A 57,671-nucleotide genomic window follows, 5' to 3' on the forward strand; every position below is an offset into this window, starting at 1 on the left:
AGAGGAAGTAAATGCGGCAATTGAAGGTGCACTTGAAGCCGGGGCGAAAGAAATCATTGTCAATGATTCGCACGGTACGATGAGAAACTTAATACCTGAGTTACTCCACTCAAATGCAGAGTACATCATTGGATCTCCTAAAATTCTAGCTATGATGGAGGGGATTGATGAAAGCTTTGATGCTGCGATATTATTAGGACATCACGCAAGAATGGGGCAACCAGGTATATTAAATCATTCTTTTAACGGCAGGGTCGTCCGCAACATTCGTATTAACGGAGTTGATTATGGTGAAATTGGGATAAATGCAGCAATTGCTGGGACATTCGGTGTGCCTACAATTTTAGTAACTGGGTGTCAATATGCAGGAGAAGAGGCAAAGGAATTGATTCCTTCAATTGAAACTGCGATAGTCAAACAAACGATAAACCGTGTTACCGCTCGTAATTTCACACCGGAAAAGTCACAATCACTCATAAAGCAAAAGATGATCTCAGCCTTAGAAAAACGTAATGATGTTCAACCATTTAAAATCGATGGACCATACGTAGTCGATTTAACATACGTACATACAGGGTTTGCTGATGCAGCGGAAATCCTGCCTATCGTTGAAAAAGTTCATGCCGATACCCATCGCTTCGAAGCGCATGACTTTATAACTGCATTTCGATATATCCGAAGTTTAATTAACTTAGCATCCGCTTAAACTCAGATTCATAGTAGGAAGAAGGGGTAAAGCTGTCACGGTCAGGTACTTACATTTTACTTATTGGCGTTATGTTTATATGGGGACTGAATGTAGTTGCGGTAAAATTTTTAATAGACTATTTTCCTCCTGTTGCGATGCAAAGTTCGCGAATATTTTTAGCTGGTTTATGCGCATTGATTGTTTTATATTTTTTGAAAGATTTACGGAAGCTAACGAGGACTGAATGGCGTTATACGATATGTGCTGCGATCTTTGGCCAGTTAGCTCATCATTCATTGCTAGCAATAGGATTAATGGAAACTACAGCATCAAATGCTGCTTTAATACTCGGTTTAATACCACTTGCCACTTCAATTTTCGCGATCATCTTTTTTCGTGATGTGTTAACATGGCTTCGAACAGTAGGGATTATCTTCGGTTTCACGGGGGTGGCTATCGTTGTATTTAATAGTGGACCTGTCGATACAGTATCCAGAGGAGATGTCCTCATTTTTATTTCTATGCTTGCACAAGCGTTTAGTTTCATCGTCATTAAAAAGGTAACATCGACGTTATCATCTAGACAGATGACTGCAATTATGCTGCTAATCGGCTCAATGTTCTTACTTGTAACAAGCTTTATTTTCGAGCCTGGTGGTTTTCAGGAGTTCAAAAATGGGTCAGTTATCGTCTGGTCTGTTTTTCTCCTTTCTGCTATATTCGCTACAGGGCTCGGCCATATTCTTTATAATGCTGCCATTAATCAAATCGGAGCGGGGCAAACGGCCATATTTAATAACTTTGTCCCATTTTTTGCTTTGATTGGCTCCTTCTTCTTTTTAGGAGAACCGATATTTTTATCTCAAACGATTGGTTTCTTATTCATTGTATTAGGAGTTCTTTTCGGTACAGGTTACTTGGAAGATATATTAAAAAAGCGTCACATTCGTAAAAGGCAGCGACCGAACGAAAAAGAGTCAGGAAACAATCGGTCAGCTTGATAAGGAAACACGAAGGCCAAGAGAGGAGGTGTCTGGAGAACACCACCTCTTTTTTCATTATATAATCCAATAAAATTCGAAATCTCTATCTGCGAATAAACTGCACAGCACTATTCGAATAAGATGGGCAATCGCCGTCTGTCACTCTTTTGAGTACGTGATGAAAAAATATTAACGATTACAGTATCGTTAACAGGGAGTAGGGAAATAAATATACAAATAAACTAAATCAAAATCTTAGCCGTTCTAAATAAATAGTTAAGAAGCATCATAATGTTAACGACTGACGTCTTAAACAAGTACATAATATAGTTGCAGTAAAAGAAGGGAATTTTCTACGTGTATTTAAATATTTTGAAAGCCGGTTCAATTATTTTAATGATATTTCTCATTTTCTATTTAGGAGGTTTAATTGATTGGGTATTTAGGCCTTTAATTGTGTTTGTCCAAACTTTATTTGTTCCAATCCTTCTCTCAGGAATACTCTACTATTTATTTAGACCTGCCGTTCATTTTTTAAGTAAAAAAGCACCAAGAGCGCTGGCAATATTGATATTATATGTATCTCTACTTGGATTAGGAATTGGTCTCATTTCAATTATTGGACCTGAATTGCAAAAACAAATTACAAACTTAATTAACAGCATCCCCAATATTATTACAGACTTACAATTATTACTCGTGAGTATTCAGGATATTGAACTTGTACAACGTTTTGGTTTAGAAGCGTTCTTTAATTTGGAAGAACAACTTGAACAATTTGGTGCTTTTGTAAGTGTGATTTTAGGTGATCTTGTTGCAAATACGATTGATTTTATCGGTACAATATTTAGTATGTTACTCCTTTTAATTATTGTACCTTTTATCCTTTTCTATTTATTAAAGGAAGGGGAGAAATTCCCTAATTATTTACTAAAATTTTTTAGTAAAGAAAAACAAATCTTGGTTCAACCAATCTTAACAAACATGGATAAGACAATAAGTAATTACATTCAAGGGGTACTAATTGTTTGTTTCTTTATTGGATTCCTTTACTATATTGGTTTTGTAAGTATAGGGATCGAGTACGCATTGATCCTTGCGATTATCGGTATGATTACAAATGTCATCCCTTATGTGGGGCCATGGATCGGTGCAATTCCATCTGTTATTGTTGGTCTGCTACACTCTCCTTTACAGGCGCTACTCGTTTTAATCATTGTTGTTGTCATTCAACAAATCGAGAGTATTTTTGTTCAACCTCAAATCATTGGAAAGAAAATGTCGATCCACCCGGTAACGGTTTTAATTTTAGTATTAGTTGCAGGTCGTTTTATCGGGATAGTTGGAATGGTTCTGGTTATACCGACATATGCCATTTCAAAAGTTTTTGTCACTCATCTATATCGGTTATGGAAATTGAAAAAAGAGGAAGAGGAAGATGAAAAAGTAAATGTAACATAATAATATTCGCTAAAGGGAGAATTCAATAAATAGCGAAGTGATGAAAGACCAATAAACAATAACCATTGGTCTTCTTAAATATATCGTATTTATGTTATGGACCTTTTCAGTCATTATCGGTTATAAATAGAAGCCTGTTTATGATCATTTAAACGATCGTTTAAAGAACGTAGTAAACCACCTTTGGTAATGCTAATATGCTGGAATTAAGTTCTTCCGTCTCATCCATTCTCTCATTAAAGCATTACACGCTTGAGGGGACTTTGTTGGAACTTGATGTTTTGTTTTTTCGACATGTACAACTTCAACATCTCGGAGTAATTGTCGATAAACATATTGATATGATTGGATGTAATGATCATTAGCACCGTAAATTAATAATAAAGGTACACTTATATGGTGTAGCCGATCTATGCAGTTGTAATGTAAGCCAAGATCATATTGCTTTGCCAACATATTTGAATCTGTTCGTTTCATTTCATGATATAATTCCTCTGCATGTTGATTGTCAGTGAAATGACTTTTAGCAAGAGCTGATCCTAAAAGGGTCTTTAGCGCATTTTTCGCGGCCCATATGCCGATTTGATATTCTTTTTCCAACAAAAAGCTTTTTACTGCAGGGTAGCCTCCAATGAGTATGAGACCCATTGTTCGTTCAGGAAATGTGAGCGCAAATTCTTGGGCGATGAGTGCCCCGTTTGAGTAGCCACAAATTACCGCTTTTCTCACTTTGTTAGAATCTAAAACTCGTTTCACATCATAAGCAAGCTGTGACATTGTCATCGGTACAGAACTTCTACCACTGCGACCATCACCTCTTATATCAAACATGATTAACTTACATTCATTCAGTAAAGGTACTTGATAACGAAATGTAAGGTGGCCAACACCTGGTGGAGGAATAAAAATAACTGGAGTTCCTTTTCCTATCTTTTCATAATAAATAGATGGTTGACGTTTTTCCTTGGCATACGGCATCTACTTGTTTCAACTCCTTATCGACTCTAAAATTTAAAATAATACCTTTTCCATGTTGCAGGGGAGGTAAAATCAGTCTGCTAATCGTGTCTAAAAACTTCCTGTAACGTCACTATATAACTATTTAAGCTTTTTCCCATCATAATGGTAGAAGCAGCAAAAGAATACGATCTAGTCATCATACAAATGAGGGTAAACTTGTAGATCTAGGTCCAAAAAAGGAGACATTCTCCTATTAACTCATATGTTTACTCCTACCTTTTCAAAATCCAGAGCACCTTACGTAGCGGAAGTGTATGAACATCTGAATGCTAAACCTGCTTTTTTTGATCGATATTTTGGGGTTCCGATGGCCGATTTTTCATAACCGACATCGGCGCACGGAAGATGAGATCAAGCCAGTCCATTATGTGGAATGGGGCAAAAGGAGAGAGATAATAACTCCCGAAACTGCGCAGGCCGACAAGGTGGATAATGATACATATAAATACGAGAACCATTCCGTATAGACCGATCGTTGCCGCAGCTAACATCATGATAAATCGTAAAATACGAAAAGCAATGCTTACATTGTACGCTGGAAGAGCGAAAGAGGAAATAGCCGTTATTGCAACGACAATGACCATAATCGGACTGACGAACCCTGCTCGAACCGCTGCTTCTCCTATGATTATGCCTCCAACAATCCCGATAGTAGAGCCGACGATGCGCGGCAGGCGAACACCGGCTTCACGTAGCAATTCTAATGAGATCTCCATGATAATCGCCTCCACAAAGGAAGGGAAAGGTACACCTTCTCGAGCTGCAGCAATGGAAAGGGCGAGTTGTGTAGGGATCATTCCTTGATGGAACGAGACCACAGCTATATATAAAGCTGGTAAAAAGATCGATATAAATGCTGCACCGTAACGTAAAACGCGAATCAGTGAACCTATTAACCAGTTCTCATAATAATCTTCCGGTGATTTGAGTAATCCTTGAAGCGTCATAGGAGTGATGAGTGCAAACGGTGTCCCATCAAGTAATATAACCACATGACCTTCCATCAGAGCACGCACGACTTTATCGGGGCGTTCTGTATATAAAAACTGTGGAAATACCGTAAAAACATTGTCCTGCACAAGCTGTTCCAAAACGCCGGATTCTGGTACGATGTCCGTATCAATACAAGCAATACGGTAACGAACTTCCTCCACTAAATCGTCATTCGTAATACCTTTCATAAAAATGATAGCAAATTTACTTTTTGATCGACGGCCAATTTCACCTAATTGCACCGTGAAATTTGGATCTTTAATTCGGGAACGTATCAAAGAAATATTCGTTAGGACGTTTTCGATAAAACCGTCTCTCGGCCCACGAACCACTACTTCAGTTTCAGGCTCTTCAACGCTACGTTTTTCGGAATGCTGTGTATCTAACGTTATAAGTTTTTCAACCCCATCAACAACAAGTATGGCATCACCGGACATAAATGGAAGTAACGCTTCATCAAACGTATCATAAACAGATACAGAAAGAACGGACAGGATTTTCTCGCTTAATACATTGGGAAGGTCTTTTGTATTCACGTCTTTTAATTTTTCTTTAGATAGGTGAATGAGAGGTTTAAGCACATCGTCTTCGATCGTTTCTTCATCGCACACCCCTTTAATATAAAACAATCCCGCAGGAATAGAGTCGCCAATGATCAGATCCCGGAGGACAACATCGTCACTTTCCCCGACAATGTTCTGCACGGAATTAATCGTAGCCTGAAGGTGGGGAGAAAGAATGACATTATACTCATCTTGTTCACGTACTTCATAGGTGTTTAATTTTTTGAATAGCTTCTTCAACATTGATTTACACCTCTTTCCGTACTTATCCTGTGTCAATCCAAATTTTCCTGAAGCATGTAATGTCGTATTTTCACGGTGGCATTTATAGAAACCCGAGCTTGTTGAAACGCTTGATCCTCACCGTCCCACGTCTCACGTATTTCTTCCCAATAATCATATTCTTTGTGTTTAACCTGTTCTATAAAGTCAAACACATCAGTATGAAACTCATGCTGCCCTTTGTCAATGACATCTCGAGCCTGCTTTTCGATTGTCTCTTCAACTTCAGCTTCCAACTGGCGGAGGGTCCCTTGGTCATTGATATCTACATCATGCATCCAGCTTTCCGTTAACATGCCTTCGACTTTAATCTCAAGATTGAAAATGTTCTGGTCATTTTTGCGTTCATATTCTACTTCTGTTGCCATTTCATCCGTTTCAAAGATGATATAGGATCCTACATCCAGTTCCTCACGATCAACTTTCACTCTCAGCACGCCGTTTTCGGCTTCCCCCATTACCCAGTTGTATCCTTTTATATCATACTCACCTAACCATCCAATCATTTTATTCTCGATGCCATGGATGACAGCAGCTCCAGCTACAACAAATTCTCCTTCATTTCCACTCGTTGTAATACGGGGAATAATATAGCTGCGTTTGCCGATGAGCCGTTCGGATATATCACCAACTTCTCGGATTCTAGGCATTTGTAGCACATGAGATTCATTCTCGATCAATCTCTCGATAAACAAAGATGGCATATTGTCAAGCGGAACGGGTTGCTCTAGAATCGCTTTCGCGTCTCCTTGGGAAATCAAGACGTGAGTACGACGGCGCATTTTATGATCACGGATATAAAAGTCCATTAAATGCATGATCATACCCTGACGTGCAAGCTCTTCATTAATCACCAAAATATTTAAATGCTCAAAGTTTAATTTACGGCTCATTTTTGCGGCAACTCTCCGTGCTGCATCCATATTGGTTATATTCGTGGAGACGACATTATAATGAGCTTGGTTGGTTGCGTCTCCTTTGCCTTCGTTTCCTGCCTCACCGAGACGATCTGGGATAGCAATTTGGTGCGAGAGACGGAACAAATGCTGGCGCTGTTCATCGGGAATGGTTTCCCCAATTTCACGTTCGATTTGTGCTATTTCTTGCTCTTCATTTTCCACGGGATCAAAGGCTACACCCATCACAAATCCGACATCTTCAATTTCCGTACGATCCCAGCATCCAATTAATAAAAAAACAAAGGTGGATAGTGACAGCGTAAAAAATAACCTTTTCATAAGGTGCGCTGCTCCTTTACTTTGCCAGTCTCTCTCTTTCGCCACAAAATGGTAATGTAACCAATTAAGAGGCCAGTAATCCATAGGAACAAGGCAAGTATTCCGATCCAATCTCCCAATTGAAGTGCTTCGGTGATTGATTCGGGTATGAATGCAACAATAAAAGCGACAAAGACAATAATTGCCGTCAGCCATTTTCCCTCTTTTGGATGAGGATTCATCGAGTCAGGCTGAGAATAAAATTGATCCTTAATGATATGGATAGCGAGCAACTGGCAAATGATCATTGTCGTGAACAAAGACAGCGTCCATATGGTAATCATTAGAGATTCTATATGCTCAAAGAAACCGCCTGGAAATTCGATTGCCTTAGCCAATTCGATTGTTGTAAATGGAATCACTTTTGCCTCATCGACACTGAACACGAAATATGTAAAGATGGTGACTAAGATATAGGACAGAGTGGCTACTGCAACAGCTATATTCATTGGCCAAGCACGTAGTTGGTCTGTTTTCATATGTGCCACGAAAAACATTAATATTTCACTTCCAACTAGGCCGAGCAGCACATCTGGAAAAGCCTTTAAAACATGACCAATTCCTTTTGGAGCTATAGGGCGCAAGGCATCAAGTTCAACTTGGTCAATATTAAGTAGAAAAACGAACAGCAAAACAATTAAGATAATCGGGACGAAAATAAGGTTCATATGCACGATGCCTGGTAACCCTTTCGTGACTGCATAACTAGTTACTATCAAAATGCTGGCTACGATCGCAGTAGCTGGGGTACGATCTAACAGATACATATCCAGTACAATGTTTAACATACGAGCTTCCCATCCGAGTAAGGTGACAAAGTATACAAAAAATAAAACAGCAAAAATAAAAGCCCACCATTTCCCAAGTGCCCCTTGTTTTAAGTATTGCAGTAGTGTTTTCCCTGGAAAATGTTTTTGCATATGAACATAAAGAACGATCGGCACCATTGTGACGAGACCGGCAATGATGAGAGTTAACCACCCATCGGCTGTATCTAGTGTAACAGCCAGTGGTCCTGGAAAAGTTAAAATCGCAACTCCGATAAAATAAGCAAGTAAGCTGGTGCTTATTTCCAGAGGAGAGGCGACATACTTACCTTGGTTATCCATGATACATACCCCCATTTGTTTCATTATGTGTAGAGCTACCAAGATTATGTATGAATGGAATCTTTTTTTCTCCACCAAACAGTGAAATAGCCGACAACGATGCCACAAAGAAATAGTCCCATCCCCAACATTCCTATCCAATCCCCGAACTGCATCGTTTCTGTAACCGATTCGGGAATGAATGCGAAGATGATGGCAAAAAAAACAATGACTGCTGCTAGCCATTTGCTTTTTTTTGGTGGTCGATTCGTCGGGGAGATCTGGGAGAAAAATTGATCTTCCAGTATGTGCACAGCCAACAATTGAGACATGGCAGCTGTATTAAAAATAGACATTGTCCATACGGTGATCATCATGGATTCAATCCGTTCAAAGAAACCACCTGGAATTTCGATTGCTTTGGCCAGCTCAACCGTGGTAAATGCGATTACCTTTGATTCATCCACACTAAACACAGTATAAGTGATTAAAGTAACAAAAACATAAGAAAGCATAATAACCCCAATCCCGATGTTTAATGGAAGTGCGTACAGCTTATCTGCTTTCATATGCGCCATGAAAAAAAATAAAATCTCAATTCCAACAAAAGCGAGTGCGACATCTGGTACCGCTTTAAACATATGAAAGACTCCTTTTGGGACTAGTGGAAGTAGAGGACCTAATTCGAAATGATCGACGTTAAACGAGAGAACGCCCAGTAATACAAGTAAAATAATCGGGGTAAACAGTACATTTAGATGGATAATACCAGAAACCCCTTTACTCACGGCATAGCTTGTTACAAGTAAAATACTAGATACAATTACAACTGTAGGTGTACGATCAATTAAATACAATCCGGTGACGATAGACAATACACGTACTTCAAAACCTAGTAAAGTGACAAAGTAGACGATAAATAAAACAGCGAAAATAAAAGCCCACCATTTACCGACTGCGCCTTGTCTCAAATATTCCAGAAATGTCTGTCCAGGAAAATGTTTTTGCAGGTGAACAAACAAGAAGACTAATACCATGACCATAAAACCAGATACTATGATGGTTATCCACCCATCAGCAGTATCTAACGTATCGGCCAAAGTCCCTGGTATCGTTAAAACCCCAACACCGATAATAAAGGCGATCAAGGAGATGCTCATTTCCAGGGGGGAAATAACATATTTATCTTGGTTATTCATTTGGCCCCTCCTTGCAGCTACAAATTTCCGTTAGCAACCATTACTGAGCATGATTTACTATGAACATACTTGACGACTATGCTACTTACGCATCGATACTCGTTCGTTTCGTTGTTTCTCTAGTAACTCTTTACGCTTCTTCTGGTTATGTTCGTACATCCATGGTTGCCTAGTGATTCGCACCAACCACTCGAAGATGTATTGATTAGCAACAATGAACAGCATAGTAAAGACCGCTACCCAAAATACTTGACGTGAAGGCATGAATCCCATTACTCGGTCTAGCAGCTCTTCTTCTCCCATAGGTTCTATTCACCTCTTACCTTTAAATTTGATTTTATTTTCATTAACATGTGCTGCCATAAAATAATTATTCGTAGAATTTGGTGAACGCGTTTTTATATGCGATTGATAGATTTATTAATAAATCTGTTATTTTAACTACTTAAAGAGGATGTTCAAAAAGTGCGGGAAAAATAGCAGTCGATTGGATATGTTTGATTAATATTGGCAAGGGATTGTGAAGAAGTGTTCATCGTTGTCACAGTTGCTGATTCTACTAGGTGGATTTTAATGGAGTATAAAGGTGCATCAGCTTATAATGATGATCAATTTTTCAAAAGTTAGTAGGAGAAATCAAGAAGTAAGTCCAAACAATATGATTGAAAAACCAATATTTATTGCTTGAAATGATTGGTGATGCTAATTGGGGGACTTTCACCAAAATTATATATCTCTTATGATGGTGTAGAAAGCTCAGGAAAATATGGTCAAAGAAGCGAATAAAAACCTCAGTGGAACAGTAGGGAAAGTTCAATTTTCGTTGATGGTAACCCAAAATTTTAAAGAGAAACAATATGATCAAGTTATTTCTAGATTAGCCTTCCATTATCTAGCCGATTTAAATGAAGTATTTCAACGTGTTCATAATACCCTAGAGGAAACAGAGAAATCATATTTAGTATTCAGCATCCTGTTATACTTTCATCAATAAAAAAGTGCATCTGCTTCTACAACTAAAACAAATTGGATTGTTAAAGATTTTTTTAATGTGGTGAGCGAGTTGAACAGTGAATCAATAAAATAGTAGTTAAATATCATCGAAAAATTGAAGAATAGTTTCAACTGTTAAAGCAAGTGGGGTTAAGATTGACAATATTAGAGAAGATACTCCTAAAATTGAACAATGTAATAGTGAAAGTGAATATAAACGTCAAATGAGGATTGCACTATTTTGAATGTTTTCTTGTGAAAAGTAGCAAGTTTTCTAACCATAACAATACAGGTGCTTAAATTTGATTAACAGCATCAAAGAGGTCTTCGATCGAAGCTTCGTTTATTTGATTGATACTCCTTTGAGGTCTTCTTTAACTAAATCTTTCTATATAAGTGTGTATCTCCATTAAGGACGCGATTGTTAAACAATAAATAAAAGAATGTACGGACCTTTAACAGTTATACACATACAAATATTACCATCACCCCTGTTTTTACAGGTATCTTATAGAACTCCTATACGATAGGTTTTAAAACATTAAAATAGTGGTATAGTTCATCGATAAAGAGTTCAACAATAGTAGGGAAACTTTATCGTAAAAAAAGCTTATTTCGTTCATATAGAAAGGGTGACAATGATGAAAGTTCTTATTGTTGGAGCAAATGGCCAAATTGGCAAACATCTTGTATCATATATTCAGGGAAGCAATAACCTAGAAGCAAAAGCAATGATTCGTAAGCAGGAGCAGGCATCCTTTTTTGAAAATTTAGGAGCTGAAACTGTAGTCGTCGATCTCGAAGACGACATTGACACGATTGCAAAAGCTGCCGAGGGATGTGATGCGGTCGTATTCACAGCAGGTTCTGGGCCACATACAGGAAAAGATAAAACAATTTTAATCGACTTGGATGGTGCTGTAAAAACCATTGAAGCAGCTAAAGTTGCTGGAGTGAAGCGGTTTATTATGATTAGCTCGTTTGACACAAGACGTGAAGCAATCCAAGAAGCTCCATCGTCCTTTTCACCGTATGTTGCCGCAAAACATTATGCAGATGAATGGTTGAAGGCAACAAATTTGGATTATACGATCATACATCCTGGCATGCTAACAAATGATAAAGCAACAGGACAAGTAGAAGTAGGACATGATTTGGATGTTGCTGAAATTCCGAGAGAAGACGTGGCTAATGTCATCGTTGCAAGTTTAGAAAATGAGTCTACGATTGGAAAAGAGTTTCAAGTCGTAACTGGAGCGAAAGCATTAAAGGATTCTATAAAATCTATTTAACTCTATCAAAGTTTTTTACTTCATGTAGAAGACAATTTGCTCATCGAGTGAATTGTCTTTTATTTTTTTAAAAAAGGGGCTGTGTAAAACCAATGAAGTATTCATAAATGTCATTTAACATAAAAAGAAGTATACTATAATTTAGATTTTGATCAACTAGTTACCATAGGTAGATAACTAAAGGAGAGCTTTATTTTGGAAGGAAATTGCATTCGATATTATAACTTTGGCAATCCGAAAGATGTATTAAAAATGGAGAAGCGGGGTATTAATCCATTATTAGAAGAGGAAATCCTTGTGCGTATGATAACTGCACCAATTAACCCATCTGATCTCATCCCAATAACTGGTGCATATTCTCATCGTATTGATTTACCTCATATACCTGGATATGAAGGTGTTGGTATTGTCGTTGATGTTGGTCGCTCCGTTCCGAAAAGTCTTATTGGTAAACGTGTCCTTCCTCTTAGAGGAGAAGGGACGTGGCAGGAATACGTTAAAACATCAGCAAAATATGCCATTCAAATACCTGCGACAATTGATGATGATCTTGCAGCACAATTATACATCAATCCAGTAACAGCTTGGCTTACATGTACAGAAACTTTAAAATTAAAACCAGATGATACGTTACTAGTAAATGCATGTGGATCTGCTATCGGACATATTTTCGTACAATTATCTAACATACTAGGGTTTCGTCTTATTGCTATTACGAGAAATGACGATTATACAAAAGAATTGCTTAAACTTGGTGCGTCTCATGTCATCAATACGTCAGTGACACCGTTATACAATACCGTGATGGAATTAACAAAAGGAGTAGGTGCGACAGCGGCTATTGATTCCGTAGGTGGTAAAGATGGTTCAGAATTAGCTTTTTGCGTTCGACCAAACGGAGTTTTTTTAACGATTGGTTTATTATCTGGTATACCAATAAACTGGAGTGATATTTCAAAAAGGACAAATATTGAGGTTAAATTGTTCCACCTTCGATACTGGAACGCGAAAGTATCCGTCCAAACGTGGCAAGACACATTCAATCATATAATCACACTGCTCAAAGGTGATCATTTACAACTAAAGTACTCACGAGCTAAGTATAAGTTAGAGGATGTTAACAAAGCTGTTCAGATTGCTGAATCACCGAGCCATCATAAAGGGAAAATACTTTTAACATATTGACGATCTCGCCATAGCGGGATCTTTTTTAGTTATAGATGTGTCTTTTTCTTAATTTTTCTTTCATGAACCTAAAAACTTTCCGTTAACCTATTGACAATTCACGTTAACATTCTTTACATTTGTAATATGTTAACATGAAAATAAAATCGGTTTACAATGCATATTTCTAGCTACAAAGGAGATCTATTTATCTTTAAGAATTATGAAGTCACTGAGATCAGACGAGGCAAATGATGTAAAAAAATAATTTCACCAAAACTTATTAAGTCAAATGGAGGTTATGAAATGAATAGATGGGTGGAGCTTGCAAATAAGGTTTTAAGCGGTGAGAGTATAACAAATGAAGAGGCACTTTCAATATTAGAATGCCCGAACGATGATGTTTTACAACTGATGCATGCTTCATTTCAAGTTAGAAAACGGTACTTTGGGAATAAAGTAAAACTGAATATGATCATGAATGCTAAATCAGGCCTTTGTCCTGAGAATTGTGGATATTGTTCTCAATCCTCCATTTCAAACGCACCAATTGATACATATAAAATGGTAGATAAAGAGACGCTGTTTAAGGGAGCAAAGCGAGCACACGATTTAAATATCGGTACATATTGTATTGTCGCAAGTGGACGTGGGCCTTCAAATAAAGAGATCGATAAGGTCGTAGACGCAGTAAAAGAAATAAAAGAACGATATGGATTGAAAATCTGTGCCTGTCTTGGATTATTAAAGCCTGAGCAAGCGTTACAGCTTAAAGAAGCAGGAGTTGACCGATACAACCATAATCTTAATACTTCGGAAAGAAATCATTTGAATATCACGACTTCACATACGTATGACGATCGAGTCAACACGGTCGAAATAGTAAAAAGTTCCGGTATATCTCCTTGCTCAGGTGTCATTGTTGGGATGAAAGAATCGAAGCAAGATGTCATTGATATGGCAAATAGTTTAAAAGAGTTAGATGCAGATTCAATTCCAGTTAACTTTTTACACGCAGTCGATGGGACACCGTTAGAAGGAGTAAATGAATTAACCCCAATGTATTGCTTAAAGGTGTTAGCACTTTTCCGATTTGTTAACCCTACGAAGGAAATTCGCATTTCAGGTGGAAGAGAAGTAAACTTACGCTCGTTACAGCCTCTAGGACTTTACGCAGCAAACTCTATTTTTGTAGGAGATTACTTAACCACCGCAGGTCAAGAAGATTCGGAAGATCATCAGATGCTGCTAGATTTAGGGTTTGAAGTTGAAAGTGTTGAAGAAATGAAAAACAATATCGCTGCAGGGAAATAACGAAGTAAAAAGTAAATTCTAGAGAACTTACGAGCTAGCTATACAAAAAGTGTACTAGAATAGGGTTTGGCACATCGTTCACCTTGGTTCCGAAAGGTTTTTTTATCCCTGGCAATACATAAATCATCAGTTTAAGCTTGCTACACTTCAAGCAAACATTCACCCGCAAACTCTTTAGGAGAATGCGCGTATTTTTAATTTTGGGTCGTATTTTATATTCTCATTGTGTCTGAGCGCCAATGTTTAATATTAGAACGTATTTCAGCAGAATTTAAATTCTCAGCTGCTGCACGTTCACACAATTCTGGAAATTCATCATCTGATGAATTTCGGAGTGCGATGATCTGGGAAATTTTGAGCATAGGGCTAAGTTCTTGTCCGGTTAATCGATAATGTCGAAACTGCTCTTCCATACGAATTATCCGATCTTGGGTTTTAGTCGCGTACCTTCTGATGATTGTTACTGCAAAAACGAGACACAGGGAGAAAAGTAAGAGAAGGGAGGCATTTGCGATGTTTTGTTCACTGCTTAGAACCTGAATCCAATTGACAACAGACCATACTAGCACAATAATCGCTAGGGGTGCGGTAATAAAAGTGATACATAACATGAAAACGCATCGATCTACCGTTCGGGCTATTTTTCATATCGAATCTCCTTTTTCTATTTTTTATTATTAATTATATTCTTAATAATAATAATAATGGAATTTGTTAAGGGAATATGAGGGAAAATTGTACACTTTATGAACGATTTCTATTACGAAGTAAAACGATTGGAATGAACCTTAAGGTAAGAACAGGAGAATTATATGCTCTTCTAGGTCCAAATGGTGCAGGTAAGACAGCTGGAAGAAACTCATCCATGGCTCGCTGAAATTGCATGAGATACGACCTCCAAAATGTATAATTATTTGGACGATCCAATACATATTATATCCCGGACATAGGAATTGAGAGGACGTGATCGTAAGTTATCTAAACGGTCACCAAGATTATCGTCAACTTTTTGGGAGGGGAAGAAGTTCTTAAAATGAAAATTATTAGAACTTGAGGAAGTTGTTATTGCTCTCTGTTGAGTTTCGACTTTAGTTTACATAATATATATTATAGGAACCAATTGATTAAAATAATATTTAGTCTCAATTGAAAAGTATACTTAAAGTTTTGAGACAAAATGAAAAATTTTTCCTGTATTTATCTAAGTCATTTTAATAATAATACGCACCGTAAATTTCGATTGGCTTTGCACTAATTTTCGGATCATACGATACTGCAAATGGTCGTTCACCTTTAGTACGAATAATTTGTTTCAAATAATCATTATTCTTTGCAGTGAAAAATCGATAGTTTACTTCATTTACTTGAATATTCATTCCTTGTTCATTCCAGGCATTTATTTTAGTTTTAACAATTTTATATGAATCATTAAATAATAAACACCATTGATTTGCTGTATTCGCTGCATCGTTCACGACAAAATCAATTGCTTGTATCGCTCTTGATTCATTTTCATTCGTGATAATGGTATGTTCTTTTAAAGCTTTGAAACGTTCTGCGTCAGTTTGTTCCCATTGTATGTAAAATGGCAACGGTAATGTTAATGCATCATGCTGAATAATAAAAAGCATTTGCCAATAAATCCAATCTCCATTTGACGTTTTTCTTTCACCATTAAAAATCTCTGTCTGGCCGAATCCTTTCCCATGAAGGTTTTCTCTTAACTGATGAAGGTTATTTGTTCTAAAACATAATTGTCCTAATCCTTCACTAATTGTTATATCATTGCACAGTCTTGAAATTAACGGATTTGTTGAACGTTTTGCAACCGCTTCATCGTTAACAGCTAAAAATTCTAAATAGCTCGTTTTACTATAATATAAACTGTTATGAGTTCCCCAAATGTGATGATTTCCGCCATTAACCGCATGAAGTCCAAAATTTCTTAAAACTTCTTTTGCATCTTCAGGTGAACGATCGATAAAATGAACGAGATGATCAAATTCAATATTCATAACCCTCTCCCCCTCTTTAAACATTTTAGTTTACATAATATTATTATTGTTTACTTATTCGTCTGTTTATTTTAGTAAAACATAGCCTCCCGACTTTCTTCTTTTCTAATACTCTCATCTGCCCTATTAAAAGCTTCGAGATCAATGTTTATACCACATTCTCTTGACAGCAAGTTGATTGAATGATGAGAAACATAACCTTTCTACCTTTCCTCTATTTATACAGCATAATATCCACGCTATTTTCTATTCAGGTTACATTACTTTCTTCCATTACTTCTGGCGCTTCATTAGAATGACAACCTACACAGGCAAAATAAATCCCTTATATATTATTATATATATAATTCCATATCCCTTCTTAAACAACTCTTTTACTTACCTTAGGACACACCTCACATTCCTAATTATATGGATCCAATTGTTGAATAAACAAGATAGACAGTTGAGCTCTCACTATATACGAAACTCTAATCTCTTAATCATATACATGAACAAAAACCCCAAGCTTTATTTAGCTTGAGGTTTCTTAACATTTTTACACTAGAACAACTAGTGCTTCCCCTCTCTCTCTACTTTTAATTGATTAAGAAAATTGTAGAATGACATAACCAATTATCGCTGCCCATGTTAACAATCCAAAAGTAAAAATGACTTTTACTAAGTTTGCTTTCACTTTCCTCACCTTTTGTTTTATTAGTTTACATAATAATATTATGGTCTTTCTATAAAATTGTAAAGAACTTTATGCTTCTCTTCTTAATGCAGATAATACATTGACATTTGTTGCCTTCGATGCTGGTCGATATCCAGAAATCATCGCAACTCCAACACTAATCAACACAGAGATAATGACAAGTTCAATCGGTATTGAAGAAAATACAAAGTCAATTTCTGGTGTATCGGTCACTGATTCTAATATGAGTGGAATAATAAAGTTTGCAGCATAACTGACTACGTAGGAGATAAGAACACCAAATACCGATCCGATAATACCAATATATGCACTTTCCATTAAAAACATTTTTTTAATATGTGCTGGATTCGCTCCTAATGCTTTCATCACTCCTATCTCATGTGTTCGTTCGGTTACAGCCATCGTCATTGTATTGAAAATTCCAATGGAAGCAATTAATACAGCAATCGTTCCAACAAAAATTAATCCTGCTTTAAATGCATTAAAAAATAAATTCATATTGCTTATTTCTTCTGATATTGAATAAACGTAAAAACCATGTTCCTTCAATGCTGAGGTTACCGATTCAACATGTTCAATATTACCTACATGTGCTGCAACATTGTCAAAAGTATCAAATCTCTCTTCCGCATCATTTGTTACTGTTAAAAACTCTTCTTTCCACTCCTGGGATGTATAGAGTCCGCGGTCTTCCATCCAATCTCTTGTTGGCTCCTCTTTCACTCCAACAATCGTAAATTCATATGTCTCAACTTCATCTCCAGATTCAAGGTCTTGCAAAGTAACTTGAATCGTTTCACCGAGTAACTCTCCTTCATATGTCGGTATTTGATCATCTTGCTCTGTACTTGAAGGTTCTTCATCTTGATCCATTAAAACTTCTCTAAAATCATATCCAACGATCACTTCATCTTTTGCTTTAGGATACTCCCCTTCAATCAATTTTACATTTGCTTGTTCAGCTTTATCCATATTGATAAGTTCTACGCGTGTCATGCCTTCATACTCTTCATTTAACGATACCGTAACACCGGATGATAAAGAATCTGTCGTTAAAACAGCCACTACATGTTCTGTCTGTTCAATTACGTTAACATCTTCTGTACTTAATCGCTCATGCTCGTTAGTTTCTTCTTTTCCATAAATACTTACTTCTGTTAATGATTGATATGACGTTGCTTCATCCATGATGCTTCCTTGTAGACCAAAACCTATTGAAGCTAAAACGATAAGAAATGAACAGCCCATCGTTGTTGCTAAAATCGTCATAAAGACTCTTAGTTTGTTCTTCTTCATATTGCTTCGCACCATTCGTATTTGATCATTTAACTTCAATTGACCACACCTCTTTCTTGTGTTAAAACTCCATCATGTAGTGTCAATGTCCGGTTAGCAATTTTTGCAACTTCTACATCGTGTGTAATGATTAAAAATGTAATCCCTTCTTCTCTATTTAATTCCTTAATAAAATCAAGGATCGTCTCTTCTGTCTCTGAATCTAAGCTTCCTGTAGGTTCATCAGCAAAGATCATTTTCGGATTCGTTATTAACGCCCTGCCGATACTGACACGTTGTTGCTGTCCCCCGGACAGCTCATTCGGATAATGATTGGCGTGTGTATCCAGTCCAATCCGGTCAAGCATCTGCAGGACAAGCTTTTTTCGTTCATGTTTTTGTATCCCCTTTAGTGTTAATGGCAGTTCAATATTTTCAAAGGCAGTTAAGCTAGGGATAAGCTCGTAGTTTTGAAAAACAAAACCGAGGTGCTCTAAACGAAATTCAGCCCAATCCTTTTCATTAAAAGGGGTCATATCCGTTTCCATATATTCAATAAAACCAGACTCAGGTGTAATATATCCTGAAAGCAAGTTTAACAATGTTGATTTCCCTGAACCACTTTTTCCGACGATCGATACAATTTCCCCAGGATTAACTTCCATATTCACATCTTTAAGTACCGGTACAGTCGTTTCTTTTCCTTTTTTTCCAATCTTATAAGAATAATACAAATGATGTACATGAATCATTGCAAAACCTCCTAATCGTATGCACGATATTATATGTGTTATGTGTATTACTTTAAATAGTACACATAAGATACTAATTTAAACATAGAAAATAGTCAACTATTTTTTTCAAGTTTTCCTATACTCAAAAAAGAGGCTGGGACAAATCTAGTTAAGAAGTAATTGGTAAAAGGTTCCGATCATCAAAATAAGATGATCGGAACCTTTTTAGTTGTATTTTCGTCATCTCTTGTCCCATTAACTGCTCATGGCGGTGTACTTTCTCAAGTTCACCGCCATGAATGCAAAACCTAATTCATTTTTTACCTTCTCTTTCCTCTCACTGACATACGAGTGAAACCCAAATTAGCCTTCAAAAATCCGAAGACAGGCTCCACATCAATCTTACGTTTACCGTAGATCTCGCCAGTTTTCTCATCCGAAAGCTTTTGTCTGATATATTCCTTTTGCTGTTCCCATTTTTCAATATTGTATTTTTCGGTTATGGCCTTCTTTCGCTTTAGTGCATTGAGAACGGAACGGGCAACCTGAACAATCCTCACCACTTTTATCTTTCCGATTCGATAGGTAACGGAACAGCAACTTTTGCCCGTTTGGGCATGTAAAAGAATCTGTTTCCTCGTCATATTCCCAATTGGCCGAGTTGAAATTGTTATTTTTATACCTCTTTTTCTTCTCCTTACGGTACAGGGATGCACTCCCGATTCATTCGCCTCGATCTTCGTTCCGTCAAGAAAGATAGCTTCTTCCTCTATCAATTTTTCTTTCACAAGTTGACAGCGAAACTGGACGAAGCACTGCCGTAATAATTCCTTTACTTCTTCATGAACACGGAATCGATTGATGGTACGATAACTCGGTTCATATCCTTGAGCCAGCCACATCATACGATTACTATCTTTGAGTAATGCCTCAATTTTTCTTCCTGAGAAAACAGATTGTGTGTAAGCACATAAAATCACTTTCATCATCATTCTTGGATGGTAAGCTAGGTTGCCCGTTTCACGCAAAAAACTGGCGAAGGCTTCATCAGGTATCTGTTCCACAAGATCATTTACAGTGTAGGCAATATCCTTTTCCTGAAGCTTTACTTCTAAATCTAACGGCAAAATAACTTGATCCATGTTATAATATTTAAACATAAGGACACCCCCGGTTTAGTTATTGTGTGGTTACTTTAATTTTATCTGAAGGTGTCCTTTTTGTTTCAAAAAATTAGTTGATTGTAGCGAAAGGGGCGAGACGCCTTCGGGAAAAGCATTCGGCGAAGATCCCGCAGGGCGGTTTTCCCGAGGAAGCTGAGGCAATGCCCGAGGCAAGCGAGCATCCTGTAGCGAAAATCAACGACAAAGTTCAGCAGAGTATAAAAATAAAGAGAGGCACTCCACCCAAACATTGGGATGAGCGCCTCTCTATTTTTAATTTACTGGGTTTTGTCCAGCCTCTTTAGACTTATTTAAAATAAAGATGTCTGATTTGACGGGTCACTGCCATCATCATCTATATCTATATCGTCATTTTCTTTGGAATTCGATGGTGATTGAACGACACCTCGTTCAACCCAAGCATCGACAATGACTCCCTTATCGGTAACATCATAAAGAAACGAGCCATTCGTATATCGGTCATTAAACCGTACATCTCTTACTGTAATTGATTCCATTTCACCATTTTCTGGCTGTACTTTAATTCGATCATCTGAAATAACTGCGAAAAGTTTTACGACACGATGCGGCTGTCGTTTAAGCTCTTTTAACATGAGTAATCCACGTTTTGCTCGGCTTGTTTTTTCGAATACATTTAATTTCATTTTCTTATAAGCAGCTCTTTGGGTAATTAACAACAATCCTGGTTGTTCGTCTTCCTTGATAGACTGACAAGCCACAACAAAATCTTCCTTTTTCAAGTTAATTGCTTTCACTCCAGCTGTACGCTGTCCAGTAATACTCACTTCATCTTCTGAATACCAAAGGCCATACCCTAATTGTGTAGCAAAAAATAAATCTTGTTTTCCGTCCGTCAACATGACTTGAATGACTTCATCATTCTGTTTTAATTTTACAGCCATCAATGAACGGGAGTGTCGCTGAGCCTTATAATCAGACAAAATCGATCGCTTGATCATCCCGTTTTTCGTAGCAAATACTAAATATTGATCATCTTTAAATTCTTTTATAGGGATGACATCAATGACAGTGTCCTCTTGATCCATTGAGACGATGTTAGCTACATGCTGACCATTATCCTTCCACCGTCCTTCGGGTAGATGATGAACTGGCAGATACAAATAAGATCCGCCTTTCGTAAACAGTAATAATGTGTCAGTCGTATTCATTTCAACCGACTTTAGCAACCTGTCTGTCTCTTTCATGCCGGGAGGCTCTCCGTTTGAAGCTGTGTACGAGCGAATACTTGAACGTTTAACATACCCGTCTTTTGTCACGGAAACCATGACATCTTCAGAAGGTACGACAACTTCCAAGTTAATCTTTAGATCTTCTATCTCTGCTTCAATATTCGTTCTTCGTTCGTCTGCAAATTTCTTCTTAATCGCACGTAATTCTTTTTTAATGACATTTATTAACTTTTCTTCACTTGCAAGTATACTTTCGAATAATTCTATTTGCTTTGATAGTTCTTCTGATTCTTGTTGAAGAGTTGTAACATCTGTATTTGTAAGGCGATATAGCTGCAAATTAACAATTGCTTCAGATTGCGCCTCAGTAAAGCCGAATTTCTCTTGAATTCGCTCTTTTGCATCCCGTTTATCTTTCGATGCCCGGATCGTATCAATAACTTCATCTAACACAGAAATGGCTTTAATTAACCCTTCAACAATATGAGCACGTTCTTTTGCTTTATTCAAGTCGTATGATGTTCTTCTCGTTACAACTTCCTTCTGATGTTGGATATAAGAATGAAGCATCTGCTTAAGGCCGAGAAGTTTCGGGGTTTTATTAAAAATTGCAACCATATTAAAATTATATGATATTTGCAGATCTGTATTTTTGTATAAATAGTTTAAGACACCTTTTGCATCTGCATCTTTCTTTAACTCAATTACAACTCTCAATCCCGTACGATCCGTATCATCACGTACTTCAGCTATACCGTCAACTTTTTTATCAATACGCAGCTCGTCCATTTTTTTAACAAGGTTTGCTTTGTTAATCTCAAATGGAATTTCAGTTATGATAATTTGCTGTTTTCCTCCGCGAATGTCTTCAATATCTGCTTTTCCTCGTACAACAATTTTCCCTTTGCCGGTTTCATAAGCTTTTTTCAGCCCTTCAATTCCTTGAATTGTGCCCCCAGTCGGGAAGTCAGGACCTTTAATATACTTTATTAATGTATCGATATCACAATTCGGATGTTCCATTTGATGAATCGCAGCATCTATGACTTCACTCAAGTTATGAGGCGGGATATCTGTTGCATACCCACTGGAAATCCCAGTTGACCCGTTCACTAGCAAGTTTGGAAAACGTGAAGGAAGCACAACAGGTTCTTCTTGAGAATCATCAAAGTTTGGCATAAAGTCAACGGTTTCTTTTTCAATATCTGACAGCATTTCTTGAGATATCGCCGATAAACGTGCCTCGGTATAACGCATCGCTGCCGGTGGATCTCCATCAATCGACCCGTTATTTCCGTGCATCTCAACGAGCATATGTCTCATTTTCCAGTCTTGACTTTGCCTGATCATCGCATCATAAACAGACGTATCTCCGTGCGGGTGATAGTTACCAATCACGTTACCGACTGTTTTAGCAGATTTTCGAAAAGGTTTATCAGCCGTGTTCCGATCCATATGCATCGCATATAAAATCCTTCTCTGAACAGGCTTTAACCCGTCACGTGCATCAGGTAATGCACGATCTTGAATTATATATTTACTGTAACGTCCAAACCTGTCTCCAATCACTTCTTCAAGAGGCAGGTCTAAATAACGATCTTTCTCTTGCAAGGATTACTCCTCCTCTGTGACAAGTAAATTATCATTGTCTAGTATATTTGTTTCTTCGTCTAAACCGAACGCAACATGTGATTCGATCCACTTTCTGCGTGGTTCTACTTTATCTCCCATTAACGTAGATACGTGGCGTTCTGCTCTGGCGATATCGTCGATTCGAACACGGACTAACGTTCTTGTTTCAGGATTCATCGTCGTTTCCCAAAGTTGTGTTGCATCCATTTCTCCAAGACCTTTATAGCGTTGCAATGTATAACCTTTACCTACTTTATCAATCGCACCTTTTAGTCCGTCTTCGTCCCATGCATATTCAATTTTTTCTTTTTTGCCTGCTCCTTTACTCACTTTGTAAAGAGGTGGCAGCGCGATATACACTTTTCCAGCTTCTATAAGTGGACGCATATATCTGTAAAAAAACGTTAGCAACAAGACTTGTATATGAGCTCCATCCGTATCAGCATCGGTCATAATAATAATCTTGTCATAATTAATATTTTCAATATCAAAATCAGCTCCGACATCACCGCCAATTGCATAAATAATCGTCCTGATTTCTTCATTCTTCATAATATCTGCAAGCTTTGCTTTCTCTGTATTTATAACCTTTCCACGAAGTGGTAAGACAGCTTGGAATTTACGATCGCGCCCTTGTTTGGCAGAGCCCCCCGCAGAATCACCCTCAACTAAATACAACTCATTTTTACTCGCGTTCTTTGATTGCGCTGGTGTAAGCTTCCCACTAAGCATCGCATCTTTTCGTTTATTTTTCTTTCCGCTACGAGCATCTTCACGCGCTTTTCTTGCTGCTTCACGAGCTTGTGAAGCTTTAATTGCTTTACGAATAAGTGTGTTACTGAAATCAGGGTTTTCTTCTAAAAAGTAAGTAAGCTTCTCAGCTACGACATTGTCTACTGCAGCCCGTGCTTCATGAGTACCAAGTTTCCCTTTCGTTTGTCCTTCAAATTGCAGCTTCTCTTCAGGAACACGAACCGAAATAATCGCAGTAAATCCTTCTCGTATATCATTACCGTCTAAGTTTTTATCACGTTCTTTTAAAAGCTGCAATTTGCGAGCATGTTCGTTCACGATTCTCGTGACAGCTGATTTTGCACCTAGTTCGTGAGTTCCACCATCTTTTGTTCGGACGTTATTGACGAATGAGAGAACATTTTCTGTGTAAGCGTCATTATATTGAAAAGCAAAGTCCACTTCAATTCCTTCATGTTCTCCTTGAAAAGAAATAACCGGATGAAGTGTTTCTTTATCTTCATTTAAAAAATCTACAAAGGCTTCGATTCCAGTTTCAAAGTAAAACGTTTCACCGGTCGTCTCTTTATTTGGGCGATCATCAATTAGCTGGATTTCGATTCCTTTTAATAAGAAAGCCGATTCACGTAAACGTTCTGCTAACGTATCGTACTGATATGTTGTTGTACTAAAGATTGACGGGTCCGGTTTGAAGTGTACAGTCGTCCCCGTTTTTCTAGTAGTTCCGATTTTTTCTAATGTCGTAACAGGTTTACCACCTTTTTCAAAGCGTTGTTTATATATATTTCCATCACGGTGAATGGTCACTTCCAGCCATTCTGAAAGTGCGTTTACGACGGACGCTCCAACACCATGAAGACCGCCGCTCGTCTTATAACCGCCTTGACCAAATTTTCCTCCGGCATGTAACACGGTTAAAATGACCTCCGGAGTAGGTCGGCCTGTTTGGTGCATGCCTGTCGGATAGCCTCGCCCTTCATCCTGCACACTAATACTTTCATCTTTATGTATTTTTACAGTAATTTTATTTCCATAGCCCGCTAATGCTTCATCTACGGAGTTATCAACAATTTCAAAAACGAGATGATGTAGCCCTCGGTGATCAGTACTACCGATATACATCCCCGGTCTTTTTCGAACTGCATCAAGACCTTCCAGAACTTGAATAGCATCATCATTATATTCAAATGTAGATTTTGTCGGCAATGATTATTTCTCCTTTCTAATTCGTACTCATGAAATTATACATGGTTATCCTAACGTTTTTTCGAGGACACCCTTTCTTTTAAAAGATAAGAAAGTATAAAATTTCAATCTCTCGATTGCTATCTAGACTAGCAGACACGAGCGTTTCCTACACGAGCTTTCACACGGATGTGGTGACTCCGGCGTCCCCGCAGGACGCGGGGGTTTTAGCCGAAGATCTGATCTAGCGATTTGCCTCGACGGACAGGACGTCCTAATGCCCGTCATGCCACAGGACGTGGCATATTGCCCGGTTGACGGATATAACCACAGAGCAATGCCTCAACTTTCTAGGTACCACTCTGTGTGTATATGTTTACCAAATATCCCCTGATCTTGTGAATCTACTCTATAAGCTAATATATAACATACCACAACTACAGCACTGTTTCGATAAATAACGTTGAAAAAACTTCAATCTGTGTACATAAGGCACATATTAATGTATAAAAAGAAGGTAAAGTTTGTCAATTATTGTTATGATTTTAAACAAGTACGACCTTTTATTTGGACCTCATAAATGATAAAGACACTTCTCAATGAAGTGCCTTCATAGACTATCATGATCTGTCATTACCATACTAATAAAAACAATGTCTTAAAAATCACTATTTCACTAATAATGCATGATCGACTTTAATACAACGATCCATGATGACTGTAAACCCTGACTGCTCTGCTATATTATACGCTTCTTCATTATATAAGCCAAGTTGTGCCCAAAATACGTCTGCATCAATACCTTGTGCATCTTTTGCGACTTCAGGTAAATACTCGCTTCTTCTAAAAATGTTAATAATATCAATATGTCCATCAATATCTTTTAACGAGGCGACAGACTTTACTCCTAACACTTCATCAACATTCGGATTTACCGGAATAATCTCGTATCCTGCTTGTTGAAGAGCTTCCGCAATTTGATAAGATGTTCTAGCTTCATTATCAGACAAACCTACGATCGCAATTCGTTTTGCATTTTCCAGTATACATTTAATTTGTTCTTGAGTTGGATTATCCATTTTTTTAACTCCTTTTCACATTAAACAGTTATATTGCGTGTTCTAAAAGAACTTTTTTAACATTATCTTATAGGGACTTATGATAGTATAAACGATTATTTCACAATCATAACAGGAACTTTCACACGTTTTGCTACTTTATGACTGACACTTCCTAATACCATTACTTGAAACTGGTTTAAACCTCTGCTCCCGATAACGACTAGATCGTAATTCCCTTCATTAGCTTCACGAACGATTGTTGGACCTGGTTCCCCTAATAAATGCTTCACTTTAAAAAAAATTCCAGCATTTATTAATTTCTGTTCGATTAATTCTACTCTTTTCTTACTTTGTTCCGGTACTGCACGAGGAGGAATTTCTTCATCGAACATACGTGAACTTGAGGGGAGTTCATCAATGACATGAATGAGTGTAATCATTGATTTTTCAACTTTTTCAGCAATAAATATCGCCTTATCTGCAGCACGTTGGGAATGACTTGAACCGTCAGCCGCTAATAAAATCTTTTCGAACATATCAATCCCTCCTCTAAGGGGTAACTTTTTTCATCCCCTAGAACTTTTGCAGTCGTTAATGAAAAAAAGAGGTGATGTGTCACCCCTATTTCCTTTTCCCTATTTTATTCGATTTATTCACTTATTAATCCTTCTTTTTCTAAATAGTCCCTTGCAACAATATATGCATCATCGTCGTCATAATCAACTCTGTAATTCATCTCTTGCATTTCACGTTCTGAGATTTTACCAGACAATTTATTTAGAATTTCTTCAATCTCAGGGTGCTCTTCTAGAACTTCTTCTCTAAACAATGGGGCGCCATTATAAGGCGGAAAGAAATTTAGATCATCCTGTAATACGACTAGATTATATTCAATCATATATGCATCTGTTGAGTACGCATCGATAACTTGGACATCTCCAGAGACTAAAGCTCCTGAACGCAAACCAGCATCCATTGTTTGGACATTCGCAAGATCTAAGTCATATAATTGTTGAACACCTAAATAGCCGTCCATACGGTCAGAGAACTCATGAGTAAAACCAGCAGTAAGTTCGTCTTCAACTTCGGTTAAATCTGAAATTGTTTCTAATTGATGTTCTTCAGCAACTTCCTCTGTAACAGCTAAAGCATACGTGTTTTGATAGCCAAACGGTTCTAGAAAAACAAGATTATATTCGTCGTACATTCCATCTCTAGCATGAGCAAAAGCTTCCATTGGATCATTACTCTCAATATCTTCTTCTAATAAATTCGCAATCGCTGTTCCAGTAAACTCGAAGTACCCATCCAAATCCCCATTGAGTAATGCTTGGAAAACGATGTCTGTATTCCCTAATCGAGGTTCAATTTCGACCGAGATATCAGATTCATTTTCAATTAACAGTTTGTACATGTTAATAATAATTTCTGGTTCTGCACCGAGCTTTCCTCCAATAACGATCATCTCTTCATGATGGTCTCCAGACGAAAAAGTAATATCTCGCAACACTGGACTTAAAACAACAAGGACTGCTACTGATACAACGATGATAAATGGTTTAATTGTTCGGCCAGCAGACTTTTTTTCAGTAAACCTTAATACTGCATCAAAGAAAAGTGCGAGTAATGCTGCTGGAATCGCACCTAACAAAATATAATAACTGTTATTTCTTTGTATCCCTAACATGATCAGGTCGCCTAAGCCACCTGCACCGATTAAGGCAGCTAAAGTTGCAGTTCCGACAATTAAAACCATAGACGTACGAATACCAGCCATAATCATCGGCATTGCAAGCGGGAGTTGAATTTTATTCAGTTGTTTAAATGTACCCATACCCATACCTCTAGAGGCTTCCATTAGTGATGGATCTACTTCATTAATACCTGTATATGTATTTCGTAAAATAGGCAATAATCCGTATGCAGTTAAAGCGACGATCGCAGGAGCTGTCCCAATGCCAAGCAAAGGAATCATAAAGCCTAACAAAGCTAAACTTGGTATCGTTTGTAAAACAGCAGATGTTCCTATTACAGATTCGGCAAATCGTTTTTGTTTTGATAAGTAAATACCTAATGGAACAGCAATAAATACTGCTAGAAGCAAAGAAATTAATGACATATGTATGTGTTCCCATGAAGCCTGAACCAATAAGTCGTTACGCTGCAGAAGCAAGTTCCAAAATGTTTGTATTTGTCCCATTTAGACAAGCCTCCCATCATGAAGTTCCCCTTCTAAATAAAAGGTAATATCCTTTAAGGAAACCGTTCCTGTCAACTTATCATTTCTTGTAACGGGCAAAACGACCATATCAGTCTTCTTAAACGCACGTATTGCGTCTCTTAATGTACTATCCTCATGTAAAGTTTGTTCAAAATCGGTGTTTATCACTCCTTCATTGTACAAACCAACAAAAGCTCCGCTAGAATCTGCTACAAATTTTTGATCGTTAGGTGAAACGGATGATAAACCTTCTTCACTCACAACCCAGTGTGATTCTTCAAGAAGAAGATGTTTTAGTTTTACATGTAAGGGATCCTTTCTGTCTCCTAAAAATTCATTTACAAATTCATCTTTTGGTTCATGTAACAACTGTTCAGGAGTATCGATTTGAACAATTCCGCCCTCTTTCATGACACAAATTGTATCTCCTAATGCTAAGGCTTCATCCATATCGTGTGTGACAAATAGGATCGTTTTTTTTATTTCTTTTTGAAGCTGTCTTATATCTTTTTGTAATTGTTCACGACTTATAGGGTCTAACGCACTAAATGGTTCATCCATTAAAATAATATCAGGATCACCTGCCAACGCGCGGATTACACCGACACGCTGCTGTTGGCCACCTGATAACTCATTTGGTTTTTTTGTCCGATATGTATCCAGGTCCAGCCCAACCATCGACATTAATTCATCAACACGTTGACGAATATTTGCTTTAGGCCATTTTTTTAACTCAGGAACAACCGCAATGTTTTCTTCAATCGTCATATGTGGAAAAAGGGCAATTTGCTGAAGTACATAGCCTATATTCCAACGAAGTTTTTTTATATCCATTTCTTGAATGTTTTCGCCGTTAATTTTTATAGAACCTTCAGTAGGGTCAATAAGCCTGTTGACCATTTTCATTGTTGTCGTTTTTCCACAACCGCTCGGTCCAATTAAAACAAAGAAGTCTCCTTCCTTCACTGTAAAGTCAATTCCTTTAATTGCTTCAGTGCCGTCTGGAAACGTTTTCTTCACTCCTGTAAAGTTGATCATGATTACGACTCCTTTCAAGTGCACCTATCCATGTAAAAATGAGTGAAAAAATGTTAATCTATATTCTTGTAGTGCGTGTTCAAAAAGGGTGACAAAAAAAGCGAGTATATCAAGGCCACTAAGTTTTGAGTCGCGGAACGTATGGTGTTATAACGTGAGTAACGGAGATACGAGACAACTTAGAGATACGAAAGCAATTTTTCCCGGACTTTTTGAACATCCTCTTGTAAAAAATAATATCATCTTTTTATATCACATTGAATACAATACTAAACTCTTTTTATGAAGAGACAACCTTTTATTCGGAGGTAGGAAATGTTAAAAAAACGTTCATTTATCATTGTATTAGCGATCGTTTATTTAATTTCTGGTATTGGTAACCTTGTTGGTTTATTACTAGGGTTCATGCCTATTGTCTATTTATCACTTCCTGTTTTTATCGCTGGTACAATTGGATTATTTTATTTAAATATGTCCTATAAAAAAACTTGATATTATTGCATTTTTAAATAAATGATTGTTAGTCTTTTCTCTTACTGATTTTTTTGTGCTTTTCCTTAGCTTTTTTGAGTATAATTTGATATTCAATTACGGTACGTGAAATATTACTTTGGAATTTCATGACTTCACCTCTTAGTTAAAATGAAAAAACAAAAAACACATGAGTTTTCAATATGAGAACACATGTGTTTTTCGTATATTCATAATCTTTATGATTAAAGATGATAAACAGCGTGATATTTATCTCGTAAATAATTAATTAAGTAAGAGGCGTTGATCTCTTCTCCAGTTGTATCCTTTAATATCTCTAATGGCTCTTTGCTCTTTCCATATTGATGAACGTGCTTAGTGAGCCATTCTTTAATTGGAGATAGATTACCTTGACGTAGCAATTCATCAAAGTTTTCGATATCTTTATCCATTGCGTTTTTAAGCTGTGCAGCATAAACATATCCGAGAGCATAGGATGGGAAGTATCCGAATAATCCACCAGACCAATGTACATCTTGTAATACACCTTCTCCATCATGTGATGGTCGGATACCAAGAAGCTCTTCCATTTTATTATTCCATGCTTCTGGTAAGTCTTTTACTTCTAGTTCTCCATTTATTAGTGCTTTCTCTAATTCATACCTTAAAATAATATGCAAAGAATACGTCATCTCGTCCGCTTCAATACGAATTAGCGACGGACCAGCTACATTAATCCCGCGATAATACGTTTCAAGGTCGATATTATCAAACTGTCCAGGAGCAGACTCCTTTAATAGATCATAATATTTTTCCCAGAATGCTTTATTTCTTCCTACGAAGTTTTCCCAAAATAGTGACTGTGATTCATGGATTCCCATCGATGTACCTCTGCATAAAGGTGTTCCAACAAATTTCGTATCAATATTTTGCTCATAAAGCGCGTGTCCGCCTTCGTGAATCGTACCAAATACCGCTGTTCTAAAATCATTTTCATCATACTTTGTTGTCACACGAACATCACCAGGATTTAAGCTGATAGCAAATGGGTGCACGGTTGTATCTAATCGTCCTGCTTCAAAATCATAATTCATCGCTTTTAATATTTCTTTATTTAATGCTTCCTGGTTTTTCTCCGAGAAAGGCTTGAATAAAAAGTCAGTCTCTGGCTTATTTGTTGCTTCGGTCACGACCTTTACTAAAGGAACAATCCCCTCTTTCAACTGACCAAATACTCTGTCAATCGTTTCTACAGTTAAGCCTGGTTCATAATCATCTAATAACGCATTGTATTTATTCCCTTCGTAACCGACCCACTCAACATATTTCCGATTATAATCGACAATTTTTTCCAAGTAATCTTGAAAAGAAGCAAAATCTCCTTTCCCTTTCGATTGTTCCCATGCTGCTTCAGCATTTGCTGTTAACACAACATAATCTTGATATTCTTTTTCGGGAATATTTTCAAATTTCTTTAGGCGCTTCTCACACTCTAATACAGATGCTTTCGTAACATCTTCTAATTCATTCCACGTATTTGCCTCTTTAAGATTCTTTATGTACTGCTTCATTTGCTCTGAAGTCGACATGCGGAAAACTTCAGAAGACAGCGTACCAAGTACTTCTGACCTCTGCGGTACCCCTTTTCTCGGAGCTCCTGTTCGAAGATCCCATGCTGCTAACCCAGCAGCTTCTTGAAAGTCCATCATTTTCTTTACATAGCTTTTAAACTGCTCGACTGATTCTTTTCCCAAAATAGTTCCTCCTCATATATTTAGTTTTACTCCTTTTATAATCATAACCTAAATTGATTTATATTTCAGTATATTTAACTTTGTGTTTGTAGTTTGTATAACGCTTCTTCATAGCCTATAATAGAATTTTGATGTTGTTTCACATTCATAATGAGGAGGAAACCAAATGGATTTAACGGTCACACAATCAGCCATAAATTTTTATAAACATGAAATGCAATTGCAAAAAGGTGATTTCTTAACTTTGTTTGTCAGAGTTGGGGGAGTTGGATCTGGTGGATTTTCTGCGGGCGTTTATCAAGGCAAGCCTGATAACGAATATAAACAACAAATCATTCATGGCATTTCCTTCTGTGTAAGTGAAGATGATGAGTGGTATTTCGATGGGATGGTTATCGATTATAATTCAGATAAACAAGAGATGACTTTTACGAATCACAAAATAGAAGATGTCACAAATCCTAATTAAAACCGGGCGTCAAACATACGCCCGGTTTTATTATCCTCCTATATGACTCATTTCAATTTTTTTAAATTCTTGACTTTCCGTATGCTTAAGACGCTCTTCAGAATAACGATCATCTCTTTTTTCCCAAATCGATTGAATGTAAGAAACGAGTTGCTCTTCGGTCGCACCGGAGCGTAATATATGACGAAGATCATGACCATCTGATGCAAATAAGCAAGTGACTAGTTTTCCATCAGCAGATAGTCTTGCTCTTGAGCATGTTGAACAAAATGCATCTGTAACAGATGAAATGATACCAATTTCATGGTCTGATCCTTTATATTTAAAGCGATCGGCAACTTCCCCAGTATAGTTCGGATCAACAGGTTCAAGAGGCATTTCTGCATGGATCATATTAAATATTTCTTTTTTGCTAATGACATGATCTAACTTCCAGCCATTCGTATTGCCTACATCCATGTATTCAATGAAACGTAAAATTGCTTTCGTTTCTTTAAAGTGACGAGCCATCGGTAAAATATCATCATCATTCATCCCGCGTTTTACGACCATATTAACTTTCACTTGCATCCCGTGTTCTAAAGCGTCGTCAATCCCTGCTAACACTTGACTAACACCAATATCCCGACCATTAATATAACGGAATTTTTCGTCGTTTAAAGAGTCTAAACTAATCGTAACTCGATGGAGACCTGCTTCCTTTAGCTCAGCTGCATAACGGGGCAATAGTGACCCGTTTGTCGTCATCGCGATGTCGTCGATGCCATCGATTTCATTTAGTTGTTTCATTAATAAAGGCAAGTCTTTACGCATTAATGGCTCTCCTCCTGTAATACGTAATTTCTTTACCCCGGCTATTTTCACAAACAATCTAGACAAATACGCTATTTCTTCAAAAGATAATATCTCCTTTTTAGGAAGAAATTGATAATCTTTATCAAAAATTTCAGGTGGCATACAATAGCGACAGCGAAAATTACAACGATCCGTCACTGATATTCTTAAATCCCTCAAAGGTCTGCCAAGGCGATCTTTTAATATTGATTTCATGACCTTCCCCCCTTAACACCTTTATTATACTTGTTCCAATAAAGCAGTTAAAGAGGGGTTTTAAGTTTTATATGTTTTCAAAGGCAAATTTGTACTACTTCATTATCGTTTTGCTTCTTCAACTTGGTTTTCAAGTTGTTCAATTAGCGTTGATGAGTAATCTACAAATTGATGATCAAGATCATATTTTTTTGCCATTTCTAATTGGTTCTTTGCATCATCAAGGGCTTTAGTAGCTGTTTGCAGTTGATCTGGGTCCATACTCATTGTCGCACTTCCAACCATTTTTTGAGCTGCTTTAATAGCCATTTCTATTTGCTGAATATTATTAAAAGGCTCTGACATTTTCATCTTCCTCTCTTTAAAAAGATCTTTTACATATAGTTTCCAAAAACATGTCATTCATACTATTTAATTAAGTATCCGCCCGTAAAACGGGCAGTTTTAATTTCGCCCTATAAGGGCACTTTACCACCCGAGTCCCTTAAGGGACCTTATTTAAGTTGGTCCGTGTCATTAATTTTTCGAGGATATCCCTTTTCATAATCATATAGAATTCGTAATCGCTATAGGCGGACGCTTTCACTCCAAAGCACAAGTGCGACATCTACTCGTGCTGCACTTCGTTTGCATTCGTAGTGTCTTCTTTGCTGCGGGCAATGCTTCAACTTCCTAGATGTCACACTGTGTGCACCTAGGGGATTTTCGACGATTGCTTTTCCCGCCTGAGTCACCGCCTGGCGCTCTTAATGATGGCATTTAACATCCGATTAGCATACATAGAAAAAACGAGTTGGGGGAAGTTGTATCTCATTAAAGGGCTTTTGTTATCAAAGAAACTTATGTTCATTTCGTATCCATCATTTAAGAAAATAAATGTTCAGGAGTCGGATGAGTATTTGGACTACAAAACGAAAAGTTTGTGAGATGAAAGGTTTGTAGCATTTGCAGTGGAAGTCTCAATCATTATACCTTTATCAGAATAAAAGACTCTTTAAACAGCCAAATAAAAAAAAGACTGGCTCAAGCAAATTTTTTACGCTTACGAGACAGTCTTCAATATAAATTATTTATTTAACTTTGGAGGCCGCTTCCCCCAATACTGATAGTAATCAGTCCTGATGTTTCCATTATACAGCTTTCTTTTTTTCGTTGCTTTTTGTCCGTACACTTTTTCAAAATGAGGGTACGAAGTAATGATGTATACTGACCATGTGTTGAGTGGTTTAAATGTCATCCCCATCTGGCGGTATAAATTTTCCACATACGCTCGTTCATTCATCCGTTCACCATAAGGAGGGTTTCCAACGATCACTCCATATTCCTCATTTGTTCGAAAATCTTTTACTTGCATTTGCTTAAATTGGATTAAATCAGGAAATCCGGCTTCGATTGCATTGTTCTTTGCTAGTTCAATCATTTTATGATCGTTATCAGAACCTACAATATTAAGAGGTTGATCATACTTTGCTAAATCTTCTGCTTCTTCCAATGCACGGTCGATCCATCCTTGTTCATACCAATCCCACTGTTCAAAAGCAAAGTCACGATTAATTCCAGGAGCAATATTTTGCCCTATCATCGCCGCTTCAATTGCCAAAGTACCTGATCCGCAAAATGGGTCATAAAATGGCCGGTCAGGATGCCAATTCGTTAATTTAATCATTGCTGCAGCTAACGTCTCTTTTAAAGGAGCTTCATTATGTAAATAACGATACCCTCGTTTATGAAGGCCTGTTCCACTTGCATCAATCGTTAATGTCGCTTTGTCTTTTAATAATGCAACCTCGATACGGTGCAGCGGTCCTTGCTCTTCAAACCAGTCAATATGGTAACTTTGCTTTAAGCTTTCGACAACAGCTTTTTTTACGATAGCCTGGCAGTCAGAAATACTGAATAACTTTGACTTGACGGAACGGCCGATTACAGGAAATTCTGCATCTTTTGTAATGTATTCAGACCAAGGTAACGCTTTCGTCTTTTCAAACAATTCTTCAAATGTTTCGGCATGGAACTCTCCAATAATCACCTTTATGCGATCAGCAGTACGTAGCCATAAGTTTGCACGTGCTATTCCGACAGAATCTGTTTCAAAAATAACTTTCCCATTTTCAACTTGTACATTTTCATAGCCTAGCTCACGAACTTCATTTGCAACAATCGCCTCTAACCCCATTGCTGCAGTTGCAATTAATTTAACTGTTTTCACTTTTTCACCTACTTTAATTCAAATGCTTACACATATCATCTTTTTATTATAAACCAGTGATACATTCCGTTATGAAAATGAATCTTTAAAGAAAGCTCGGCAATATGCCGAGCTTAATATACAGATTATAAATGATGAACTATTTTATGTAAAAGAAAACTCCACGAATTAGTCGAGGAGCTTTGTTACGACACCAAGTGTGTTTTATAAGCCATGTTCTGTGCTTTCGTACTGCAAACGGGCAGTCATCCCTCGTACGAAAGTGATAATCATCTATCTACAGACAACTCCTCATTGTCTGTCCCTCATTCTGTTCAATTCCTTCCTGAGGGTGCCCCTACCAAATTTTGGGTTTCTCACTCGTGGGGTTTACCTCGTTCCACTCTGATCATTTCTAATCAGACTTCGTCACTGTGGCACTTTCAAGGTATATATACCATATTCATAGGAACTTAGGTATATTCCCTGCCGTTAGTTCAGTCATAACCGAACTACCCTAGCTTATGACTTCGCTAGGCACGAACACTACAGTCATCGCAGACTGTGTGAGCATGGACTTTCCTCTACACGAAAACGTGCAGCGATTATCCAAACACAAATGGTTGTCTTTTGAGCGACAAAATTTATTATACCACAAGAAATAACACAGGATCAAGTGACATTTTTATCCAATAATTGTTGTATCGCTTTTTTAGCTAATTGGTCTGCTTGTTTATTTTGCTTACTCGGGATCCACTTCATAAAGACATAATCGAAATGGTTCTCAACGACTTGTAACGCATGCGATAACAACGATTTGTACGGTTCATTTTTTACATACTTTTTATCGAATGCTTCGTCTAACAATTTAGAGTCTGTCCTTACAGAAATTAATGTAAATCCATGTTTTTTACAAATTTCTAAAGCATGTACAAAAGCATGAAATTCAGCCTCGTGATTAGACATGGTACGTAAAGGTATACAGTTTGAAAGGTGGACACCATTTCCTTTAATATAAATACCTGCTCCAGAAGGACCTGGATCTCCAGCACTTGCACCATCAATATATACTTCTATCAAACTTGCATCTCCTTTTAAAAAGTTGTATAGAGCAACCCCTTACGAGCACACGTAAACATACTAGCGATAAGTTTCTTCACCTATGTTGCATAGTCTTGTTAACAACCTCAATTAATCATAAAGTTTACTTCCGAACACATGTTTTTCTAAATTCGATAATCGGCGCAGTATATCATAGTTTGTGTTCCCCGCTTGTGATTGAGGCTGCGGCTGCGTTTGTGGCTGATGACGTTTAGTATGCTCACTTAACGTAGCCGTTTCTTTTTTCAATCGCTCTACTTCTTTTTCAAGCCATTCAATACGATTTTCGAATGCATCATAGTCTTTAATGATCGTATCTAAAAACTGATCCACTTCATCTTGATTATAACCACGAATTCCAGTCTTAAAATCTTTTTCTAATATTTCCTTTTGAGTAAGTCGAGAAATACGTTTTTGTCCCAACGGCTTTCACCTCTATTAGTCCTATTAATTCATTCTTTTAATGAGAAAGAAATCCAGCAATGAATAACGACAAGATTTTTTACCTTTATTGAACTTCCTCTAATTGATTATTGATTATATTCTTTCAGAAAGAGCTTGTCTTGTCAATTCCAACTATGATCATCCGCTTCCTCTCTAATCGTATCTTCAATCTCATCAGGAGTTAAATAGATGACCGGATAGCCTGTTGCAGATTCTTTCTTCTTTGCATATGTTAAATAGTATTCAGGCGAGCCTTGTGTATACTCGTCATATAGTACTAATATTGCATCACTTTTATCGATAATAAACTGGTTTTTCATCTTTAATTGTGCCGGATTGTCATATTTCCGCTTCGTTATGTAATCTTTATAATCACTTCGTTGCCATATGTTTAAATATAAATCTTTGACTGGACCGTTCCAACGTTCTTCCTGCTCAAAAAACGGTGCTAATGTCGCAACTTTCATATCATTATATAGCTCCTGTTTTAACTCTAGAGCTGCTTCAGCAGCCCATAGTTCAACACCAGGCTGACCGCTCGTAATGATCCATTCAATATCATATTCTTCTTTCAATTGTTTGAGTTTTTTCTTTATTGCCCGTTTTAAAAAAGGGAGATGATCATGTTTTTCATTAAATATGCCTAATTCGTGCGGTTTATAACCCGTAACTGCTAGAACTGAGTACATATGTGCTCCTTTCCTTTTAAACACCTGTTTAAGTTATGATAACCCTTCTATCCTATCTCGTTAAAACGGACCAGAAATCTGGTCCGTTCACATTTCATTTTTGGCTACTATCGGCCGCAACCCGGGCCGCCATATCCACCTACTTGTGGTCCTACATTAGGTCCATACCCTGCAACTTGATGCCCTGGTCCCGGTGTAGCAGCCCCTGCAACTTGATGCCCTGGTCCAGGCCCATACCCGGCTACTTGTGGTCCTGGTCCATAACCTGCTACAGGTGGCCTCGGTGTAGCAATCCCTGCTACTTGTGGTCTCGGGCCAGCAGCGAACTGCTGAGATGTTATACGATTTACAGTAGATTCAGTATGAGGATACGAGTGGAAGTATTTATAGTTATGGTTAACCACATTCGTTGTATGACTTGGGTGAACAACTGGGACAATATAATCACAATCTTGTTCAGTTACACTGTGTTGTGTTGGGCAATATTTTGGCGGCATCTGTTGTACATGACGTCGTCTAGGGTGGTGACAATTCATAAGGTTTCCTCCTTTATTATTTGATTCAATATCAACCTATGTTCATTTCCCTAAACATGTACTAGTGAGAAAACCTAATTTCACATTGAAATTATTGAAACAACAGTATTGTCATGCCAATCACAACAAAAAACATGAGCATAACGATTTTAGCCATGACCTTCTCTCCTTTATTTATCCATCGATAATATTTTAAAAGATCTAGGAAATATTGCAAGAAGGTTTTATTTCCTTTTTCGCCATGATTCGTCATATTCGATATCGTTGTGCTATATTTTACATGGCTTTCGACTCCAAAAGCTCGAAAACATGCGATTTATGCGCTTACCTGGGAAATAAATAAAGGTTTATACTCGATTATGTTAGGAAATATACGTTATACTCTTATAAAAGGTTTCACCTAGAATCATACATAAATTCTAATTTGGAGAGTGATGATCAATGCCAAAAGTAAAAGTTCCTGGAAAAGACCCGTTTGAAGTTGAAAAAGGAACGAAGCTCGTCCTAGCTCTTGAAGACAATGGAGTCGATATTCTTCATCGTTGTGGAGGCAAAGCCAAATGTACAACTTGCAGAGTGGAAGTCGTTGAAGGTGATTTTGGTCCACTTACTGAAGTAGAAAGCTCCATTTTTGAGAAAAAAGGGTTAGATGATTCTTGTCGATTATCTTGTCAAGTGTATGTGAATGATGACGTAACAGTTAAACCGGAAAGAACGGTTTCCTCTTCCGGTATGGATGCTGGACCAAGACCAGAGCAATAAAAGGTATGACGCAAGGACTTAGTCTTTGCGTCTTTTTCTTACAGTTAACCAATCCTCTAACGTATGAATATTTCTTTCTTTTAATTTTGTAATGAGTTTTTCAAACACTTCCGCAGTCATGTATGCATCATTTAATGCATGGTGGCGCTCCCTCTTATCGATATCAAACCTCTTTATTAAATCATCTATTTGATTCCGCTCTCCTGGATATAAAAAGTTTGCAACCTCGTAAGAGTCAATCGACTGTGGACGGTAATCAGGTAGTTCCCACTTCTTGCAAAGCTCTTTTAAGAAATTCACGTCAAAGCTTGACGGGTGAGCAACGACGACGGTCTCATAAGAAAACTCCAGAAATTTTTTAAAGCTGTACGGAAATGGTTGGCCTGAATGATTAATTTCCTCTCTAGATAAACCCGTTAGCATTAATATCTCTTTAGGAACACGTTTAATGGGGGAAATGATCTCATAAAATTGCTCAGGAAATTGTATATCATTCATATTTATTTTGACAGCTCCTAACGACACAACTTCATCACCTAATGTTGAATATAACCCTGTTGTCTCTAAATCAAAGACCGTATACGTCATATCCTCTAAAGATGTCGTACAATCAATGTCACTTTGGGGCATTTTCTGGATTTCCTTTACTATTTCACCATAAAAAGCTTTATTTTCTTTCAACCACTTTCGTTTATCGTATTCAAATCGGTAGAAATCGAAAAGAAGATACTTCATGATCCGTAATGCTGATACTTCCATTTATTAGATCCCCCGATTCTTAGCAAAGCTTAACTCACTCATTTGCTGAAGTCGCTTTGCAACCAGTAATGCTTCTTTTAACTGCTTCTTTTCTTCTTTCGTCATTCGTACTGTTGGAACTTGATTCGTTAAAGGAATTTGCCGTCTTAATTGCGATATATGTTCTTTCATTCGGAAGTAATGTAAGTAATCTAACGCTAACTTTACATTTTTAACATCTCTTGGATGGAATATCTCTTTTTCTTGAAGTTGTTTCAGCCTTTGTAATGTGCTGACAGCTACGATCCCATATTTGATCGAGAAGATCCTGACCCCATTTACGATTTGCATCATCGCTTGTTTTTTAATATCAATGACTCGTTCTTTCCCTTTTGTCGATATTGTTCCAAGCGGAGTAATCGGAACACGGAAACGAATTGTATCTTTCATCAGAAGTGCATGTAATATTTTACCTTTTTGAATCGTGTTTATTGTACGTTCCCTTAACTGTTCTGCTAGGTGAAAATCACCAAATAACGGACGATAATCAATAAAAATCGTAAAGTCTCTAACTTCTTCAGCATCTGTCTCCTTTACCCAGCGATTCACTTCTTGGACCCATTGATTTAAACTACGCATCCACTTTTTTTCTTTTGCCATAATTCCCCCAGTACACTCGGGAAAACCTACTCTTACTAATCCATCATTAATCTTTTCAGCGAAGCGTTGAAAGTAGGTCTCTATTGCTCGCTTATTCGGCAAATGCTCATAATTATCAAGTATAAAACCATTATCTTGATCTGTACTAAATGCTTGTTCTTTTCGCCCCTGACTTCCCATTACGATAAAACAATAGTTAATTGGCGGTTGCCCGTGTCCTTCTCTTTTCATTTCATCTATCGCAAATTTAATAACTTTCCGATGCAACGTATCATTATAATTTGATATTAATTCACAAACTTCTGAAGGGTGTGTTCGTTCCTCGAGAAGAGCTTCCGCAAATGTATAAAAATCCTCATTATTTGTAGGTGACAATGCTGCCAATTCATTTAGCTGCTTTGCATGTTGAAGTCTGTAAGAGAGGTTTATATATTTTGAATCCTGTAATTGTAAAAATGCTTCGGCAGTTAACACTCCAACAACGACTTGTTGTTTTAGCACGGGGACAAGGTCAATGTGGTCATCTTTAAAAAAGGTTAATACTTCATAACTAAATGCATCTTCTTGCGTATAAACAGGGTCTTCATCCATCCATTTTAATACGGACTCCTCACCATTTCCTAACATTAATCCACGGATCACTTGCTGTTGTGTTAACACGCCACAAAGTTCCTGATTTTGATGGACGACCACTAAACCTGATGTATTCCATTGTAATAAGACCTTAGCTGCTTCGTTTAACGTTGTCTTTTTTGTGATCGTTCTTGCTTTTTCCATCATCATTCTCACTCGCGTTCTGAACAATGCAATATTTTCTGCATCTGAAACAGCCCTCTCTTTTTTGATTTCGTCGTACAGCGATTTCATTCGGCTGCCGATTCCTGAGAGGATCACATCTGAGAACATTTTATTTTCTGTCATTACTTTTAAGAAAGCACTCTTTTTAAATCGTACGGTTTCACACGTTTCAAGAGCTTGGACCGAAAAGTTCATCTGACCACCAGCTAATAAAATCAACATTCCAATCAAGTCTCCGGGGTAGTAAAAGCGAACGGAAATTTGCTGTCCATCATCCTTGTGTAAAATGTTTTTTGCAAGACCGCTTAATAAAAAGTACACTTCGACTTCTTCATCATCTTCATGAAAAACAAATTCATTTTCTTGAAATGTCATTCGCTTTGATTGTGTAAAAATTTGCTGAAATTGATCGTTTGTCAATAAGTCAAACGGGTATGTTGCTCTAATAAGTTGCTCATAATCTTGATGATTGTCCACCTCATTTTCCTCCTTTACCCGTTGCCTATTTTCTCGCTTAACCGAGTCAGTCTTTTTTCAATTCCTCTTATTTTCCCTTTTGATAAGATGATTTGATCGACACGATTAACTTCCGTTAATGCTTGTTTCGCATATTGATACGCTTTTTCAATGTTTTTCTCGTGATGCTCTGCGATCTTTGCAAGTTCGATATAACCGTCAATCATACTTTCTGAATGAAGAGAAAGACATCGTAAAAAGTACCGTTCTGCTGCTTCTATATTTTTATTTTTCTTCTCTAGCAAACCTAATCTGTACAATGCAGAAGCTTGCCCAGTACCTCTTTTATCCGCAGCAACTAAGTAACATTTCATAGCATATTCGGTTGCATTCACTTGTTCAAACCACTTGCCAGATTCAAATAATTCATTACTGGACAGAGGCTCGTCATGAATTTGGAACAACCTTTTGCACAAATCAATATATAAATGAACGAGCGAGCGAACGTCTTGATCGTTATGGTTTATAATTCCAGTTAACTGTTCCGGGTTACGATCTTGTAAATAATCAAAGTAAAGTAGCGGTGCCATACTACCAGGTGTATCATTCGATCTCGGAACTCGTAATTTCTCTTCCTCAACGACAGCTAACCGACAAGAAGGCAACTCCTTTTTCCACAACCTTCTCGCTGCATGAAGTAAGTCAATGTGACCGAATTTAGGAAGCTTCGGTACTCGATCTCGAACAAATGCATGTCTTGACTTCACTTGCGGCCAATCAAAAGATTTCCCATTATAACTGACTAAAAAGTCATCCTCTCTGAAATCCTGTAAAAAAGAATACATAAAAGCAGCTTCTGAAGCCGGATCAGGTAAGATGTGTTGGGTCACTTCAATGCCGTCTTTCAATACTTTAGCGTAACCGATCAAAAAGATTGTATTTCCAGCTCCTGTTGATAAACCAGTCGTCTCAGTATCAAAAAATAACATTCTCTCTATCGGTAGTCCGTTCGAGGAAAGAGGATGATCGATATCGAACCGTTCCCATAACTGTTGGATGTCTCTTAACTCTTGATAAATATGTTTATTTGAATAAACGGTTTTTCGAAGATAAGATACTTCCTCTTCGAATTGTACAGGGGAAAATCCTACTTCTTTCCACTTTTTCATTAACGGTTCTAATCCTGATTCCGGTGATTTTACATTGTCCTTGTGATTTCTACTTATATTCGCTGTCGATTCATCCGACTGTAAATGAGATTTCATTCTATTTAATTTCGCTTTTAAGCTCATTCGATCACCATACTTCTTATCAATTTTTATACTCTATGAATAGAAAATGTCTCTTTTTTTACATACTAACATAAAGCAGTAGTTTACTTCGTATAAAGGAGCATATTTTGTTGTCTAAGAATAGTAAACAAGAACAACATAAAACTTGGGAAGACGTTATAAAAGCATGTAATGAATCTGATGACTTTACTCAAGAAGAAATTAAAAGTCCGTATCAACCTTTTTATCTTAAATATTTTGAAACGTTAATAGAAGATACACTTTTGCAAGAGAAAGTCATTGAGATTTTAAAAGAAAGAAAGTATGAAACATTACACGACGTATACGAATATCTTCCGTTTGATGAAATGAAAATTGTCGCGACACCAGAAGAGCTTGAAGATGGGTTAATGGGGGGCAAAGTGCTCATTCAATTAGGTGAGCACGATCCGTACGGTCTGCTAGTCATTTTAACCGTCAACGAAAAACGTGAAATTAGTATTCCTGAAGTTGAGTATAGTGTTATCGGCCCTAAAGAGTCGTTCGTTGAAAATTTAGAAGTGAACTTAAATCTTGTCCGGAAACGTGTGCCTTCCGCTGATTTTATAGTAAAAAAAATTAAGGTCGGGTATCGATCGCAAACAGATGTAGCGATTATGTACTTAAAATCAATTGCCAATGATGAAAATGTTCAAACGATGCTCCAGCGCATTCAAGACATTGATTATGACGAAATCGAAGATAGCTCTTATTTAGCACAATTTATTGAAGATGATAGTAACAGTCCATTTCCACAAACGATGGATACAGAACGACCTGACCGGGTTGCCGGTGTGCTATCTGAAGGCAAAATTGTAGTATTAGTAGATGGGTCTCCATCTGCGATCACTGCACCTACGACACTGATCGAATTCTTTTCAGCGTTTGAAGATTATTACATCGCTTGGCATATGGCTTCTGCTTTTCGGCTCATTCGTTTGTTTGCTGTCCTTTTCTCGGTTTTTGCTACACCCGTTTATGTTGCCGTACTAACGTATCATGTTGAACTCATTCCGAAAGACTTAATGGCTACATTAATTTTATCGAGAGAACAAATTCCGTTTCCTCCAATTATTGAAGCGTTATTTCTAGAACTGACGATCGAACTTTTACGTGAGGCTGGTGCAAGACTGCCTACAAAAGTCGGTCAAACGATCGGTATCGTAGGCGGTATTGTGATCGGGACGGCTGCTGTTGAAGCGGGACTCACGAGCAATGTGTTATTAATTATCGTCGCACTAGCGGCTCTTGCTTCGTTTACAACACCGATTTATCGAATCGGTAATACGATTCGCCTTATCCGTTTTCCATATTTAATTATTGCTCAAATTTGGGGACTAGTTGGGGTCGTTATGTTAATGACATTTAACCTAGTTCACCTCGTTAATTTAAAATCGTTAGGGCGGCCATATTTAGAGCCGATCTATCCACCTAACTGGAAAGATTTACGTGACTCTTTTATAAGACTTCCTTTTAGTTTCCAACGGGAACGTCCAACATTCACACAAACGAAAGACGATACTAGGTTTCCCACAGTTGAGGGAAAAAAGAAAAATGATATTGATGAAAACATTAATTAACACGTAAAGGAGGAGTCAAAGATGGAACAACAGAAATCAATGAGCCATGTGTCTCCTTTTCTAGTCTTTTTTCTCATTTGCTCTACTCAAGTCGGAGTAGGAGTGTTAGGGTTCCCTCGTTACATTGCCCAAGATGCCGGATATCGCGCTTGGATCAGTGTCCTAATTACCGGCGCGCTCATTCATATCGTGATTTGGATGATGTACAAACTTTTAAATCGAAGTGATAAACTCAATGACTTAACAAAAATACACCGGTTTTATTTCGGAAAAACGCTTGGTGGTATTATGAGTTTTTTATTCACTTTATACTTCTTTACTGCCGCTCTTACTGTATTAAGAACATATATAGAAGTAATCCAAATATGGATGTTCCCTCGATTGTTTACGGTTGAACTCGGAATTCCAATTGTTTTAATTTCATTATATTGTATTTGGTACGGTTTTCGAGTCGTGACAGGGCTTGCATATTTAGGTGTTATCGTCCCATTGATTCTATTAACAACGATCGTCGCACCATTGGAATTTGCCGAAGTTGACAATTTATTGCCTCTTTTTCATACGAATATAGGTGACCAATTAACAGCAATTAGAACAATGACACTTAGCTATGTAGGGGTAGAAGCTTTGCTCATTTATTACCCATTCATTCAGAATGGAGTGAAATCACAAAAGTGGGCACAATTCGGAAATTTATTTACAACAGCTATTTACTTACTAATCACGATTGTGACATTTTTATTTTATACAGAAAACCACCTCGAAAGGGTTATTTATCCGACATTAAGCATGTGGAAAATATTAGAGCTTCCTTTTATTGAACGTTTTGAATACATTGGAATTTCTTTTTGGTTAATTGTCGTTCTACCTAATATTACGTTATTTTTATGGGCTGCAAGTCGAACGATGAAACAAACCTTTCAAGTTACACATAAAACTGCTCTCATTTTTCTAGCTGTCTTACTTATCCTATTACTCATCCCATTAGATACGAGACAAAAAGTTGATATGTTAAATGACCATGTAGCAACAACTGGATTTTACATTATTTACGTATATCTTCCTACCCTATTCATCGTGACAGCCATGATTCATAAATGGAGGAACCGATCCAATGAAGATCAACAAACATCTATGTAAAAAATGGATCTTGATCATTTTGCTATTATTACAAACCGGCTGCATTGAACAGCGTATTTTGGATGAGCAGCAATTAATGTTTGCTATAGGGTATGATTTAAAAGAAGATGACTTAATTGAAGGAACGTTTTCAATACCAATATATAAAACAGAAGAGGAAGTTGAAAGCGTTACATTATCAGCAACTGCTAAAACGTCAAGAGATATACGTACACTTTTAGAAGCAAAATCATCAAAGCCACTTTTTGGAGGGAAAGTAAAATCGGTATTGTTTGATTACGAATTAGCAGAAAGAGGGTTAATGTCAATCATTGATACTTTTCTTCGCGATCCTACCTTAGGTTTGCGGATTTACTTTACGACCGTGGATCACGGAACAGCAAAGGATTTATTATCTAAGGAGTATAACATTGAAGACGATACTGCCACTTACTTGGAAGAATTAATTGAGCAAAACATTGACCGGCAATCGATTCCAGAAGCTAATTTTTTCGTATTTATTTCGAATTTTTTCGGTGAAGGACAAGACCCCTTTTTACCTAATATTCAGCTGCAGGATGAACAGATGACCGTATCAGGTTTAACGCTTTTTCAAGACGATAGAGCTGTCCATAAAATAAGCTTGCGTGAATCCTTTCTCGTTAAATTACTCATAGAACCAGCAAGAGAAGGAACATATGAACTGACAATAGACGAAGAACAAGATGAGTATGCAGTGATTCGAAATATTCGATCAGAAAGTCACTATAAAATCGACTTATCTCAATCATTACCAACGATTGACGTGACTATCAAATTAAGAGGGAAGATTAATGAATATTCAGGCCCCACCCTTGATGAAGAAAAAATAGAAGAAATTAAAAACTCATTAACAAAGACGATTTCTAACGAAATGAGTTCACTCATTGCTGTTTTACAAGAAAAGAACATCGACCCAGTTGGCTTTGGTGCAAAGGTCAAAGCAAAAGACCCTAGCTTTGATGTTGAAGAATGGGAAGAACAATATCCTGATGTCCCGATCAACGTACATCTTGATGTTGTCATTACTGAGACGGGTGTAGAAGAATAACAACTAGGCTGATTTGAAAAGTTGCTTTCAGAAGCAGCTAAACGAATCGGCCTTTTCGTATTGAATCAATTTCATAATTCACTTTTAAAAAGAGCAAACATTCTCAGAATAAAGTTATACCTTTTAAAAATTTGATCTATTAACTTTGGTGTTGATTTTCGCTTCCGGATGCTCGCTTTCCGAGGGCAACGCTTCAGCCTCCTCGTCCCTGTGGGGTCTTCTGCTCCTGCGGTTACTCGTCGCACAAGAGAAAGCTGTTGCTTTTCCCGCAGGAGTCTCGCTACTGTCGCTACAATCAACGCTATAACCAACATTGATTATCAAAATTTAAGCTGTATCTAAACTCGATGAAGAGTGTTTTTGAGCAAGTCTCATGCTAGCTAATTTCATGCCATTGTATACCATGGTAACTAAAACAAAATGGACTTTGGCTCTTATTCCTGTTCGATATCTTACATTGTTCAACTGAGGTATCTAATGACTCTTTCAACGGAACTACGTTCCTTGAATCGCTCTTTCCAGGCGATGGAACCACGTGCTGGTACACTATAGCGCAGTAAATCAGATTTTATTTTTATCTTGAAGACCTTTTGGCATAATGAATCTTCTGCTCGAGGACAATCGTTACATTCCTTGGGACGTGTATATTTTAAATATTTTTTATCAAAGCTATCGTATGAACTTCATTCATTGAATATTCTTTTCTTAGCTATTTTTCATTTCACTTGCAAATATAAAAACATTCAGTATAATATATCTAAAAGATATATATCTAATTGATATAAGGTGTTGAAAATGACTATGAAATGGAACGATACGATATTTGCGATACTCGGACTTCTTACTACTGGATGTAACACTGGTTATGAAATAAAACAAATGATTGACAACAGCCTAAATCACTTCTGGAAAATTAGCTACGGGCAAATTTATCCGACATTAAAGACGCTAACAGATAATGAGCTCGTCACAGTTTCTACAAAAACTCAAGATGGAAAACCTGATAGAAAAGAATATCTCATTACAAAAAAAGGTGAGGTTGCGTTACAAAAGTGGTTGCAAACCCCTCTTAACAACCTTCCAGTTGAAAAAAATGAACTTCTTTTAAAATTGTTCTTTAGCAGACACCAAGATCAAGACTCAACATTGACGCTTTTAAATGATTATTTTAAGAAACTCCGAGAGCGTCTCCACACCTATCAATCGATTGAGGAAATGATTCAAATTCATCACCAGTCAGCTGAAGATGCAACATATTGGCTCATGACGCTCGATTACGGTAAACATACAACAACAGCAGCAATGGAATGGTGTGAACGGACAATTCGTCAAATTAAATCAAATGAGGAGGAGAAAGATGAGTAAAAAAGAAATTTTTCCAGGAAGGTACACGGCTGGCCAAAATGGCGAGGTTGTTGTATTTATTATCGGGATGCGGATTAATAAATTTACCGCTGTTCACAAGTGGTGGCCAGTGTTTACTGCGATGCCACCGATGATGAAAGAGTTATCAGCCAACAAAGAATTAGGTTGTTTATCAATGGAGTCCTTTTTTGGACTAAGAACGACGTTATTGGTGCAGTATTGGCGTTCGTCTGAAGATCTTCTATCTTATGCAAAGGGACAAAAGCATTTAAAAGCGTGGGAAAATTTCAATAAAAAGATCGGAAATAACGATTCAGTAGGAATATATCATGAAACGTATATCGTTCCACAAGGAAACTATGAAACTCTGTATGGAAATATGACGAAATTCGGCCTCTCCAACGCAATCGGCCATAAATCTATTACTGAACATATAAACAACGCACAAAAAAGATTTAAAGAACAGGCTTATTAATAATGTTACGTTTAACCGTTTAATGTTTTATATTTATATCTTTTTGAAATGATCACACAATCTTACTCATTAAAAAAAGCTGTGTATAAAGGAATTTTTTTCCTTTTCACAGCTTCTTTTTATATTCTTTATTGATGTGACACCATACTTGACTGGATTAACTTTTTGACCTCAGTTTTAACGTTCATATCACCACTCGCACCGCCTATACCAACACAAGTCGGACAGCCGGATTCGCATGGGCATGACCCAATAAACTGAAGGGCGTCAAAAAGAATCGGCTCCATTTGCTCGTAAACACTTTTGCTTAAACCGATTCCGCCGGGGTATCTGTCATATAAAAAGATCGTTGGCTGTTGTGAGTGAATCGCTTTTACCTCGGGGACAGCATGGAGATCATTTTTATCACACATCACTTTTACACAAGCGACGTGTTGAAAGACATGTGCCATCCCCATAAGCACTTGTTCGATTTTATTTTCATGCCAATGTTCGAATGTATCTTCTTGGAACGTTAATACGATCCCGTTTGAATGCAGTTCTTGCTCAGGTAGATGAATCGGTCCAGAGCCAATGTTTTCAAAGGTCTCCAGCTTTATCTTTTTAAAAATCGTTGCCATTGCTGTCACCATAACATCTCCATATTGGAGCTTTTGTGTACCGATTGCACGCTCTTCATCAATCTCTAATACTTTTAGCTGAACAGCTAAATTGGCATCGGTAAAGTATTCGACATCAACTTCACGAACGAACGCTTTTTTTTCATGCCAATCAAGGTATTCTACTTGATACTGTGTACCTTCATGTAAATAGATCGCTTCATCATGAAGTAACGTCATGGCGCTGAACGTATCCATTTCCCCGATGACACGATGTTTTTCAATTTTTGTCTGGTCAATAATGACGACATTTTCCTGTGCCGCAGAACGAAGACTAATATTATGAGCGGGAAACGCATCATTCATCCAAAACCATTGATTGCCTTGTACATGAAGGACTCTTTCCTCTGTTAAATATTCCAAAATTTTTTCGATCACTGTTCCGTCAAACGTCTCTCCCTGCTTAAATGGCAATTCATAAGCAGCACATTTAATGTGGTCAACTAAAATGATTAAATTGTCTTTATTAATTCTCGCTGTTTCTGGAGAACTTTCAAAGAAAAACTCAGGATGCTGGAAAATATATTGGTCAATTGACGTTGAGTTCGCAACCATGATCACAATCGATTCATCTTGCCTTCTTCCCGCTCTTCCCGCTTGCTGCCAGCTAGAGGCAACAGATCCTGGATATCCGCTCATAACGCAAACTTGAAGCTGCCCGATATCGACGCCTAATTCAAGTGCATTCGTACTAACTACACCTACAGTTTCTCCGCTACGAAGACTTTTTTCAATTTCTCTTCGCTGATTTGGCAAATAACCGCCGCGATACCCTCTAATAGATTTTTTATTCAGTTCGTTTTTAACGAGCTCTTGTAAATGACTTAAAATAATTTCAACTCTCACACGGCTTCTCGCAAATACGATTGTTTGAATTCGTTCTTTTAAAAAACTCGAAGCGATTTCATTGACTACTTTTGTTGCACTTTTTCGGATATTTAACTGTTGGTTAACAACAGGTGGATTATAAAGGACGAAATGCTTCTTCCCTTTAGGAGCTCCATTATTATTAATTAGCTGTACGTTTTCACCTATTAGTTCACTGCATAGTTCTTCCGGATTCGCAATAGTTGCTGAAGTGCAAATAAATGTCGGATTGCTGCCATAGTAAGCACAGATTCGCTTAAGTCTGCGAATAACATTGGCGACATGTGAACCAAATACGCCACGGTATGTGTGAAGTTCATCAATGACGACTGTCTCCAAGTTTTCAAACAAAGAAATCCATTTCGTATGATGAGGTAAAATGGCTGAATGAAGCATATCTGGGTTTGTAATGACAATATGTCCTGCTTTTCTCACTACTTGGCGGATGTTTGCTGGGGTATCACCGTCATATGTATAACTATTAATATGAACGTCAAGGTTGTCTATCATTTCATTTAGTTCACTTTTTTGATCCTGAGCAAGTGCCTTTGTCGGAAAAATATAAAGAGCCCTGCTTTCCCTGTTATCAATATGACGTTGTAAAACCGGTAAATTATAACAAAAGGTCTTACCTGAAGCCGTCGGAGTGACAGCGACAACATGTTCTTTCTTCATGACCGCATCAAATGCTGACGCTTGATGTGTATATAATTCGTGAATCCCCCGCTTCATTAACGCATTCTGAATTCGTCCATCCAAATTCACTGGAAATGAAGCTGTTTTCGCTTGTTCTTCGTCTATCTCATGCCAATGGGCAATATGCCTGTCTTTTTTTAAATCATCGATTAACTGATTAATCGTCTTCTTACCAAACATCTATTTCCCTCCTACTCATAGTCATTATAGCGAATATACGTTTGGGTGACAAAGGGATAATTTATCAAAAATTCCACAAATCATGTTACAAACGTCATTACCAATTATCTCCATATGCCTGGCACATGGAGATAATTGGTAATTACACTTTCAGTTTTACAGATTGCGCTTTGGTTACTCCGTATAAAACCCAAGGTGACGGCAATTCAAATGTGTGTGCTGACGGTAAAGACTGAACAGCCTCCTTCGTTAAATCAATCCATATGTAGGTGTCACCTTCTGTTTGCCTTTTTAGCTTTCGGTAATCGTTTGAGATTGTTTCCCATAGTCCTTTTTGTGACATGACGTCGTCCCATGGATAAACAGCATGTAAATAATGATGCTTCTTTTGGTCGTACTTTGTAATAAGAACTCTCGTTTGATCGCTATTTTCATAAAAAGACCATTTTTTGATATCATCCTCTGTAAATAAAGGATCAGAAGCTGGAAAAGAGTAATAACATTCGTATGGAAAAATGGATTTCGATTCAATGTAAACTTGTTCTAGCCAGCGCTTCTTTCGATCAAGAGAGTTGACCTGATTCCATCGTTTCGCACCAAACTCTAGACTTGATGTCTCTTTTGTCACAGCACCGTATAATGTCGTAAGTGGAGTTAAGCCAAGTTTTTCAATGACACGACGTGCAGCTTTGTTCTCTTCCTGGGTATTTGCACCTACCCATTGAATTTCACTAACATTAAACGCTTCGTTCATAATATGAGCGGTTAATTCCGTTGCAAAATCATTCCCTCTATACTTGCGATCGCTCCGTAATCGACCTAACATTGCATAATGTCGATTAAAGACTGAATACCCACCCATACTAACCATTTGATCGTCGATGAATAGCCCGTACAATCGGTGATTGCCGATTGTCAGTCGTTGAAAGATACGTCCTACGTAATCATCTTCTAATAACGTATCCATCGCTTCAAAATACGGATAATCGTTGCTATGTAACAACCTGATCTGTTTTTTCATCGTCTTCTCCCCCCCTGCTGCATTTAACGATTTGTCCATTACTTTCATTATAAACCTTCATTTCTCTAAGTGCATTCCCCCTACACTTCTGCATCCTCATAGAAAAAAAAGATAGCTGAAAGAAGAAAAAAGATCAATTAACTATATTTAACAGACTTTAAAACAAAGAAAGAATGGCTACCGTAACATAGCCATTCTTTCTTTTCATATAATAGGCTTTGTGAGAAAAAATAAGCAATTTATCATAGACTTACACCTTAATAGATTGAATCTAGCAATTGTACTCTCACATCATCTGGATGATCAGGGTTATTTCCCCTCTGATAAATTTCTAAGTTCCAACTGTTGTTTGCACGCTTTAGCCCTTCTTCTGCAATCCACCGATGCATAAGTTCATAACTTTCTTTTATTTTATCATTCGGACCGGTGTGGAGGATTGAAGCGTACTTTTGAGCAGGAATCGTTAATGTAACCATATCATCAGGGATTTCTTCATATTTACTCACTTCTACTCCTACCCAATAGCCGTCCTCCTCAGGAGAAGATTCTTCCACGACAAAAGCACCTATTTGATTCCCACCGTTCAAGACATGCTGTATTTCATTCGTTCTTTTTTGAAGCAATTTTGCAGCTTTCGGAATTTCTTCAATGTACTTTTCTCCTTCACAAACGACACGAATTCCGACTAATTTTAATTCAGTTAACTCCTTAACACTTATTTGATGTAACGAATTATTAGACATGTCCTCTCGCTCCTTTAATTGACATAATAAAAGAATATTCGGTACCATTTGTTCATTTCCTTTATTAATCATAAAAAAGTATATTCATAGATGCATACCCGCCTCTAAGGGGGCACATTTTGATCGATGAATCTTCGAGAATGTCAACCGCTGAGCATTCCATTATGAAAAGAAAACCTTAAAAAAGGTCGATCTTATCAAACGGATAATATCTTAATACAACCTTTCCAATCACATTTTCCACTGGGATTGGACCAATATTTCTGCTATCTATACTGTTGTTTCGATTATCCCCCATTACAAAGACAGAATCTTCAGGTACGGTAATCTCCTGTAAATCATTATCAAGGCTTTCTTTTATATAACCTTCTTCCAAAATTTCTCCGTTACGATATACCGAGCCATTCTTTATTTCGATTTTATCTCCTGGAACTCCAATGACCCGCTTAATCCACTGATGCTGATCATTTGTATTGCTTATAAAAGATAAAAGATTGCTTTCAAGAAATTCATCTTTTAACGTTCTTTCATTTTCTACTCTGCTATCGATAATCACAATTTCGCCAAAGTCAGGTGAACTACCTAGCAAATAAGGCGTTTTAAAAGCAATAACCCGATCACCACTAGAGGATTTATCACTTGTTAAGCCTTGAAATGACGGTTCCATCGAGCCACCATCAACAGAATAAGGTTGGATAATAAAAACGCTTATAAGTACTGCTAGTAAAAGTGCAATAAATATCGCTTTTACCCAGCTATATAATTCAACGACTATTTTATTTAGAAAACTCATTCGATCATTCCTTTTAAAATGTTTTCTCCGGATAAACCAAAAATATCTTAATTTGAAAAAAATGTATGAAATTAAGCTTGATCAATGATTCGGTTGATCGCTCTTATTACAACTTCCGGTTCATCATGATGAATATAATGGGAACTTTTTTCAGCTACAATGATCTCGCTGTTCGAAGAGATGTTAACTATGTCTTTTTGCATGTCATTCCATAGTTTTTGTGAAGCTTTAGAATAATGGGCTTTGTTCCCCGCTGAAAGAACGGTTAATGGAACCGATAGTACCCTCTTATTTTCTTTTAGTTGATTTAAGCTGATCATCATCTCTTCAAAATCACCTTCATAAAAGAATTGATTTTTATACGCTTTTTGAAAATCTTCTGACATAGTCGGGAGAAACCTTTCAACATAATCTGCAGGAGTTGAATCAACTAAAATCAATCCACAAACCTTATCAGGATATTGAGAAGCAAATAATCTGACATTCACTCCACCAAAAGAATGACCTACAAAAATGAATGGTCGTTTAAGTTCTAACTTTTTAATAAGAAGGTTCAATTCTGATACCATATCTTTGCTTGTTCTAGAGTTGGGGCTTTTTTCACTCTTTCCTACTCCTGCTCTATCATAAACGAGTACTTCGGTTCGGTTTGAAATTTCATGGAGGATTGGATCCCAAGTAGTTGATGTATCACCATATCCAGCTTCCATTATGACCGCTGGTTTCCCTTTATTTTCTCCACATAATTTAGCAAACAGCTTAAAACCATTTATTTCGACAAAAAGTTCTTGTGCCACTTTTCCTGCCCCTTTGATAATGTAATTAGTCCTAGTGTGTCGTTCTCACTCATCTTTTCTAAACGTAAACCGTTGCTAGTTTTAGTACTTATCAATAGCTCCCTATAATTATATGTAAAACTTGATTTCGTCTTATTTTAACATTGATTCGTTTATAGAAACACTTTCTTGGAATCGTTCGCTAGGTAGCAGATGCATCTACTTGTAATAGATGAACCTCCCACTTATTAATAAAATACTTAAAGCTAGGTTTTTCTTGACCTTATTTGCTTAATTTTCTACTACGGTCTTACTCGCTATTGAAATTAATTCTTTACTTAGCTCATTTAATTGTTCGATTCTGTCTTCTTCCAAAGGCATAAACCCGATTCTTGACAACTCTTCTTGAATTTGGTCAGGTAATTGTTGAAAATATTGTTCAACAGTTAATCCATTTGACGTTTTAAAATAAAGTCCTACTGCTTCACCATACATTTGCCATACGAGATTCAGTTTTTCATTTCTATTTTCTAACCGTTTCATTTTTCTCTCACATAAAATGTCGTGGATATCAGCTAACTCACTGTTTGTATGTCCCTGGCCTTTTAAATATTTTCTAAAGTTCCTTACAATGTTATAAACTTCATACATATCTTCACTTAAAGAAAGTGGTGAAAATTTTTGAAACCTTTCGAGGTGATGTGGTAAAGTTCGTAGTTGAGTGATGACATTACTTGTAGAAAAAGAGTGATCATAAACAAATGTGAATAGGAAAGCTGCTTCTGACCAAGCCCCCATTGCAGCCAAGCTTGCTGAATAATGCTTTTTCATCTCTATACATTTAAGAGAAAACTCGACCCTTTCGTTAACGATCTTTGAGACTTGATTAACGATCTTTTTCTTGCCTGCATTCGAATATAGATACGATGTGGTCCAGTCTTGTAACTTACGGAATTCATCGTTTGTATCTATTATGATTTTCTGTTCAGCTATAAATCGGTTTTCCCAAGATGATTGTACAATATCACCTTTACTTGGTACATCATTTTTACTATGTATTTCTAATTGTATAATCTCACCATTATACTCCAGATCCACTTTGTGAAGAGAAACCCGATCGTCTAGATATACGATTAAATCTATGTCACTATACTCATCTGCTTCTCCTCTACCAACTGACCCTCCAACGCCAGCAAAAATAAATTCCATATTCGATTGAGTTAGATAAGATTTCGCAATTTGTAATAATCGATTACAATGACTTTGCAAAATATTCACCTCTACGCTCCTCTTAAAATACGCTTAGATTTTATCAACAATATGATGATTGATGATTAAAACTCATAGATGTTGTATTCACCGTTTTTTGATGAGTGTTTCAAAATATTCCCATCTTCAGGTATACCATTAAAATACGCTCCCACACTTCCAGTCGTACATTTATGTCCTGATAATAAGATGTTCACGCCTTTGTTCTTATACTTGTCTTCTAATTCTGTCATAAAAGCAAATACCCTTTTCATATATTGTTGAATGTTTTCAACCCCTTTATAAACATTTGAATCCGGAACGATTCCAGACATGACTACTTCTTCCACTTTTAATCTATCTGCTTGTCCTAGATCAAAAACATCTAGTCTCTCATCAGTAATTGCTTTTAAACCGGTCGCAATCTCTGCTGTTTGTACAGCTCTTTCTTGTGGTGAAGAAATGACATAATTAAACGTAACTTCCTTCAGTTCGTCCTTTAAAGATTCGGCTTGTTTTATCCCCTCTTCATTTAACGGCAACCCCCACCTTCCTTGCAACCTCCCTTGTTTGTTTAAATTTGTTTCCCCATGCCTAATGACGTATATCATATTCCATCCTCCTGTTTTCTATGTAAAAAATGATAATGCCCACAATCTAGGTATCTCACTTTTACTCCTGTTATTTATCATTACGGAGTTGATCGGAAATAGTTTCATTATTATGGCACAAAAAATCACGAGACGCCTACGGGAATAGCAATAGAAAATTTCCTTGGTGCGACAGTAGAACACTAAGGAAGTTGAGGCCTTGCCCGCGGTAAAGAATACACTGCGAATGCAAACGAAGTGCAGCACTAGAAGTGTATTTTACACACTCAACCTAATATACCATTGCTGAGCCAGAGCTAATCGATCACAAAAAAATGGCTCTCACCAAAGTAAGGACCATTTCACATCGTATTCTAAAAAACTATTAAGGCAGCAAAAACCTATACCGATTTTTGCTGCCTTCGCCTCAGAGACATATTTAACTTATCACATGAAAAACAAAATTAAATAAAAATAATAAAGCAATAACATAGAGCGATAGCGAAACTTCCTTAGCTTTACCAATTGCAATTTTTATAATTGGATACAGAATAAATCCAATGGCAATTCCATCAGCAATACTGTATGTGAAAGGAATCATTGCAATAATGAAAAAAGCTGGAAAGCTCTCACTCATATCCTTCATATCGAGGTGACGAAGGTTTTGGAGCATTAAGCCACCGATGATAATTAAGATCGGTGCGATCGCACTATTCGGAATCAGCTTAATAACAGGAATAAAAAAGACAGCAGCGAAAAATAGCAACCCTGTCGTTACGGCAGTTAACCCTGTTCTGCCACCAGATGCCATACTTGCTGTACTTTCTACTGTTGATACTGTTGGACTCGTACCAAAAACTCCTGATAGCATAGCAGAAATCGAATTCGCTTGAAAAGCACGTTTAAATCGTTCTGGCTTTTTCAAAAATGTAACGTGGCCATGGACTAATCCGATGTTTTCAAAAACGAGGACCATCGTCAATGAAAATACAGCGATCCAGAAAGTGAGTGAAACGATACTATCAAAGGACATAGCACCAAATACTTCCATGTAATCCGCAACGTTAAACGATCCTTCCTCTGTCGGTTGTGTACGATCGATCAAGCCTAATGCCCAGGCAAGCGTTGTTCCAACCACTATCGTTATTAAAAAGTTGCCAGGTACATTGCGCATAAACAGAATAATCGCAATGAAAAACGTTAATACCGTTACGATTACTTGCGGATTGCTAAGATCTCCAAGCGTAATGAGAGAATTCGTTCCCTTTTCGACAATTCCGCCTTTTTCAAGGCCAATTAACATTAAAAACAATCCTAGTCCGACCGTAATCGCTTCTTTTAATGACGAAGGTATCGCTTCACTTAGTTGCTTCGCGAAACGTGTAAACGCAACGACAATAAAAATAATCCCCGAAACAAACACTACAGCTAATGCTTCCTGCCACGATAACCCCATCGAGTGAACCATCGTATATGAGAATAGCGCATTAATTCCCATTCCTGGCACAATAATGATTGGAGCATTTGCCCATAGTCCCATGAACACGCAACCAACAATCGATGTAAGGATTGTCGCGATAATTGCTGCTTCTATTGGAATACCAGCTTCCGATAGAATTAAAGAATTGACAGCAATAATATAGACAATCGTAAAGAAACCAATCGTCCCGGCAGCGACTTCTTTTTTCACTGTCGTTTCATTCGCTTCAAGCTGAAAAGGGTCTTTTATCCACTTTTTCAT

The 57,671-nt window shown here is 37.3% G+C and carries 50 protein-coding genes, 1 other RNA gene and 2 pseudogenes (1 of these 53 running past the window's edge); 16 read left to right on the top strand and 37 right to left on the bottom strand.

All coding sequences use genetic code 11. The features are described from left to right. The 3 genes from CD001_RS17360 to CD001_RS17370 form a co-directional block, all read left to right on the top strand. A protein-coding gene (locus CD001_RS17360) for a M55 family metallopeptidase (RefSeq protein ID WP_096190662.1) crosses the window boundary here: on the top strand, positions 1–706 show its 3' portion. It extends 107 nt beyond the left edge of the window; the window shows 706 of its 813 coding nt (coding positions 108–813); its start codon lies beyond the left edge, outside the window; its stop codon occupies positions 704–706. A 62-nt stretch (positions 707–768) separates the two neighbouring features. After that, the gene (locus CD001_RS17365) at positions 769–1,689 is read left to right on the top strand and encodes a DMT family transporter (RefSeq protein ID WP_306454113.1); all 921 of its coding nucleotides are present in this window, start codon (positions 769–771) and stop codon (positions 1,687–1,689) included. 339 nt (positions 1,690–2,028) lie between these two features. Further along, the gene (locus CD001_RS17370; protein WP_096188878.1) at positions 2,029–3,132 is read left to right on the top strand and encodes an AI-2E family transporter; all 1,104 of its coding nucleotides are present in this window, start codon (positions 2,029–2,031) and stop codon (positions 3,130–3,132) included. Between the two features lie 192 nt (positions 3,133–3,324). Here CD001_RS17370 and CD001_RS17375 read toward each other — a convergent pair whose 3' ends face one another. The 5 genes from CD001_RS17375 to CD001_RS17395 all read right to left on the bottom strand — a co-directional run bounded on the left by CD001_RS17375 (position 3,325) and on the right by CD001_RS17395 (position 9,554). Beyond that, the gene (locus CD001_RS17375) at positions 3,325–4,110 is read right to left on the bottom strand and encodes an alpha/beta fold hydrolase (RefSeq protein ID WP_096188879.1); all 786 of its coding nucleotides are present in this window, start codon (positions 4,108–4,110) and stop codon (positions 3,325–3,327) included. Positions 4,111–4,421: 311 nt separating this feature from the next. Next, the gene (locus tag CD001_RS17380) at positions 4,422–5,951 is read right to left on the bottom strand and encodes a spore germination protein (RefSeq protein ID WP_096188880.1); all 1,530 of its coding nucleotides are present in this window, start codon (positions 5,949–5,951) and stop codon (positions 4,422–4,424) included. Between the two features lie 32 nt (positions 5,952–5,983). Next, a complete protein-coding gene (locus CD001_RS17385; protein ID WP_179298798.1) occupies positions 5,984–7,228 on the bottom strand; it encodes a Ger(x)C family spore germination protein in 1,245 nt (414 codons plus the stop codon). Further along, positions 7,225–8,376 carry a GerAB/ArcD/ProY family transporter gene (locus CD001_RS17390; RefSeq protein ID WP_179298799.1) on the bottom strand — a complete coding sequence of 384 codons (1,152 nt, stop codon included), beginning with the start codon at positions 8,374–8,376 and terminating at the stop codon, positions 7,225–7,227. Before CD001_RS17390 ends, CD001_RS17385 begins: the two co-directional genes overlap by 4 nt. Positions 8,377–8,420: 44 nt before the next feature. Next, positions 8,421–9,554, bottom strand: a complete 1,134-nt coding sequence (locus CD001_RS17395; protein WP_096188883.1) for a GerAB/ArcD/ProY family transporter — start codon at positions 9,552–9,554, stop codon at positions 8,421–8,423. Between the two features lie 766 nt (positions 9,555–10,320). On the opposite strand from CD001_RS17395, the gene CD001_RS27360 reads away from it, so the two are divergent. The 4 genes from CD001_RS27360 to bioB all read left to right on the top strand — a co-directional run bounded on the left by CD001_RS27360 (position 10,321) and on the right by bioB (position 14,317). Next, a complete protein-coding gene (locus tag CD001_RS27360) occupies positions 10,321–10,548 on the top strand; it encodes a methyltransferase domain-containing protein (protein WP_096188885.1) in 228 nt (75 codons plus the stop codon). Between the two features lie 637 nt (positions 10,549–11,185). Then, positions 11,186–11,839 carry an SDR family oxidoreductase gene (locus CD001_RS17410; protein WP_257009846.1) on the top strand — a complete coding sequence of 218 codons (654 nt, stop codon included), beginning with the start codon at positions 11,186–11,188 and terminating at the stop codon, positions 11,837–11,839. Positions 11,840–12,031: 192 nt separating this feature from the next. Next, positions 12,032–13,024, top strand: coding sequence for a zinc-dependent alcohol dehydrogenase family protein (locus tag CD001_RS17415; protein ID WP_142303612.1), 993 nt, complete (start codon positions 12,032–12,034; stop codon positions 13,022–13,024). A 285-nt stretch (positions 13,025–13,309) separates the two neighbouring features. Further along, positions 13,310–14,317, top strand: coding sequence for a biotin synthase BioB (gene bioB, locus CD001_RS17420; protein WP_096188888.1), 1,008 nt, complete (start codon positions 13,310–13,312; stop codon positions 14,315–14,317). 212 nt (positions 14,318–14,529) lie between these two features. On the opposite strand, the gene CD001_RS26975 is transcribed toward bioB, so the two are convergent. Continuing rightward, on the bottom strand, positions 14,530–14,928 hold the full coding sequence (locus CD001_RS26975) for a DUF6526 family protein (RefSeq protein ID WP_257009847.1): 399 nt from the start codon (positions 14,926–14,928) through the stop codon (positions 14,530–14,532). A 170-nt stretch (positions 14,929–15,098) separates the two neighbouring features. On the opposite strand from CD001_RS26975, the gene CD001_RS27365 reads away from it, so the two are divergent. After that, positions 15,099–15,194 carry an ATP-binding cassette domain-containing protein gene (locus CD001_RS27365; RefSeq protein ID WP_407081147.1) on the top strand — a complete coding sequence of 32 codons (96 nt, stop codon included), beginning with the start codon at positions 15,099–15,101 and terminating at the stop codon, positions 15,192–15,194. Between the two features lie 334 nt (positions 15,195–15,528). On the opposite strand, the gene CD001_RS17430 is transcribed toward CD001_RS27365, so the two are convergent. The 10 genes and pseudogenes from CD001_RS17430 to CD001_RS17480 all read right to left on the bottom strand — a co-directional run bounded on the left by CD001_RS17430 (position 15,529) and on the right by CD001_RS17480 (position 29,302). Then, a complete protein-coding gene (locus CD001_RS17430; RefSeq protein WP_179298801.1) occupies positions 15,529–16,332 on the bottom strand; it encodes a VOC family protein in 804 nt (267 codons plus the stop codon). Between the two features lie 745 nt (positions 16,333–17,077). After that, a complete protein-coding gene (locus CD001_RS17435) occupies positions 17,078–18,364 on the bottom strand; it encodes an ABC transporter permease (protein ID WP_096188890.1) in 1,287 nt (428 codons plus the stop codon). After that, positions 18,361–19,056: an ABC transporter ATP-binding protein gene (locus CD001_RS17440; protein ID WP_096188891.1), complete on the bottom strand. Its 696-nt coding sequence runs from the start codon at positions 19,054–19,056 to the stop codon at positions 18,361–18,363. The genes CD001_RS17435 and CD001_RS17440 overlap by 4 nt, the downstream gene beginning before the upstream one ends. 237 nt (positions 19,057–19,293) lie before the next feature. Further along, a pseudogene (locus CD001_RS17445) lies at positions 19,294–20,198 on the bottom strand (transposase). Between the two features lie 314 nt (positions 20,199–20,512). Further along, on the bottom strand, positions 20,513–23,023 hold the full coding sequence (parC, locus tag CD001_RS17455) for a DNA topoisomerase IV subunit A (protein ID WP_096188893.1): 2,511 nt from the start codon (positions 23,021–23,023) through the stop codon (positions 20,513–20,515). Between the two features lie 3 nt (positions 23,024–23,026). Further along, on the bottom strand, positions 23,027–25,003 hold the full coding sequence (gene parE, locus CD001_RS17460) for a DNA topoisomerase IV subunit B (protein ID WP_096188894.1): 1,977 nt from the start codon (positions 25,001–25,003) through the stop codon (positions 23,027–23,029). Positions 25,004–25,650: 647 nt separating this feature from the next. Continuing rightward, positions 25,651–26,061 (bottom strand): CoA-binding protein, encoded by a 411-nt coding sequence (locus CD001_RS17465; protein WP_096188895.1) that lies wholly within the window; start codon positions 26,059–26,061, stop codon positions 25,651–25,653. A gap of 95 nt (positions 26,062–26,156) precedes the next feature. Then, complete coding sequence (locus CD001_RS17470) at positions 26,157–26,579, bottom strand: universal stress protein (RefSeq protein ID WP_096188896.1); 423 nt, start codon at positions 26,577–26,579, stop codon at positions 26,157–26,159. A 113-nt stretch (positions 26,580–26,692) separates the two neighbouring features. Continuing rightward, entirely contained in the window at positions 26,693–28,243 is a 1,551-nt protein-coding gene (locus CD001_RS17475; RefSeq protein WP_096188897.1) for an ABC transporter permease/substrate-binding protein, read from the bottom strand. Further along, the gene (locus CD001_RS17480; protein WP_096188898.1) at positions 28,244–29,302 is read right to left on the bottom strand and encodes an ABC transporter ATP-binding protein; all 1,059 of its coding nucleotides are present in this window, start codon (positions 29,300–29,302) and stop codon (positions 28,244–28,246) included. A 315-nt stretch (positions 29,303–29,617) separates the two neighbouring features. On the opposite strand from CD001_RS17480, the gene CD001_RS26520 reads away from it, so the two are divergent. Beyond that, complete coding sequence (locus tag CD001_RS26520; protein WP_179298802.1) at positions 29,618–29,794, top strand: hypothetical protein; 177 nt, start codon at positions 29,618–29,620, stop codon at positions 29,792–29,794. Positions 29,795–30,018: 224 nt separating this feature from the next. Here the strand turns inward: CD001_RS26520 and CD001_RS17485 are convergent, their stop codons facing one another. Next, positions 30,019–31,527, bottom strand: coding sequence for a carboxypeptidase M32 (locus CD001_RS17485; protein ID WP_096188899.1), 1,509 nt, complete (start codon positions 31,525–31,527; stop codon positions 30,019–30,021). Positions 31,528–31,693: 166 nt separating this feature from the next. On the opposite strand from CD001_RS17485, the gene CD001_RS17490 reads away from it, so the two are divergent. Then, positions 31,694–31,996, top strand: a complete 303-nt coding sequence (locus CD001_RS17490) for an iron-sulfur cluster biosynthesis family protein (RefSeq protein WP_096188900.1) — start codon at positions 31,694–31,696, stop codon at positions 31,994–31,996. Between the two features lie 30 nt (positions 31,997–32,026). Here CD001_RS17490 and moaA read toward each other — a convergent pair whose 3' ends face one another. The 8 genes from moaA to CD001_RS17530 all read right to left on the bottom strand — a co-directional run bounded on the left by moaA (position 32,027) and on the right by CD001_RS17530 (position 38,004). Beyond that, positions 32,027–33,046 (bottom strand): GTP 3',8-cyclase MoaA, encoded by a 1,020-nt coding sequence (gene moaA / locus CD001_RS17495; protein WP_096188901.1) that lies wholly within the window; start codon positions 33,044–33,046, stop codon positions 32,027–32,029. A gap of 102 nt (positions 33,047–33,148) precedes the next feature. After that, a complete protein-coding gene (locus CD001_RS17500) occupies positions 33,149–33,391 on the bottom strand; it encodes a DUF2564 family protein (RefSeq protein WP_096188902.1) in 243 nt (80 codons plus the stop codon). Positions 33,392–34,112: 721 nt separating this feature from the next. Further along, positions 34,113–35,255 (bottom strand): THUMP domain-containing class I SAM-dependent RNA methyltransferase, encoded by a 1,143-nt coding sequence (locus tag CD001_RS17505; protein WP_096188903.1) that lies wholly within the window; start codon positions 35,253–35,255, stop codon positions 34,113–34,115. A gap of 202 nt (positions 35,256–35,457) precedes the next feature. Next, an RNA gene (gene rnpB / locus CD001_RS17510) (RNase P RNA component class B) lies at positions 35,458–35,851 on the bottom strand. A 55-nt stretch (positions 35,852–35,906) separates the two neighbouring features. Beyond that, positions 35,907–36,314, bottom strand: a complete 408-nt coding sequence (locus CD001_RS17515) for a reverse transcriptase-like protein (protein WP_096188904.1) — start codon at positions 36,312–36,314, stop codon at positions 35,907–35,909. Positions 36,315–36,425: 111 nt separating this feature from the next. Beyond that, positions 36,426–36,758, bottom strand: coding sequence for a cell division regulator GpsB (gene gpsB / locus CD001_RS17520; RefSeq protein WP_096188905.1), 333 nt, complete (start codon positions 36,756–36,758; stop codon positions 36,426–36,428). Between the two features lie 143 nt (positions 36,759–36,901). After that, positions 36,902–37,468 (bottom strand): SLOG family protein, encoded by a 567-nt coding sequence (locus CD001_RS17525; RefSeq protein WP_096188906.1) that lies wholly within the window; start codon positions 37,466–37,468, stop codon positions 36,902–36,904. Between the two features lie 107 nt (positions 37,469–37,575). Continuing rightward, positions 37,576–38,004 (bottom strand): CotD family spore coat protein, encoded by a 429-nt coding sequence (locus CD001_RS17530; protein WP_096188907.1) that lies wholly within the window; start codon positions 38,002–38,004, stop codon positions 37,576–37,578. Between the two features lie 441 nt (positions 38,005–38,445). Here CD001_RS17530 and CD001_RS17535 point away from each other — a divergent pair, with 441 nt between their 5' ends. Beyond that, positions 38,446–38,766, top strand: a complete 321-nt coding sequence (locus CD001_RS17535) for a 2Fe-2S iron-sulfur cluster-binding protein (protein ID WP_096188908.1) — start codon at positions 38,446–38,448, stop codon at positions 38,764–38,766. 18 nt (positions 38,767–38,784) lie between these two features. On the opposite strand, the gene CD001_RS17540 is transcribed toward CD001_RS17535, so the two are convergent. From CD001_RS17540 to CD001_RS17550, 3 genes are read right to left on the bottom strand one after another with little or no spacing between them, the layout of a single operon-like run. Beyond that, positions 38,785–39,525, bottom strand: coding sequence for a 3'-5' exonuclease (locus CD001_RS17540; RefSeq protein WP_096188909.1), 741 nt, complete (start codon positions 39,523–39,525; stop codon positions 38,785–38,787). 3 nt (positions 39,526–39,528) lie between these two features. Beyond that, positions 39,529–41,439, bottom strand: a complete 1,911-nt coding sequence (locus CD001_RS17545; protein WP_096188910.1) for a DUF294 nucleotidyltransferase-like domain-containing protein — start codon at positions 41,437–41,439, stop codon at positions 39,529–39,531. 14 nt (positions 41,440–41,453) lie between these two features. Further along, positions 41,454–42,710 (bottom strand): ribonuclease H-like domain-containing protein, encoded by a 1,257-nt coding sequence (locus tag CD001_RS17550; RefSeq protein ID WP_096188911.1) that lies wholly within the window; start codon positions 42,708–42,710, stop codon positions 41,454–41,456. 107 nt (positions 42,711–42,817) lie between these two features. On the opposite strand from CD001_RS17550, the gene CD001_RS17555 reads away from it, so the two are divergent. From CD001_RS17555 to CD001_RS17565, 3 genes are read left to right on the top strand one after another with little or no spacing between them, the layout of a single operon-like run. Continuing rightward, positions 42,818–44,308, top strand: coding sequence for a spore germination protein (locus tag CD001_RS17555; RefSeq protein ID WP_407081112.1), 1,491 nt, complete (start codon positions 42,818–42,820; stop codon positions 44,306–44,308). A gap of 21 nt (positions 44,309–44,329) precedes the next feature. Continuing rightward, positions 44,330–45,448 carry a GerAB/ArcD/ProY family transporter gene (locus CD001_RS17560; protein ID WP_096188913.1) on the top strand — a complete coding sequence of 373 codons (1,119 nt, stop codon included), beginning with the start codon at positions 44,330–44,332 and terminating at the stop codon, positions 45,446–45,448. After that, positions 45,423–46,517 carry a Ger(x)C family spore germination protein gene (locus CD001_RS17565; RefSeq protein WP_096188914.1) on the top strand — a complete coding sequence of 365 codons (1,095 nt, stop codon included), beginning with the start codon at positions 45,423–45,425 and terminating at the stop codon, positions 46,515–46,517. The genes CD001_RS17560 and CD001_RS17565 overlap by 26 nt, the downstream gene beginning before the upstream one ends. A 327-nt stretch (positions 46,518–46,844) precedes the next feature. Here the strand turns inward: CD001_RS17565 and CD001_RS17570 are convergent. Beyond that, positions 46,845–47,194: pseudogene (locus tag CD001_RS17570) on the bottom strand (IS5/IS1182 family transposase); the annotation flags it as partial. A 124-nt stretch (positions 47,195–47,318) separates the two neighbouring features. Here CD001_RS17570 and CD001_RS17575 point away from each other — a divergent pair. Together CD001_RS17575 and CD001_RS17580 are read left to right on the top strand one after the other, a co-directional pair. After that, positions 47,319–47,882 carry a PadR family transcriptional regulator gene (locus tag CD001_RS17575; protein WP_096190663.1) on the top strand — a complete coding sequence of 188 codons (564 nt, stop codon included), beginning with the start codon at positions 47,319–47,321 and terminating at the stop codon, positions 47,880–47,882. Further along, complete coding sequence (locus CD001_RS17580; RefSeq protein WP_096188915.1) at positions 47,875–48,357, top strand: DUF4188 domain-containing protein; 483 nt, start codon at positions 47,875–47,877, stop codon at positions 48,355–48,357. Before CD001_RS17575 ends, CD001_RS17580 begins: the two co-directional genes overlap by 8 nt. Before the next feature lie 128 nt (positions 48,358–48,485). On the opposite strand, the gene CD001_RS17585 is transcribed toward CD001_RS17580, so the two are convergent. From CD001_RS17585 to CD001_RS17620, 8 genes are all read right to left on the bottom strand, one after another. After that, a complete protein-coding gene (locus CD001_RS17585) occupies positions 48,486–50,759 on the bottom strand; it encodes a DEAD/DEAH box helicase (RefSeq protein WP_096188916.1) in 2,274 nt (757 codons plus the stop codon). A gap of 142 nt (positions 50,760–50,901) precedes the next feature. After that, a complete protein-coding gene (locus CD001_RS17590; RefSeq protein ID WP_096190664.1) occupies positions 50,902–51,780 on the bottom strand; it encodes a GNAT family N-acetyltransferase in 879 nt (292 codons plus the stop codon). Positions 51,781–52,037: 257 nt separating this feature from the next. Continuing rightward, positions 52,038–52,523 (bottom strand): GyrI-like domain-containing protein, encoded by a 486-nt coding sequence (locus CD001_RS17595; protein WP_096190665.1) that lies wholly within the window; start codon positions 52,521–52,523, stop codon positions 52,038–52,040. A 178-nt stretch (positions 52,524–52,701) separates the two neighbouring features. Further along, on the bottom strand, positions 52,702–53,316 hold the full coding sequence (gene lepB, locus CD001_RS17600) for a signal peptidase I (protein WP_096188917.1): 615 nt from the start codon (positions 53,314–53,316) through the stop codon (positions 52,702–52,704). A gap of 71 nt (positions 53,317–53,387) precedes the next feature. Beyond that, the gene (locus CD001_RS17605) at positions 53,388–54,113 is read right to left on the bottom strand and encodes an alpha/beta fold hydrolase (RefSeq protein WP_096188918.1); all 726 of its coding nucleotides are present in this window, start codon (positions 54,111–54,113) and stop codon (positions 53,388–53,390) included. 270 nt (positions 54,114–54,383) lie between these two features. Next, on the bottom strand, positions 54,384–55,370 hold the full coding sequence (locus tag CD001_RS17610) for a nucleotidyltransferase domain-containing protein (RefSeq protein WP_096188919.1): 987 nt from the start codon (positions 55,368–55,370) through the stop codon (positions 54,384–54,386). A gap of 56 nt (positions 55,371–55,426) precedes the next feature. Beyond that, positions 55,427–55,951: a histidine phosphatase family protein gene (locus CD001_RS17615; RefSeq protein WP_096188920.1), complete on the bottom strand. Its 525-nt coding sequence runs from the start codon at positions 55,949–55,951 to the stop codon at positions 55,427–55,429. 418 nt (positions 55,952–56,369) lie between these two features. Beyond that, positions 56,370–57,671: an NCS2 family permease gene (locus CD001_RS17620; protein WP_096188921.1), complete on the bottom strand. Its 1,302-nt coding sequence runs from the start codon at positions 57,669–57,671 to the stop codon at positions 56,370–56,372.

The sequence above is a fragment of the Evansella halocellulosilytica genome, from assembly GCF_002335745.1.
Taxonomy (GTDB): Bacteria; Bacillota; Bacilli; order Bacillales; family Salisediminibacteriaceae; genus Bacillus_CA; species Bacillus_CA halocellulosilytica.

What these genes read in the sequence shown, in the direction of transcription:
- CD001_RS17375 (WP_096188879.1), bottom strand. Translation starts at nt 4,110, where the DNA reads ATGCCGTATGCCAAGGAAAAACGTCAACCATCTATTTATTATGAAAAG.
- CD001_RS17380 (WP_096188880.1), bottom strand. Translation starts at nt 5,951, where the DNA reads ATGTTGAAGAAGCTATTCAAAAAATTAAACACCTATGAAGTACGTGAA.
- CD001_RS17385 (WP_179298798.1), bottom strand. Translation starts at nt 7,228, where the DNA reads ATGAAAAGGTTATTTTTTACGCTGTCACTATCCACCTTTGTTTTTTTA.
- CD001_RS17390 (WP_179298799.1), bottom strand. Translation starts at nt 8,376, where the DNA reads ATGGATAACCAAGGTAAGTATGTCGCCTCTCCTCTGGAAATAAGCACC.
- CD001_RS17395 (WP_096188883.1), bottom strand. Translation starts at nt 9,554, where the DNA reads ATGAATAACCAAGATAAATATGTTATTTCCCCCCTGGAAATGAGCATC.
- CD001_RS27360 (WP_096188885.1), top strand. Translation starts at nt 10,321, where the DNA reads ATGGTCAAAGAAGCGAATAAAAACCTCAGTGGAACAGTAGGGAAAGTT.
- CD001_RS17410 (WP_257009846.1), top strand. Translation starts at nt 11,186, where the DNA reads ATGATGAAAGTTCTTATTGTTGGAGCAAATGGCCAAATTGGCAAACAT.
- bioB (WP_096188888.1), top strand. Translation starts at nt 13,310, where the DNA reads ATGAATAGATGGGTGGAGCTTGCAAATAAGGTTTTAAGCGGTGAGAGT.
- CD001_RS26975 (WP_257009847.1), bottom strand. Translation starts at nt 14,928, where the DNA reads ATGTTATGTATCACTTTTATTACCGCACCCCTAGCGATTATTGTGCTA.
- CD001_RS27365 (WP_407081147.1), top strand. Translation starts at nt 15,099, where the DNA reads ATGAACCTTAAGGTAAGAACAGGAGAATTATATGCTCTTCTAGGTCCA.
- CD001_RS17430 (WP_179298801.1), bottom strand. Translation starts at nt 16,332, where the DNA reads ATGAATATTGAATTTGATCATCTCGTTCATTTTATCGATCGTTCACCT.
- CD001_RS17440 (WP_096188891.1), bottom strand. Translation starts at nt 19,056, where the DNA reads ATGATTCATGTACATCATTTGTATTATTCTTATAAGATTGGAAAAAAA.
- CD001_RS17465 (WP_096188895.1), bottom strand. Translation starts at nt 26,061, where the DNA reads ATGGATAATCCAACTCAAGAACAAATTAAATGTATACTGGAAAATGCA.
- CD001_RS17470 (WP_096188896.1), bottom strand. Translation starts at nt 26,579, where the DNA reads ATGTTCGAAAAGATTTTATTAGCGGCTGACGGTTCAAGTCATTCCCAA.
- CD001_RS17475 (WP_096188897.1), bottom strand. Translation starts at nt 28,243, where the DNA reads ATGGGACAAATACAAACATTTTGGAACTTGCTTCTGCAGCGTAACGAC.
- CD001_RS17480 (WP_096188898.1), bottom strand. Translation starts at nt 29,302, where the DNA reads ATGATCAACTTTACAGGAGTGAAGAAAACGTTTCCAGACGGCACTGAA.
- CD001_RS26520 (WP_179298802.1), top strand. Translation starts at nt 29,618, where the DNA reads ATGTTAAAAAAACGTTCATTTATCATTGTATTAGCGATCGTTTATTTA.
- CD001_RS17490 (WP_096188900.1), top strand. Translation starts at nt 31,694, where the DNA reads ATGGATTTAACGGTCACACAATCAGCCATAAATTTTTATAAACATGAA.
- moaA (WP_096188901.1), bottom strand. Translation starts at nt 33,046, where the DNA reads ATGAAATCAATATTAAAAGATCGCCTTGGCAGACCTTTGAGGGATTTA.
- CD001_RS17500 (WP_096188902.1), bottom strand. Translation starts at nt 33,391, where the DNA reads ATGTCAGAGCCTTTTAATAATATTCAGCAAATAGAAATGGCTATTAAA.
- CD001_RS17525 (WP_096188906.1), bottom strand. Translation starts at nt 37,468, where the DNA reads ATGTACTCAGTTCTAGCAGTTACGGGTTATAAACCGCACGAATTAGGC.
- CD001_RS17530 (WP_096188907.1), bottom strand. Translation starts at nt 38,004, where the DNA reads ATGAATTGTCACCACCCTAGACGACGTCATGTACAACAGATGCCGCCA.
- CD001_RS17535 (WP_096188908.1), top strand. Translation starts at nt 38,446, where the DNA reads ATGCCAAAAGTAAAAGTTCCTGGAAAAGACCCGTTTGAAGTTGAAAAA.
- CD001_RS17540 (WP_096188909.1), bottom strand. Translation starts at nt 39,525, where the DNA reads ATGGAAGTATCAGCATTACGGATCATGAAGTATCTTCTTTTCGATTTC.
- CD001_RS17550 (WP_096188911.1), bottom strand. Translation starts at nt 42,710, where the DNA reads ATGAGCTTAAAAGCGAAATTAAATAGAATGAAATCTCATTTACAGTCG.
- CD001_RS17560 (WP_096188913.1), top strand. Translation starts at nt 44,330, where the DNA reads ATGGAACAACAGAAATCAATGAGCCATGTGTCTCCTTTTCTAGTCTTT.
- CD001_RS17565 (WP_096188914.1), top strand. Translation starts at nt 45,423, where the DNA reads ATGAAGATCAACAAACATCTATGTAAAAAATGGATCTTGATCATTTTG.
- CD001_RS17575 (WP_096190663.1), top strand. Translation starts at nt 47,319, where the DNA reads ATGAAATGGAACGATACGATATTTGCGATACTCGGACTTCTTACTACT.
- CD001_RS17580 (WP_096188915.1), top strand. Translation starts at nt 47,875, where the DNA reads ATGAGTAAAAAAGAAATTTTTCCAGGAAGGTACACGGCTGGCCAAAAT.
- CD001_RS17585 (WP_096188916.1), bottom strand. Translation starts at nt 50,759, where the DNA reads ATGTTTGGTAAGAAGACGATTAATCAGTTAATCGATGATTTAAAAAAA.
- CD001_RS17590 (WP_096190664.1), bottom strand. Translation starts at nt 51,780, where the DNA reads ATGAAAAAACAGATCAGGTTGTTACATAGCAACGATTATCCGTATTTT.
- CD001_RS17595 (WP_096190665.1), bottom strand. Translation starts at nt 52,523, where the DNA reads ATGTCTAATAATTCGTTACATCAAATAAGTGTTAAGGAGTTAACTGAA.
- lepB (WP_096188917.1), bottom strand. Translation starts at nt 53,316, where the DNA reads ATGAGTTTTCTAAATAAAATAGTCGTTGAATTATATAGCTGGGTAAAA.
- CD001_RS17615 (WP_096188920.1), bottom strand. Translation starts at nt 55,951, where the DNA reads ATGATATACGTCATTAGGCATGGGGAAACAAATTTAAACAAACAAGGG.
- CD001_RS17620 (WP_096188921.1), bottom strand. Translation starts at nt 57,671, where the DNA reads ATGAAAAAGTGGATAAAAGACCCTTTTCAGCTTGAAGCGAATGAAACG.